A 55,050-nucleotide genomic window follows, 5' to 3' on the forward strand; every position below is an offset into this window, starting at 1 on the left:
GAACTTGCGCACCTCGTCCAGGCGCAGGTTGGCCGGCAGCAGCCACGTGCCATCGGACCGCTCGGTCGCGGGCGACTCCTCCTCGTCGTCCTCGTCGAGGATGTCGCCGACCACCTCCTCGGCGATGTCCTCGAAGGACACCACCCCGGCGAAGCCGCCGTGCTCGTCGACGACGACCGCGGTCTGCCGGTGGCGGCGGCGCATCTCCTCCAGCGCCTTGGTCACCCCGAGCGAGGTGGGCAGCAGCACCGCCTCGTCGACGATCCGCTTGACCGGCGTGGCCGCGCGCTCCGCCACCGGGATGCCCAGCACGTCGGAGACGCTCACCACACCCACGATGTCGTCGATGTCGCGCCCGTAGACCGGGTAGCGGCTGTGGCCGCTCTCCAACAGCTCCACCAGCTCGGCCACGGTGTCGTCGGCACTGATGGTCTCCACGTCGACGCGGGGGGTCATGACCTCGCCCACCGTGCGGTGGCGGAAGGCCAGACCGCGGTCCAGCAGGTCCTGCAGCTCGTCGTCCACCAGGCCGCTGGCGTGCGACTGGTCGATGATGCGCTGGAGGTCCTCCGGTGTCGCGCCCGAGGAGAGCTCCTCCACCGGCTCGATGCCGACCTTGCGCAGGAGCCAGCTCGCCGAGTCGTCGAAGAAGCGCACGACCGGACCGGCCACCTTGAGATAGGCCTCGGTCGGTCCCGCGATGGCCCGGGCCACCGGCACCGCACGGGCGATGGAGAGGTTCTTGGGGCCCAGCTCACCGAGCACCATCTGGACGATGGTGCTGAAGAGGAGCACACCCAGCGAGATCGCGATCGCGGTGACCGCGCGGGAGGCCGCCTCGGCCCCCACCAGGTCGCGCAGGCCGGCACCGATGAGCGGCTCGGCCGCGTAACCGACCAGCAGGGTGGTCACGGTGATGCCGAACTGCGCCCCCGAGAGCACGAAGGAGAGCTGGCTCGTGAGGTCGTACGCACGGCGCGAGAGGTCGTCACCCCCGTCGGCGCGGGTCCGCAGCTCGGTGCGGTCCACCGAGACGTAGGCGAACTCCTGGGCCACGAAGAACCCGGTGAGGGCCGTGAGGGCCAGGACGGTCAGGACGCCGAGGGCGACTAGCAAGAGGGAACAGCTCCGGGAGGGTGGGGGTCAGTGGGGGTGCGGACTTCGCGTGTCCACGCGGCTCACGAAGACGTGCGCCGCGATCTCGTGGGGCAGGGAGACGCCACCGGTGACGTCCTCGCGCAGACCGCGGGCGACGATGCGGTCCTCGCCACGGGCCTCGACGTGGACGCGCTCACCGGGCAGCACGCCGGCCTCGGTGAGCAGGGCGAGCGCCTCGCCGTCGACCTGCACGGGCTCGCCGATGCGGCGCACGAAGACGGTGTCGTGCCCGTCGCGGACGACGTCGACGAGCTTCTCGACGCCGTCCCCGAAGGTCTTGCCCTCGGCCCCGCCGAGCTCCTCGAGCCCGGGGATCGGGTTGCCGTAGGGGGACTCGTCGGAGTTCTCGAGCAGGGCGAGGATCTTGCGCTCCACGCGGTCGCTCATGACGTGCTCCCACCGGCAGGCCTCGTCGTGGACGTACTCCCACTCGAGGCCGATGACGTCGACCAGCAGGCGCTCGGCCAGCCGGTGCTTGCGCTCGATGCGCGTGGCCAGCCGACGCCCCTCCTCGGTGAGGTTCAGGCGTCGGTCGTCGCCGAGGGTCACCAGGCCGTCGCGGTCCATGCGGGCGATCGTCTGCGAGACGGTCGGGCCGGAGTGGCCGAGGCGCTCGGCGATGCGCGCGCGCAGGGCCGGGATGCCCTCCTCGTCCAGCTCGTAGATGGTCTTGAGGTACATCTCGGTGGTGTCGATGAGGTCACTCACCTGGGCCCGCCCTTCCGTGGCACGTGCGAAGCCCACATCGTAGGGCAGTGCACCGACACGTGCTTAGGCGACCCTCACCCGGGCGGGTGGTGCAGCTCAGGGCTGCAGCAGCGTGTGCATCCAGGCCGTCACGTCGTCCATCGGCAGAAGCAGGGCCCGCTGTTCCTCCACCGGCGCCCTGAGGTCGATCGGCTCGGTGAGCTGCCAGCGCCACCGGTCGTGCATCCGCGACTGCCGGCCCGTCCAGACCTCCACCTGGTAGGGGCGCACCAGGTAGCCGCCCCAGTGCTCCGGGGTCGGCACGTCGTCCTGCCGGGCACGGTCCGGCCAGCGCTCCGCCAACTCGGCCTCGCGGCGGGCCAGGGTCCGGCGGTCCTGCAGGGGGTGGGACTGCTGGCTGGCGTGGGCGCTGATCCGGGCACCCCACGGGCGCTGCTGGAAGTACGCGGTGACGTCCTCACGGGGCAGCACCTCGGCCACGCCGCGGAAGCGCAGGGCCCGGAACATGCCGGGCCACGCCCAGGAGACGGCCACCCGCGGGTCGGCGGCGATCTGCTCCGCCTTGGCCGAGACCAGCGAGGTGTAGAAGCGCAGCCCGTCGGTGTCCACGTCCCGGCAGAGCACCATGCGGACGTCGGGAGCACCGTCGGCGTCGACGGTCGCCAGCGCGACGGCTCCCGGCTCGGGCACGTCCCCCCGCTCCAGGGCACGGTGGTGCGCGGTGTGGATCCACTCCTTCACGACGCCCCACGGGGCGTCGGGGATCTGGTCAGAGTCCAGTCCCTCGCCGGTGTACTCGAGACGTTCCAGACGGCGCCCGCGCCGGCGGCCCAGGTCGGAAGGATGCATGACCCGAGCCTAGGTGTTCTCGGCCAGGAGGTTGGTAGCAGTGGTAGGGGCTTGGACGTGGGAGAACCTCCGGCTGGGATGTGGCTTGTCTAGGGCCCACAACCAGCGGAGGTTCTCGTGTCCCACGGTAGTGCCCGTCTGACTGTCCATGGCAGGCGGTTGATCGTTCAGCGGTACCAGGCAGGGTGGAAACAGGCTCATATCGCCGCGGCGATGGGTGTCTCTCGCAAGACCGTGGCGACGTGGATCGCCCGGTATGCCGCCGAGGGTGAGGCCGGGTTGCTCACACGGTCCTCCCGGCCGCACTCGATGCCGCGGCGTACGGCCCCGCACATCGAGACCGAGGTGGTGGCGGCCCGGGCGCGTCACCGGGTCGGGCAGGACGTCCTGGCGGCCCGGGTCGGTGTCCCAGCGCGCACGATCAACCGGATCCTGCACCGTCACGGTGTGGCCCTGCTGCGGGACTGCGACCCGTTGACCGGACAGGTCATCCGGGCATCGAAGGCCACCACGGTCCGCTACGAGCGGGACCGTCCCGGTGAGCTGGTCCACGTGGACGTGAAGAAGATCGGGAAGATCCCCGACGGTGGTGGGTGGCGGGCCCGTGGGCGGGCGGCCACCCAGGTGGCGAAGTGTCGGCGGGGCCCGGTGGGGTACGACTACGTGCACTCGATGGTCGATGACCATTCCCGGTTGGCCTACAGCGAGATCCACGACGACGAGAAGGCCACCACCTGCGCGGGATTCCTCGCCCGGGCCGCGGCCTACTTCGCCGCCCACGGGATCGGCACGATCGAGCGGGTGATGAGCGACAACGCGCTGGCCTACCGCAAGAGCACGGTCTTCGCCCAAGCGGTGGCCGTCCTGGGGGCCCGGCAGGTCTTCATCCGCCCGCACTGCCCGTGGCAGAACGGGAAAGTCGAACGCTTCAACCGGACCCTGGCAAGCGAGTGGGCCTACCGACAGGTCTTCACCAGCAACCAGGCCCGCCGCGAGGCGCTTGCACCCTGGCTGGAGCACTACAACACTGACCGCGGCCACAGCGCCCTGGGAGGACTCCCACCCACCAGCCGACTGTCACCAACCTGATGGCCGAGAACACCTAGGGACCGGTCCGGGGCGGCACCAACCGGGGTCGCACCGACGGGAAGGCGACGGACCCCTTCGACGTTGGGCAAGATGGCGCCCCGGACGTCCCCGCCGCCCTCAGGAGGAACCATGGTCAACCCCCGCGTCATCCGCAGCGTCATCAAGTACGGCCCGGTGGTCGCCGGTGCCGCCCGGAAGTACGGCCCGACGCTCGTGAAGGAGGCCCGCAAGCACGCACCGGGCGTGGTCGACGAGGTGGAGCGACGCACCGGCCGCCCCGTGCCCGGCGGCTCGTCGGTGCGGGACGCGGGGATGACCGACGCCACGCCGCGACAGACCGGTGGTTTCGTGGACCGCACCCCGCTGGGTGCCGCGGCCGCCAAGCGACGTGCCCAGAACCACGCCCGCTCCGTGGTGGACGGCTCGGTGCTGCAGACCTTCCTGCACTCCCGCCCGGTGTGGGTGGTCTTCTCCGGGGAGGAGCCGGTGGCCACGCACCCGCACGTGGACGTCCCCTGGAGCGAGCTGCTGCGCCACGCCGACCTCGGCGCGCGCCGGCGGCCCCGCCCGGCAGCCGGTGGGTCCCGTGGCACGACCACGAGTCCCGGCAGCACGACCGGCGTGGGCAGCACGCAGGGAACCGGCACCGCGCCCGGCGCCGCCGGTGGAGCGGGCGCCGGCACCGACGGCACGCGGGGACCGGACGACGACGAGCCGCTGACCGGCACGGTCCACACCCCCTGAGGCGGGTGCCGTGACCGTCCGGGTCACGGCGAGGGTGTCGGTCGGCTCTGTTTGACTGACCCCCGTGACTCACAGCCCCACCGCACCGCACTCCTCCCGCAACCTCGCCCGCACCGAGGCCGCCGAGCGCTCGGCCCTCGTGAGCGAGCTGAGCTACCTCGTCCAGGTGGACGTCCGGACGGCCCCGGACCCGGAGGCCACGACCTTCGGCACCACGACGACCCTCGACTTCACGAGCGCCGGCGGGTCGACCTTCCTCGACTTCCTCGGCGGCGTGGACTCGGTCACCGTCGACGGCACCGAGCTGGACGTGGAGCAGGCCTTCGACGGTGCCCGCATCCAGCTGCCGCAGCTGGCCGCCGGCCGCCACCGGGTGGTGGTGCAGGGCGTGGGCACCTACGGCCGCACAGGGCAGGGGCTGCACCGCTTCATCGATCCCGCCGACGGTCGCACCTACCTGTACACGCACTTCGAGCCGGCCGACTGCCGCCGCCTGTACACGACCTTCGAGCAGCCCGACCTCAAGGCGACCTTCACCTGGGAGATCACCGCCCCGAGCGACTGGGTGGTGCGGTGCAACGCCGAGGACTCCACCACCGAGGAAGCACCGGCCGGCACCGTCGCGGGCGCCGAGGTCGCGGCGGGGACGCGCCACGTCTACGCGCCCACGCTGCCGATGAGCACCTACATCACCGCCATGTGCGCCGGGGAGTACCACCGCATCGAGCGCACCTGGAGCGGCACCACCGCCGACGGCGACACCCTCGAGGTCCCGGTCGGCCTGCTGTGCCGCCAGAGCCTGGTGGAGCACTTCGACGCCGAGGAGATCTTCGGCATCACCTTCGCGGGGCTGGACTTCTTCCACCGCACCTTCGGGGTGGCCTACCCGTGGGGCACCTACGACCAGGTGTTCGTGCCGGAGTACAACCTCGGCGCGATGGAGAACCCCGGCTGCGTGACCTTCACCGAGAACTACGTGTTCCGCTCCACGCCCACCCGGGCCCAGCGCGCCAACCGGGCGAACACGATCCTGCACGAGATGGCCCACATGTGGTTCGGCGACCTGGTGACCATGGAGTGGTGGAACGACCTGTGGCTCAAGGAGTCCTTCGCCGAGCTGCTGGGCACCCAGGCCAGCGCGGACGCCACCGAGTTCACCGACGCGTGGGTGGCCTTCTCCACGGCGCGCAAGCTGTGGGCCTACCAGGTGGACCAGCAGCCCTCGACGCACCCGGTGGTCGCGGAGATCCAGGACCTCGAGGCCGCCCGGCAGAACTTCGACGGCATCACCTACGCCAAGGGCGCCGCGCTGCTGCAGAACCTCATGAACTACGTGGGCCGGGAGCAGTTCTTCGCCGGCTCGACCGCGTACTTCCGGGAGCACGCCTACGGCAACACCACGCTGCCGGACCTGCTGCGCGCCCTCGAGGAGGCCTCGGGACGCGACCTCGACGCGTGGGTGGGCCCCTGGCTGCGGACCGCCGGCGTCTCGACGCTGGGTCTGGAGCTGCGGACGGACGAGCACGACGCGGTGTCCGAGGCCCTGCTCACGCAGCACTGCACCGACCCCGTGACGGGGCAGGAGGTGCTGCGCCCGCACCGCCTGGCCGTGGGCACCTACGAGCTGGCGGACGGTCGCCTGCGCAGGACCCGCCGGGCGGAGCTGGACCTGGCCGGCCCGAGCCTCGACCTCGCGCAGGTGGAGGGCCTGGAGGACCTGGTGGGCTCGGCCCGCCCCGACCTGGTGCTGCTCAACGACGGCGACCTGACCTACGCCAAGCTGGTGCTGGACGACCGGAGCATGACCACGCTGGTGGAGCACCTGGGGACGCTGGAGGACGACACCTCCCGCACCGCCGCCTGGTGGGCCCTGTGGGACGCCACCCGTGACGGCCGACTGCACGCCGCCCAGTACGTGCGGGCGGCGATCACCAACCTCAGCAGCGAGACCCACGGCGGCATGCTGGGCGCCGTCGCGGCGAACGCGCAGCGCGCCGTCGAGCACTACCTCCCCGAGGAGCAGCGGGACGCCTGGCGGGCCGCCTGGGCCGAGGCCTGCCTGGCCGGGCTCCGGGCAGCCGAGCCGGGCTCGGACGCGCAGCTGGTCTGGCAGCGCGCCTTCGCCGCGGCCGCCGCGACCCACCCCGCCTCCGCGACGGTGGTCCGGGTGCTGCTGGACGGCACCGAGAGCATCGAGGGCGTGACCTGGGAGTCCGACCGCCGCTGGGAGCTCCTGCAGGCCCTCGCGGCCACCGGCGGGACCACCCGTGAGGAGCTCGACGCCGAGCTCGAGGCCGAGCGCAACAACTCGACGATCACGCACCACCTGGCCGCCGTCTCCTCGCTGCCCGGCGAGGAGGCCCGCCGCGAGGCGTGGGAGCGGCTGCTGACCCCGCTGTCGATGACGAACGACCACGTCTCGGCCACCATCGCGGGAGTCCGCCAGCCGCTGCGCAGCGACGAGCTCGCGTGGCTGCCCGCGGAGTACTTCGCCCGCCTCGAGGAGATCTGGGGCCAGCACGGCATGGAGATCGCCGAGCGCATCGTGCCCGGCATGTACCCCGGTGGCGCCGAGAGCGTGCCGGCGAGCGAGACCTGGCTGCAGGAGCACCCCGAGGCACCCGCGGCGCTGCGCCGCATCGTGGTCGACCAGCTGGACGGGCTGCGACGCTCGCTGCGTGCCCAGCAGCTGGCCACCGAGGCCGGTCCGGTGGACGTGGCCTGACGGAGCGTCGCCACCCAGCGCGCGGGCGCCGGTCGGTCACCCCGGCGCCCGCGCCCACCTCACGGGTCCCTCACAGTCGGGCCCGTCGGCTTGGCACCGGGACCCTCGTGGTCCACGGTGGTGTGACCGTCACCACCCAGGGAGGGTTCATGACACACAGCACCCGTACGGCTGGCTGGGCCGTCGCGGCACTGGCGCTCAGCGGCCTCACCGCGTGCAGCGGGGACTCCGGCGACGACCCGAGCAGCAGCGACCCGACGAGCTCGGAGAGCTCGCCGGCGCCCAGCGACTCCCCGACCGACGCGCCCGCCGAGGAGTCACCGAGCCCGACCGGTGAACCCAGCGAGGGATCCCCCGACCCCAGCGTCACCAGCCCGTCGCCCGGGAACGGCACGATCACCATTCCCAGCATCGAGCAGCCGACGGACACCACGACCCCGCCGTCGGCCGGCTGACGGACCGACCACGACGGACGGCCCCCACCCGCAGCGCGGGAGGGGGCCGTCCGTCGTCTGCGCCGGTCAGCTGAACAGCGCGGCAACCACCGGCCCCAGGATCAGGGCCACGAGGGTCACGAGGACGATGACACGTCGGGTCTGGGCACTCATCACACACCTGCCAGGTCGCGGATCGGGTCGATGCCGAAGTAGAGCAGGAACATGGCCGCGATCAGCCACATCAGCGGGTGCAGCTGCTTCGCGCGGCCCTGCACCACCTGCAGCACCACGTAGGTCACGAACCCGGCACCGATCCCGGCGGTGATCGAGTACGTGAAGGGCATGAGGACGATCGTCAGGAACGCCGGGACGGCGATCTCCAGCCGGTCCCAGGCGATGCCGGTGACCTGCTGCATCATGAGGAAGCCGACGACCACCAGCGCGGGGGTGGCGGCCTCGTAGGGCACCACCGCCACGAGCGGCGAGAGGAAGGTGGCCAGCAGGAAGAGCACCCCGGTGACCACGCTCGCCAGCCCGGTGCGGGCGCCCTCACCGACACCCGCGGCGGACTCGACGAACGAGGTGTTCGAGGACACCGAGCCCATGCCACCGGCTGCGGCGGCCAGCGAGTCGACGACCAAGATGCGCTGGGCCCGGGGAGGATTGCCCTCCTCGTCCAGCAGGTCGGCCTCGGCCCCGACGGCGACCATGGTCCCCATCGTGTCGAAGAAGTCGGTGAGCAGCAGGGTGAAGACGAGCAGGCTCGCCCCCACCACGCCGATGGAGCTGAAGGAGCCGAGCAGGTTGAACTGGCCGAGCAGCCCGAAGTCCGGCACCTGCACCCACTGCGAGGGCAGGGCGGGCACGTTGAGGCCCCAGCCGGTGGGGTTCACGAGCTCGCCCTTCGCGTCGGTCTGGGAGCCGATCCCGAGGACGGCTTCCAGCACCATCGCCAGCACGGTCGAGCCGAGGATGCCGTAGAGGATCGCGCCACGGACGCCGCGCACCAGCATCACGATGATGGCGAGCAGCCCGAGGACGAACACCAGCGTGGGCCAGCCCGAGAGGAAGCCGCCCACGCCCATCTCGACGGGGACGGGACCACTGGCGGGCTTGCGCACGATGCCGGCGTCGACCAGGCCGACGAACGCGATGAACAGGCCGATGCCGACGCTGATGGCGGTCTTGAGCTCGGCCGGGATGGCCTGGAAGACGGCCTGCCGGAAACCGGTGAGCACGAGCAGCAGGATGATGAGGCCCTCGAGGACCACCAGCCCCATCGCGTCGGCCCAGGTGACCTCGGGCAGGCTGGCCACGCCGAAGGCGACGAAGGCGTTGAGGCCCAGCCCGGCAGCCAGGGCGAGCGGATAGTTGGCCACGACGCCCATGAGGATGGACATGACGCCGGCCACCAGCGCGGTCGCCGCGGCCACCATGCCGATGTTCGGGCTGTCACCACCGCCGAGGAACTGCCCGGTGCCGTCGGCGACCGTGCCGATCATCAGCGGGTTGAGCACGATGATGTAGGCCATCGTGAAGAAGGTGACGACGCCGCCGCGCACCTCGCGGGCGAGGGTCGTCCCCCGAGCGTCGAGCTCGAACCAGCGGTCGAGCAGGCCGGTCACTCGGCCTCCTCGGAGAGGACGACGGCCTCCAGCTCGTAGTCGTCGACCAGCGGGTCCGGCAGCGGGTCCGGCTCGGGCTCGGCGAGCGCGGCGCGGTCGGCGCGCAGGGACTCCACCGGGACGAGGTAGCCGGCGCAGTCGCAGTTCTCGCACCGGGCGGCGACGCGCTCCGGCTGCGCCACGCCGGGGCGCACCGGCAGCGCCGCGGGGGCGACCAGGACCAGCTGCGGCTCCTCGGCCTTCGCGTCGGCCACGCCGAAGTCCTCCGGGCGCAGACGGTCGGCCCAGGGCACCCACTCGGGCGCCAGCAGCGCACCCTCGGCGGGGGCCAGGTGGGCCTCGCAGACGGTGACGCGCTTGCTGCGCGGGGCCCGCGCGATGGTGACCTCCCACTGCCAGCCGCCGTAGCCGCGCAGCAGGCACTCGAAGGAGTGCGTCACGAGGCGCTCACCGACGGTGCGGGCGCCCCGGTGCTCGCCGACGGCACCGGCCGCGGCGACACCGTCGAGTCCCTCGCGGGCGGCCTCCACGGCCTCCGTGAGCACGGCGTCAGGACGTGCGGAGCGGCCGCCTCGCGGGGCTGCGGCGCCCATCAGCGGCCTGCCTCGAACTGGTCGGCCACGGCGCGCAGCGCCTTGGCCAGCGACTGCCCGTGCCGGGCGTCGGGGTAGCGCCCGCGGCGCAGCTGGTTGGAGGCGTCGTCCAGCAGGGCGATCAGGTCCTCCACGACCACGGCCATGTCGTCGGCCGGCTTGCGGTCGCGCAGCGTCCGCCCCCGCTGCACCGACGGCGGGGCGTCCAGCAGCTGCACGTGCATGGCCTGGTCGCCCTTGCGACCCTGGACGATGCTGTACTCCAGCCGGGCGCCGGGGCGCAGCGTGGTGACGCCCTCGGGCAGCGCCGCCGCCCGCAGGAAGACGTCGCTGCCGGCGTCGTCACCGACGAAGCCGAAGCCCTTGTCGGCGTCGTACCACTTGACCTTTCCGGTGGGCACTGGGGAACTCCTGTTCCACGAAGGGGCCGCCCCCTGCCGGGGGGCGGCGACGAATGTGTGGGGGTGCGGGCGCTGGTGGCCTCCGCACGCTCAGTCCGGGCCCATCCTACGGGCCGGCGGGTCAGCCGCGGTGGGCTCCGCCGGGACGGCGACCGTCGCGCTCACCCTCGCCGATGGACTCCTCCGCCTGCGGCTCGTACCCGGGGGCGTACTGGCCGTACTGCGGGGCCGGTCGCCCGCGGGTGCCGGACAGCGGGTGAGGGCGGCGCGGGTCGGGCGCCTGGCCCGTCCCGCCGTCCTGCCCCGGGCCGTGGTGGGGCGTGCCGCGGTAGGCCTCCGTCGCGCCGTGGGGCGCATGGGTGCCGGGGGCTCCCGCCTGCTGGTGGTCGTGCGGGGCGGTGTGCTGGTGGAAGCCGTGCGGCGTCGCACCGTGCGCACCCTGCTTCGCCTGGACGCTGCGTCCGGTGCGCACCAGCTGGACGATCCCCCAGATGATGAGCCCGAACCCCAGGAGGAAGGCGAGCAGGGCCAGCAGGAAGGCCGCCACGGACCAGCCCACGATGCCGTCGAGGGCGTCGCCGGGGGCGATCGCCATGACCGCGTCGGGACCGCACCTGAAGGTGTAGTCCCCGTCCTCGGTGGTGCGGAAGGCCCAGAAGTTCTCCGGTCCGCCACCGCCCTCGGCGAGGTCGCGGTGCTCGAGCGGGAGCTCCTTGCCGGACGGGTCGGTCACGCTGCAGGCCCCCTCGTCGACGGCACTGGCGTCCTGGTCGACGGCGTACAGGATGCGCTCCTCGCCACCGGGCAGGTAGCGCGTGTCGCCCTCGGAGGCAGGGTTGAGCAGTGCCCCGAAGAGGTCGCCCATGCCGATCGCGATCGGCAGCAGGAAGGCCAGCGGGGTGCCCACCAGGAGCGTCAGCCCACCGAGGATCAGCGGCATCAGCCCGCGCCGCCGGGGCTGCTGCTGCGGGTGGTAGGCGTACGGGCCGGGCTGGCCCCCCGTCACGTGGCTCATGGCGGAATTCTAGGCTGCCGTGCGCGGACCGCCACCCCTGCGGTGATGTGACACGCTGTTCTCCCCCGCCCGCCGAGAGGATGCCCCATGCCCACCGTGGTCAAGTCCGTCGTCGCCCTGTGCCTGCTGGCGGTGGTGGTGACCTTCATGGGCGCGCTCAATCCGCGCGGCCAGCACAAGGCCTTCAGCCGCGTCTTCTTCTGGCGCCGGACGCCGGAGCCGACCCACCGCGCGCTCGTGGTCCGGGCGATCGTCAACGCCGTGGCGCTCGCGGGGCTCGTGGTCTTCCTCGCCGTGATGGTCTACGGCTGGCGGCCGATCTGACGGTTCACCGGGGCGCCTCAGCCGTTCGCGCGTCCCTCCTGCAGAAGCCGGTGGCAGCGCTGCAGCCGCTCGGCCCACCACTTCCGCCGCCCGGGCTCCTCGACACCGGCGACGAGGTCGGGATCGACCCGCCGCGGGGACAGCCGCGCTCCCTCCGGCAGGAGCGGGGCGGAGGTCACGTCACGGGTGAACAGCGCCGCGGTGCCCAGGCCGCAGGCACCGGCGAGCTCCGGCATCGAGGCCGCGAGCGCGACACCCGCGGCGAGCCCGGCGCTCGACTCCAGCGCGGAGCTCACGACGGCGGGAAGCCCCGCGGCGGTGACGATCTGCTGGGCGGCCGCGACACCGCCGAGGGGTGCGGCCTTGACGACGACCAGGTCCGCCGCGCCGAGCGCGCTCACCAGCAGCGGGTCGCTGGCGCGGCGCACGGACTCGTCGGCCGCGATGCGCACGGGCACGCCCCGGGCGGCCAGCAGCTCGCGGAGCTCGGCGAGCTCCGCTGCGGTGGGGCAGGGCTGCTCGCAGTAGTCGAGTCGTTCCCCCGCGGCCGCCACCTGCTCGAGGAAGTGAGCGGCCTGGTGGACCGACCAGGCGCCGTTGGCGTCGACGCGCAACAGGGCGTCGGGCCCGGCCGCGGAGCGCACCGCCGCGACTCGATCGAGGTCGGCGCGGAAGGAGGCGGCCTCGTCGCGCGCGAGCAGGTCGCGCTCGGCCACCTTGATCTTGGCGGTCCCGGCGCCGGGGACGCGCGCGAGGACGGACGGCACCTCGGCCGGGTCCACGGCGGGGACGGTGGCGTTGACCTCGACGGTCGGGCGGATCGGCACCGGCCAGCCCCACCACCCGGCCTCGAGCGTGGCGGCGAGCCAGCGGGAGGACTCAGCGTCGTCGTACTCGACGAAGGGGGCGAACTCCGCCCAGCCGAGCGGTCCGCGCACGAGGGCCGTCTCCCGCACGGTGAGGCCGCGGAAGCGCATGGCCATGGGGAGCCGCACCACGACGAGCTCCTCGAGGAGCTCGTCCACCGGTGGCAGCGGACGGCCGAGGGTCGGGTCGGCGATCGCGGGGGGTCGCTCGTTCGGGCACGGCAGCATCCGACGACGGTAGCGGCCGCACGACGCGGCGTGGCGAGGGGATGGCGGCGCAGCTCCCCACGCCCCATCGGTAACGGCGGCTTGCGTCGAACCAAACACTCCTGCACGCTTAGGGGACTTGTCATCTATCTGTTCGGAGTCTTCATGCCCCGCCCGCTCAAGGACACCCTGTTCCTGCTCGCCCGCCTGATCCTGGGGGCCGTGCTCATCGCGCACGCCTGGCAGAAGCTGACCGAGTGGGGCCTCGACGGCACCGCGGCCAGCTTCGGGGAGATGGGCGTCCCCGCACCGACGCTGGCGGCCTGGGTGGCCGTCGGCATCGAGGGGATCGGCGGCATCCTGCTGATCCTGGGCCTGTTCACCGGCGTGGCCGGCCTTCTGGTCGCCGTGCAGATGGCCTTCGCCGCGTGGTTCGCCCACCTCGGCAACGGCGTCTTCGTCGACGGCGGCGGCTGGGAGCTGGTCGGCACCATCGCCGCCGGAGCCCTCGCGCTGACCGCGGCCGGCCCGGGCCTCTGGTCCCTCGACGCCCTGCTGCCGGGGCACCGAGCACGCAACTGAGCGAACCCACCGACGAGCGGGGCCCGGGCGCATCGCCCGGGCCCCGCTCTCGTGCCCGGGCGCTCGGTGGCCAACCCAGGAGGGGGCGACGGCTCAGGAGGAGGCGACCCGCACGTAGGCAGGCAACGCCGGGGCGGACTCCCCCAGATGGCACGCGACCTCGTCAGCCAGGGCCACGGCCAGGCGATCCCGGAACACCGGCTGCATCGGGGGCAGGTCGCCGAGCGGGAACCAGCGGGCGTCGGTCGACTCGTCGTCGCCGACGGCCGGCTCCCCCGCCTCCCAGGTGCAGAGGAAGCAGTGGTCGAGATAGCGAGCGCGGTCGCCGTTGACGTGGGTGACCAACGGGGTCGTCGAGACCCACACGAGGCGCTCGACCCGCGCCGTGACGCACGCCTCCTCGGCCACCTCGCGGACGGCGGCGACCGCCGGGTGCTCGCCGGGATCGACGATGCCGGTGACGGGCGTCCAGCGCCCGTTGTCGCTGCGGCGGACCATGAGGAGCTCGCGGTGCTCCGACGCCACGGGGAGCCCCGGGGTCGGGCGCAGCACGATGGCGGTCACCCCGCTGAGCCACAGCGGGGCGGTGCCGACGTGGCGGCGCAGGTCGAGGATGAACTGCGGGATCGGCATGTGGGGAGCGTAGGCGGTGCGCTCAGTCGCGGCCCGCATCGTGGACCAGCAGGGCGATCTGCACCCGGTTGGTGAGGTGGAGCTTGGCCAGGATGCTCGAGACGTGTGCCTTCACGGTGGGCACCCCGAGGTACAGCTCCCGGGCGATGTCGGCGTTCGCGCCACCCCGGGCCACCGCACCGGCCACCTCGAGCTCCCGTTCCGTGAGCTGAGCCAGCTGCCCCCGAGCCCAGGCAGCGCGATCGTCCAGAACGGGCGCGTCCGACACCTGCCGCACCAGCAGGGCGGTGACCGCCGGAGAGAGCACGTGGTCACCGGCCGCCACCTCGTGCACCGCCGCGACCAGCCGGTGTGGCCGGGTGTCCTTGAGCACGAAACCCCGGGCACCCGCGCGCAGGGCCTCCATGACGTACTCATCGGTGTCGAAGGTCGTGAGCACCAGCACGCGGGCGTCGGGATGCTGGGCCACCAGAGCCCGCATGGCCGCCAGACCGTCGACCCGGGCCATGCGGATGTCCAGGAGCACCACATCGGGCCGGTGCTGGGCATAAAGGTCGACCACCTGATCGCCGTCCTCCCCCTCGGCCACGACGTCCACACCATCGGGGCCACTGAGGAGCAGGCGAAGACCGGTGCGCACCAGGGGGTCGTCGTCGACGAGCACCACCCGGGGTCGCGCGTGCGCCATCACTGCTCCTCTCGCGGCCAGGGGAAGGTGGCCCGCACGACGAAGTCTCCCCCGTCGTCGGGCCCCGCCTGGAAGCGGCCACCGGCCAGCTGGACACGCTCAGCCATGCCCGTCAGGCCCCGCCCACCCGACGGGATCCCCAGCGTCCCCTCCACCTCCGGGTCCCCCCGGCCCTCCACACCCACCCCGAGGGCGTTGGCCGCGGTGACCGAGAGGCCCTGACCCGGCGCTCCGGTGATCCTCACGCGCAGCGGCTGGCCGGGGGCGTGCTTGCGCGCGTTGGTGAGCGCCTCCTGGACCACCCGGTAGGCGTGACGCCCGGTGCTCCGCGGCAGGGTGTGCGCCTGCTGCCACAGGGCGGGTGCAGCCGCGAGGCTCACCGCCTGCCCGCTCCCGGTCACCTCCGCCACCAGGGTGGGCACGTCACTGAGGTCGGGCTGCGGCGCCTCCACCGGGCGACGGGCACCTCCGGATGCGTCGGCAGCACTCACGTGGTCTGCCTCGTCGAGCCGGAACACACCCAGCACCTCCCGCAGCTCCTCCAGGGCCTGGTGAGCCCCCTGGCGCACGACCTCCGCCGACTGCTGGCGTTCGGCCTCGGGCAGGTCGGAGCGGTGGGCCAGCACCCCGGCGTGCATGGCCACCAACGAGAGGCGGTGGGCCAGCACGTCGTGCATCTCCCGAGCGATGCGCGAGCGCTCCGCCAGCTGCGCCTGCGCCACCCGGGCCGTCTGCTCGCGACGGGCCGTCTCCGCCTCCACCCGCCAGCTGCGCAGCAGCTCTCGACGGGAGCCGAGATTCCACCCGATCAGCGCGATGACCGAGAGGATGAGAAGCGCGAGGACCGCGCTGGTCGCGAACATCACCCATCGCCCCGAGGCGGTCACAGGCTCGGAGTCCACCGGGAAGACCCACGGCGAGATGAACAGTTCGCCCACCAGGACGGCCAGGAGGTTCACTGCCCCCACGGCCAGCAGCGGACGCAGCCGACGTCGGGTTGCCAGGGAGAGGACGGCGAGCGCCCAAGCGGGCATGCCCATCGTCGAGACGGACACGAGCACCGTGCTCGCCATCGCGATCGTCACCGGCCAGCGGCGACGGAAGGCCACCAGACCCACGATCACGTGGCCGACGAGGAAGTCCAACAGGGTCAGCGCGATGGCCAGGTCCTCGTTCCGCAGACGCTCGGGATGGGTCGCCGTGGTGGCCCCGAAGAGCACCAGCGCGGACAGCACCCCCACCGCCCACACCACCACGAGCCGCCACGCGTGCTGCCAGAACGACAGAGGCGCACAGGGGGCCGGAGGTGCTGAGGCGGGCATGGTCGAAGAGTACGAGTGGCCCCGAGGCGATCCCAGAGACCTTCGTCGGCGAACACCCCCTCCTTTGGTCAGGGGTACCGGCGCAGGGAGCAGCCCATCAGCCCCCTTCGGAACAGCCCGATGACCGATGTGGGAGGCACCCTCCCCGGCACAGGCTGGAGTCATGATCCACGTCGACCAACTCACCAAGCGCTACGGCGAATTCACCGCCGTGGACTCCGTCTCCTTCACCGCCGCCCCGGGGCGCGTGACCGGCTTCCTCGGCCCCAACGGCGCCGGCAAGTCCACCGTGATGCGCATGATGACTGGCCTCACACCCGTCACCTCCGGGACGGCCCTCGTCCTGGGCCGGCCCTATCGCTCGCTACCGAACCCGGCACGCCACGTGGGCGTCCTGCTCGAGGCAGGGGCGCAGCACGCCGGGCGCACCGGCCGGGAGGTGCTGACCCTCGCCGGCCTGGTGGTGGGTGCGGACCGCCGCGCCGTGGACTGTGCCCTCGAGAGGGTCGGCCTCACGCAGCGCGAGGCGCGGCGCCGGGTGGGCGACTACTCCCTGGGCATGCGCCAGCGTCTCGGCATCGCCTCGGCGCTCCTCGGCGACCCACAGGTGCTCATCCTGGACGAGCCCGCCAACGGGTTGGACCCCGCAGGCATCCGGTGGATGCGTGACCTGTTGCGGGACTTCGCCATGGAGGGCGGCACGGTGCTGCTCAGTTCGCACCTGCTCTCCGAGGTGGAGCACGTGGCAGACGACCTCGTGCTCATCGGACGGGGCCGGATCGTGGCCCGGGGCAGCAAGACCGAGCTCCTGACCACCGGACGCGTGCTGGTGGACGCCACCGACCGCAGCGCCCTGTACACCGCCCTCACCCGTGCCGGCTTCACCCTCACCACCGGGGCCGACGGCCACCTGACGGCCGAGGCCACCCCGGAGCAGGTGGGCCGCGTGGCACGCGACGCCGATCTCGTCCTCACCACGCTCCGGAGCAGCGGCGGCCTCGAGGAGCTGTTCCTGAACCTGACCGCCGAGGACGCCCGCGAGGTGGCCGCATGAGCACTCTTCCCCAGCCGCCCGCACAGGGTCCCTCCACCGACGACACGACCCCTCACCTCACCGGACCCGGCCTGCCCTTCCCCTGCTTGTTCCACGTGGAGCTGCGCAAGACCGTCGACACGCGTGCGGGCCGGTGGCTCCTGGGGGTCGTCGTCCTGGTCACTGCGCTGACCATGGGACTGGTCATGTGGTTCTCCCGTCAGGACGGCGCCTCCCTCGGCAGCCTCTTCAACACCATCACCATCCCGCAGAGTGTGCTCCTCCCGGTGCTGGGCATCCTCACGATGGCCTCCGAGTGGAGCCAGCGCACGGCCCTCGTCACCTTCACGCACGAGCCCCGGCGGTGGCGCGTGATGATCGCCAAGGTGCTGGCCTCCGTCGCCCTCGGTCTCCTCGTCCTGGCCGTGACCGTGGGCCTGGCCGTCCTGGCCCACGTGGCCTCCACCGCGCTCGCCGGATCGACGATGGACCTGTCGCTCCCTGCCGCCGTCTACGGGAAGTTCATCGTCACCCAGGTGCTCAACGTCCTGATCGGGACCGCCCTCGGCGCCCTGCTGCTCAACGTCCCGCTGGCCATCGCGGCCTTCTTCGTGCTCCCCGCGGTCATCACCGTGGCCTCGACGACGGTGGGCTGGATCCGGGACCACGCCGCCTGGATCGACCTGGCGACCGCAACCACACCACTCGCCTCCGGCAGCACGTGGCCGACCGGTGAGCAGTGGCTGCAGCTCGCCTCGGTGACCGCCCTCTGGGTCGCGCTGCCCCTGGCGCTCGGGCTGTGGCGCGTGGCCCGCAAGGAGGTGAAGTGATGCGCGACCGCTCTCCCGCAAGGGGTCTGCGACGGACCGGGCACGGCTCGCACACGTCGGAAGCGGCCGGTCGAACCGGAAGACTGGAACGAATGAGTACACTTGTTGCACTTCTAGTGTGTCGCGTGTATCATTTCATCTGGGCAGGGGGAAGCTGCGAGGCAGACAGGACGCGGGGGGTGACGCTCCATGACGACACAGGTGGACGATGCCGTGATGTCCGTGGACATGGCGCACGTGGAAAAGTCCCCGCTCGACGATGTGCTGGCCACCGCACCACAGGTCTTCTCGCTGGCCGCGCAGGTGACGGCCGGCCTCGGCCGGGTGCGTGACGAGCTGTTCCGCGTGGGGTCAGACGACCTGGCTCCTGCGCTCGGACTGCTCGGAGACCTGGTGCGGTCCGCCGAGGCGGCGATGACCGGCCTCACCGCCGAGGCGCTCGACCGGGGCGTCGTGGGTGCGTCGCGGTGCGCGGGGCCGACTGCCTGGGTGCGCCAGCAGGCGGGGATCACCGAGCCGGGACGGGCACGGGCCGTGTCCGAGGTGGCGGCAGCAACACTGGACCCGGGCACCGGCGCGCTGGCCGACGCGGTGTGGTCCGGGGCGATCGGCGTCGGCGCGGCCCAGGTGGTGCTCAGCGAGTCCGAGAAGGTGCGGCCCCTGCTGCCGGGTGCGAGCAGGGAGCAGGTGCTGGGGCACTACCTGGACCACGCGCGGACGCTGCACGACCAGGAGGGCCTGCGGGCGGATCGTCGAGCCCTGCGACAGCTGACGCGGCAGGTCATCGCACGCTACGGGCAGGACACCCTCGACGACATGGACGAGCGTGCCCGCGAGTGCTCCTCGTTGACCGAGCGGGCACTGCCCACGGGGCTGGTGCAGTTCACGCTGGAGGTCAACCAGCCCGACGCCACCCGCCTGCGGACGGCCGTGGCGGGGCTGGCTGCGCCCCGGTCCGACACCGACGAGCAGGGACGGCCCGTGCGCGACCCCCGCACTCCCGCACGACGTCGCGCCGAGGCCCTCATGGAGCTCGTTACACGCGCCCAGGCCGCCGACGGGAACCCCACGGCCGGTGGGTGCGGCCTCGGCGGAGCCACCACCCTGATCGTCACGGCGGACCACCACACCCTCCTGGAACGGCTCGGGCGGCAGGGCGACGGGGCGTCCGGACACGTCTCGAGCACGGAGGCCCTGGCCGAGCCCAGACCAGCACGACCCGGTCGCGTCCGCCGGGGGTGGGCCCGGCCCCTCCCCGGCAGCGCGGACGACGCCGGCCCCACCTCTTTCGCCACGACGTTCGACGGGAGCGTCCTGACCCCGGCCCAGGTGCGACAGGCCGCGTGTGACGCGAACATCCTGCCGGCCGTCCTGGGGAGCGACTCCGCACCCATGGACATCGGCAGGGCCTCCCGGACCGCGACCCCGGCACAGCGTGCCCACCTGGCGCTGCGGGACGGTGGGTGCACCTTCCCCGGATGCGACCGGCCACCTGGCTGGTGCCACGCGCACCACATCAAGCACTGGGCGGACGGCGGGGCGACCGCCCTGGCCAACCTCGCGCTGCTCTGCCAGCGGCACCACACCGTCGTGCACCGGGACCGGCTGACGGCCACCCGGGACGGGGACCGGTGGCACTGGCACCCTGCGGAGGATCCGGACCCACCCTGAGGGTGAGCCACCACAATGGAGACATGACCCAGCAGCACCCGGAGAACGCTTCCGCGGGCCACGCCCGGGATCCGCTCACCCACGCCATCGAGCTCGCGGAACGCAGCGTGCACGAGGGCGGGGGGCCGTTCGGGGCGGTCCTGGTCCGCGCGAGCGACAACACCTGGGTGACCGGCACCAACCGGGTCACCGCGACCCCTGACCCGACAGCGCACGCGGAGGTGGAGGCGATCCGGGCGGCGGCAGGACGGTTCGGCACCGAGCAGCTCACGGGCTGCGTCCTCTACGCCTCCTGCAAGCCGTGCCCCATGTGCCTGGCCGCCTCCATGTGGGCGCGGGTGGACTCCGTCGTGTTCGCCGCCACCTCGCAGGACGCGGCAGATGCAGGATTCGACGATTCGACCTTCCGGCACGAGGTGCGGCGCGCGTCGCCCACGGTGCTGGAGCTCAGTCGCCAGCCGCACCCGGCGGCACGGGCCCCCTTCGAGGCCTGGCTGGCCCTGCCGGACCGCGCGGAGTACTGAGGCCCCGCCTACGATCACCGGGTGAGCAACTCCAGCAGCCCCCGCCCCGTGAGCGAGACCTTCGACCCCGACGCCTGGCAGGTGGTGCCGGGTTTCGAGGAGCTGACCGACATCACGTACCACCGCAGCACCCTGCCCGCGGTGGGTCGTGGTGGTCCCGACGGCACCGGTGACGGGTCCACTCCCCTCGGCGTGGTCCGCATCGCGTTCGACCGCCCCGAGGTGCGCAACGCGTTCCGCCCGCACACGGTCGACGAGCTGCACCGCACCCTCGACCACGCCCGCCGCTCCCCGGACGTCGGCGTCGTGCTCCTCACCGGCAACGGCCCCTCGCCCAAGGACGGCGGCTGGGCCTTCTGCTCCGGCGGTGACCAGCGCATCCGCGGCCGCTCGGGCTACCAGTACGCCACCAGCCACGACGCCGACGTGGCCGCCGCGGACGCCAGCAGCGTCGACGAGGCACGGGTGAGAGCCGAGGGCGGCCGGCTCCACATCCTCGAGGTGCAGCGCCTCATCCGCACCATGCCGAAGGTGGTCGTCGCCCTGGTCAACGGCTGGGCCGCCGGTGGTGGCCACTCGCTGCACGTGGTCTGTGACATGACCCTGGCCTCGCGCGAGCACGCCCGCTTCAAGCAGACCGACGCCGACGTCGGCTCGTTCGACGCCGGTTACGGCTCGGCCTACCTCGCGCAGCAGGTGGGGCAGAAGTTCGCCCGCGAGATCTTCTTCCTCGGCCGCACCTACGACGCCGAGACGATGCACCGCATGGGAGCCGTCAACTGGGTGACCGACCACGCCGAGCTCGAGGCCGAGGGCATCCAGCTGGCCCGCGAGGTGCTCGGCAAGTCCCCCACCGCCCAGCGGATGCTGAAGTTCGCCTTCAACCTGGCCGACGACGGCCTGATGGGGCAGCAGGTGTTCGCCGGTGAGGCCACCCGGCTGGCGTACATGACCGACGAGGCCGTGGAGGGCAAGGAGTCCTTCCTGGAGAAGCGCGACCCGGACTGGTCGGCGCACCCCTGGTACTACTGAGCCGGCGTTGAGCACCACACCCGTCCCCACCACCATCGAGCCCGGCGCCGGGACCGATGCCGTGCGCGCGGCCCTGGCGGGCGTGCTCGCCGGGCGCTCCGACCTCGCCCTGGGCACGTCCGGCTCCACCGGCTCCCCGGCCCGGGCCCTGCTGCGCGGGGAGGACCTGCGGGCCAGCGCAATGTCCACCCACGCCCGCCTCGGCGGACCGGGCCGGTGGGTGCTCGCGCTGCCCCCGGGTCACATCGCGGGGGTGCAGGTGCTGGTGCGCGCCGCGGTGGCCGGCCACGAGCCGCTGGTGACCACCGGCGGCGACGGCCGCCCCTTCGACCCCGCCCACCTGGCCGTCGACCTCGAGGCCGCGCGCGCCAGCGACCCGGCCACCCGCACCTACCTCTCGCTGGTGCCCACGCAGGTGGTGCGCCTGGTGGAGGACCCGACGCTGGCCGCCCGCGTGGCTGCCGGGGCCGATGCGGTGCTCGTGGGCGGCGCGGCCCTCTCACCGACCGCAGCCGAGGCCGCCGCGAGCGCGGGCCTGCCCGTGGTGCGCACCTACGGCTCCACGGAGACCTGCGGCGGGTGCGTCTACGACGGCCGCCCCCTGGACGGCGTGGAGGTCGGGTTCACGCCCGAGGGCCGGGTGACGCTCACTGCGCCGTGGGTGACCCGCGGCTGGTTGGTGGACGGGCAACTCGTCACCGAGCGCACCCACGCCGGGGGCGCCGGGGCCCGCATCGAGCAGGCCGACCCGGCCGCTGACGGCACCCCGCGCCGCACCCTGGTCACCGACGACCTGGGCGAGCTCACCGACGGCCGCCTGCGCCTACTGGGGCGCGCCGACGACCTCATCGCCACCGGGGGGCTCAAGGTGTCACCGCACCTGGTGGCCGATGCGGTGAGCCGCCTGCCGCAGGTGGCCGAGTGCGCCGTCGTGGGCGCCCCGGACCCCGTCTGGGGCCAGCGGGTGACCGTGGTGGCCGTGCCGCGTGCCGACACCCCCTCCCTCGCCACCCTGCGCGCCGCCCTGCGGGGTGAGCTCGCACCCGAGGCCCTGCCGCGCGCCGTGCGGTGGGTGGAGGCGATGCCGCTCACCGGCCCGGGCAAGTACGACCGTGCCGCCCTGCGGCAACTGGCCGCCGCCCCGGACGAGACGGCCTGACCCTTACGCAGCGCGCTCCACGGCATCGGTGAGGTCGAGCACGGAGTCGACCCAGCGCATCATGCGGTCGTCGTGCGTCGCCATCACCACGGCCGTCCCCCGGGAGGCCATGTCGTCGAAGACCTGCTGCACCACGTGGACGTTGCCGCCGTCGAGGGACGCCGTGGGCTCGTCGGCGAAGACGATGCGTGGCCGCTGCACGAGGAGCCGGGCCAGCGCGACGCGCTGCTGCTCACCTCCGCTGAGGGTGAGGGTCTTGCGTCCCTCCTCGTGCGGGATGCCCACCTGCTCGAGGGCGGCCGCCCGACGACGAGCACGCTCGTCCCGCGACACCCGCTGGCCGCCGAACCCGTAGTCGAGGTTCTGCCGGATCGTCTGGGTGGGCACCAGGCCGTGATCCTGGAAGAGCACGCCCATCTCCTCACGGCGCAGACGGCGCAGCGTGCACCCGCGGGCCCGCGTGAGGTCCGTCTCCCCCAGCACGACTCGGCCCTCGTCCGGCGACTCCAGTCCGGCAAGGCAGTTGAGGAGCGTCGTCTTGCCGCACCCGCTCGGCCCCACCAGCGCCACCCGCTCACCCTGGGACACGGTCAGGTCCACTCCCTGCCACAGCAGCCTGACGGGAACACTCGCGGAGAGCCCCTCGGCCACCAGCACCAACTCGTTCTGCACGACTCACCCTTCCTTGAGAACAGAGGTGTTCAAGCCCCGCTCGACAACCAACGCGGTGGTGGCCACCACGACGGTCACGACGAGCACCTGACCAATCAGCAACCACCCCCCACCGGGTGCCTCGAGCACACCACGCGACAGGGCCACGAGGGTGCCGACGCCTGTCATCCCGGCGACGGCCAGGGCGACGACGGCATGACGACGCAATGGGTGCCGTCCAGTCACAAAGCCCACGAACAGCCGCCGACGGCGCGCCCGCGTGATGGCCTGGACCGCGGCCACCAAGGCCGTCAGCTCGATGACGGCCAGCACGGCCATCGAGATCGCGTCCCGCTGACCCTGCCGGGACAGTTCTGCGCGGACCTCCTCGACGGTCTGCTGGGGGTCGACGGCGGGGGAAACACGATCCGCCACCGGTGAGGAGGCCAGAACAGCCTCCACCTTCCGTGGCTCACCGACGAACATCAGCTCCGAACGGCTCATGGCCGCCGACAGGAAGTTGCCCGAGAGCCAGTCCCGGTCCCGGCCGACGACGAGGACCCACGGATCCTCCGCATCACCGCCAGACGCCTCGACGGCATCCCCCTGACGGAGGACCGGCCACTCCTCCACGTCGCCGGGGGTGCGCTCACTCCTCACCTGCGGGACCTCGACACAGCCCTCCGGTTTCCCGTATTCACCGCAAGTGAGCCGCGCCTGGAAGGCCATCCAGTCCGCGACCGAGGCCCTGACCGCCTTCTCGTCGCCACCACCCCGCGGCGCCATGAGCCAAGGGCCGTCCCCCTGCAGGTCGACGGACGGCTGCACGTGTCGCAGGTACTCCTGGTTCACGATGAGGCATCCTCGCCCGTCGACGGCAAAGTCACACGACCTCGACCCGACGTTGAGGAAGAGCGGGACCTCTTTCTCCACCTGCGCGAAGGCCTTCTGGAAACGATGTCCGACCTCCGGTGACTCGTTGTCCGAGGCTCCATACTGCTTGGGCGAGGCAAGCTGGGGCATGCGGTCCCAGACCGCCAGGTTCTCGACGAGTTGTTGCTTGTCCGCCTCCGCCTGGATCATGCGACCCCCCGCGGCCGGCAGGAGCCCCATGGCGACGGTGGCGGCAAGCGAGGCCGCCAGGCCGATGACAAAAAGCGGCCGTCGGCCACGGAGCCTTGAGAGGAGCGGGACCTCCCACTGGAAACCTGCTGCGAGACCCAGCACCGCCGCCACGAACACGCCGAGCGCCGACCACACGAGGAGCCCCAGAACGGAGTCCCGGACCGATGATCCGACGACCGGCCGTGTGGCGGGATGGGCCAGCACAACCAGCAAGACGACGGCCAGTGTGCCCACCATCCACATCAGGACGAGGCCCACGAGGCGCCACCACGCGGCGGCGCGCGACCCACCGCAGGCCTGTGCCACAGCGACGCGTCGTGTGGCCTCCGAGGCGACCAGCGCCGCAGCCGCCAGGACAGCTGCCCCCAGTACCCACTGGGCCGAACTGAGGACTGCATGGGAAGCCGCTAGATCACGTGGCCCCACGTCGGCCCGCTCCACGACCGACACGTCGATACCCAGTTCATGCAGGTCGGTGTAGAGGTGCCGCAACTGGTCTGGGTCGCCCCAAGCGACCCACTTTCCGCGGAGGCTCGTCGCATCGGACCACGGTTCAGCGTGCACACCGGGAATACCCACCGGCTCAACGGGCCCACTCTCCACCGGTGGCGCGGACGGCGGGGCCTGCAAGGTCCTGTCCCCGCGGGCGTCCACCGTGACACGGGCAAGGTGCACCCCTCTCCGCGAGGCCGCATCACCCATGTCGACCGCCAACCCCCTGCTGTCCGGGATGTCCGACACCACGACGCTCGCGTCCGCCCGGTTCGGGAAGGTTTCAGCCTGTGCCGCCGCCCCGAGCCACGCGATGACCATGGCCAGCAGCAGACTCGTCGTGGTCGTCACCCACAGCAGATGCGTACTCCGCACACCACGTCCTTCCTGTCATTGGCGTCGCGGCGGGTCCGGAGTTCCCCGGACCCGCCGCGACGAAAGGTCGAGCCAGCCGTCAGACCACGTCGTAGTACGCGTGGTCGGTGGCCAGCTGGCACGCACCGATGGACGAGTTCGCCCAGGTGCCCTTGCTCTTCACACCCGATCGGTTCTCCTCACCGTCGCAGTTGCGGACGGACGAGCTGTGGTCCCGGGAGTCGTGGAGGTACTCCGACACAACGGTGCCACCGCCGAACGAGCCGGTGGTGCCGTGCCGCCAGGTGCCGCCAGCCGTCGGGTTGGTGGTCTCGACGGCCGCAAAAGCAGCCGTGGCACAGGTGGTCGTGACAACGGCAGTCAGAGCAGCCCCCGCCATGGAACGACGCATACGCATGATGCTCTCCTTTGTGTGTGACCGATGTCGGTCAAGTCGACCAACACCTTCATGAGCCCCCCCGTTCGATGCGACGCAACCCTCTTGACGCAGCCGCTGTCATTTTTTGGGAAGTCTTGAGAAAGCCTTTGACTGGGTGCGCATTTCGTCAAGAGGCAACCATGCCAAGGTCATGGCGGGTGCTCTCTGTCCAGAAGTAGCGCAGTGTGAGGCCAAGCGAAGAAGGATTGCACACCTGGCATGGGGAGCGAGGTGGGAGAATCGCACGCGTCCACCCCCACCCGCCCGCACCCTGCCGAGGAGGACCATGGCCACGCCCGCCCAGTGGATCGAGGGCGCCCGTCCGCGGACGCTGCCTGCCGCCGTGGCCCCCGTCGCGGTCGGCACCGGGGCCGCGTTCGCGCGCGGTGAGGACGCCGGGCACTGCGGCTTCGCGCTGCTGGCCCTGGTCGTCGCCCTGGCCCTGCAGGTGGGCGTCAACTACGCCAACGACTACTCCGACGGCATCCGGGGCACCGACGAGGTCCGCGTCGGCCCGGTGCGCCTCGTCGGCCAGCGGCTCGCCCCGCCCCGGCAGGTGAAGCTGGCCGCCTTCGGCATGTTCGGTCTGGCCGGGGTCGCGGGCATCGCCCTCTGCCTGCTGTCGGGCCACTGGTGGCTGTTGCTGCTCGGTGTCGCGGCGGTCTGGGCGGCGTGGAACTACACCGGCGGCAGCAACCCCTACGGCTACCGGGGGCTGGGCGAGGTCGCCGTGTTCCTCTTCTTCGGGCTCGTCGCCGTCCTGGGCACCCAGCTGACGCAGGCGGGCACCATCGACCTGGCGGGGCTGGCCGGCGCCGTCGGCATCGGGGCCGTGGCCGCTGCCCTGAACCTGACCAACAACCTGCGCGACATCGAGGGGGACGCCGCCTCCGGCAAGGTCACGCTGGCCGTCCGCCTGGGCCCCACCCGCACCCGGCGCCTCTACGCGGGGCTCGTCCTGCTCGCCTTCGTCATGGTGCTGGTCTCCGGGCTGGCCCACAGCTCCGCCGTCCTCGGCCTGCTGGCGGTCCCGCTGGCCGTCCCGCCGGTGCGCTCGGTGCTGCGCCGCGCCCGCAGCCGTGCCCTGGTCACCGTCCTCGGTCAGACGGGGCGGATGCAGCTCGTCCTCGGCCTGCTGTGGGGGCTCGGCCTCTGGTGGGCCAGCCGCTGAGCCTGACCCCCACCTGCCAGCTTCCTGCCGGTTGGCTGGGAGGACTTCCGAACGAGCCGCTCGTGGCGCATGATCAGGGGACCATCGACCCGGGCCCGTCGCCCCCGCGCCGGATCCGGTCACCCGACACGACCAAGGGGGACCATGCGCAGGGCTCTGACCACGCTGACGCTGCTCGGGGTGGCGACCACACTCGCCGCCTGCTCGACCGACGAAGGCGGTGAGGGAGGCGGGAGCCCGACCTCCACGGCGACGAGCGAACCGTCCCCGTCGAGCGAGACCACGAGCAGCCCCGAGGAGTCGAGCACCTCGCCGGAAGCCCCCTCGCCGAGCACCTCGGCCCCCTCCCCGTCGGACTCGCCGTCCACGTCGCCCTCCGACGACTCGCCGTCACCGTCCGGGTCCGCGTCCTCGCCCGCGGACCCCTCGGAGCTCCTCGCCCCCGGCGAGCGCAGCGAGCACCGCCTGAAGGGCCGGGCGAACGGCGCCCCCAGGGCGCTGCGGATCGCACCGGACAGCGTCGCGGTCACCGTCGCCGGACGCTGTGAGGGCGGCTCCCGGGTCACCCTCCGCCCCACCGTCACCGGGCAGACAGAGCCGGTCGGGCCCGCCCAGCAACTCACCTGCGACGGGGAGCGTCACGACCTGCAGGTCACGGCCGACGAGCCGTTCGACGTGCTGCAGGTGCTCGCCCCGGGGCAGGGCACCCCGTACGAGATCGCGGTGCTGGCTCCCGGCAGCTGACCCCGTACAGAGCCCGCGAGAGGGGCCGGACGACTCCACGTCGTCCGGCCCCTCTCGCACGTTCCCGGTCGATGCCGGCTGCGGCACCGTCGATCAGACGAAGTCGTCGTCCCCCGCGTCCGCAGGCCGCCGGTCCGCACCGGCGCCCCGCGGGGACAGGTCCGCGGCCGCGTCGTCCTCGACCTCCTCGTCGCTGACCCGGCGCTTGCGCTTGCGAGCCGCCTCCCGCTTGGCGATGGCGGCGTCGATCTGCGCGTTGAAGTCCGCGCGGGGTGCCTTCAGCAGGAAGAGCGAGGCGATCATCGAGGCCAGCGCCGCCGCGACGACCAGCCAGAAGATGGCCAGGGTGTCCAGCTGCCAGCCCGCCAGCTCGACCACCAGGAAGAAGCCGCACAGGAAGAACAGGAACACCAGGATCCGCAGGAGGGTGTAGCGAAGCACCAGATCACATCCCCGAGTACGAGTGGAAGCCGACGAAGTACACGTTCACCACGGCGTAGTTGATCACGATGCAGGCGAACCCGGCGATCGCGAGCCAGGCCGAGTGGCGGGTCCAGCCGGCCGTCGCCCGGGCGTGCAGGTAGGCCGCGTAGACCACCCAGATGACGAAGGTCCAGACCTCCTTGGGGTCCCAGCCCCAGTACCGCCCCCAGGCGCGCTCGGCCCAGATGGCACCGGCCACCAGGGTGAAGGTCCACAGCGGGAACGCGATGATGTGCGCCGAGTAGGTGAGGCGGTCCAGCCGCTCCGCCGAGGGGACGCGCTGCAGGAACGCCGGGCCCTTCCCGTCCCCCGACTCCTCGGACCGGCGCTTGAGCAGGAACAGAGTCGCCAGCGCGAAGCCGATGATGAACACACCGATGGACAGGGTCGCGACGGTGACGTGGATGACCAGCCAGGCACTCTGCAGCGAGGGCATCAGCTGCGAGGCCTCGGTCCACCACGCGGTCGCGGCCGCACCCAGCACCAGCAGCACCGGACCCACCACGAACAGCCCCAGCCACCGGGTGTCGCGCCAGATGGTCCAGAGGCTGAAGCCCAGCATCGCGAATCCCGCGGCCGCCAGGGCGAACTCGTACATGTTGCCCAGGGGCGCCCGGCTCACCGCCAGCCCACGGGTGGCGATGGTGGCCACCAGCCCGAGGGTGCCCAGCCACGCCAGCCCCTGGCCGGCCGTGCCCAGGCGCCGGCCGTCGGTCGCGGCCAGGTACCCGGTGTAGGCCAGCATCGAGAGCGCGAGCACGCTCATCGTCACGACCAGCAGTACGTCGGAGGTACGGGCCATCGGCTCGTCCACCGTCGCCAGCACCGCCACGGGTGCTCCGACCATGTTCATCACTTCTCCTCGGGGGTGGTGCGCGACGCCTCGGCGTCCGCGTCGTCGTGCGTGGCCCGGTCGCCCAGCCGGGTCGCCAGGTCGTCGGCGAAGGAGCCCACGGCCTGGCCCAGGCCCGGGTCGTGCCCCTTGGCCAGCCCGGCCATGTCGATGACGGTCGCGCCGGGTCCGTCGCCCTGCTCGACGCGGAAGAAATAGCGCCGCCGGCGCACCGTCAGGGTCAGCACCAGGGCGGCCAGCCCCACCATCGACGAGACGAGGGCCGGGACCTGCCCGGGGTCGTGCCGGACGTTCAGGCCGGCGAAGCGGCGCACGTCCTCGAAGGCGACGGTGCCGCGGTCACCGGGCAGCTCGTACTCCTCGCCGGGCTGCAGGAAGATCCGCACCGGGGTGCCGTCCTTCCCCTGCACCTGCTGCATCTCGTCGGTGTTCAGGGTGAAGACCGACTGCGGGCGGCCACCGGGGAAGAGCTCGCCCTCCCAGGCCGTCATCACCAGGGCGGGGTCCGCCAGCCCCGGGAAGGTCGAGTGCGGCCCCCGGTCGGCGGTGATCGACTGCGTCGGCAGGAACAGACCCGCCAGGCCGAGCTGCGAGTCCGTGCCCGCCGCCGAGACCTTGAACGCCCCACTGGAGGTGTACTGGTTGTCCTGCACCAGCATCGGCGAGGCCTCGCGGTAGAGGAGGTTCCCCTCGCTGTCGCGGACGCTGACCTCGGGCGCGTAGCCGTTGCCCAGCAGGTGGATGCGGGCCCCACCCAGGGACAGCGGCTCGTTCACCTCGAGCTTCTGCTTCTCCTCGCCGTCCCCGTCGTCGAAGCGAGCGTCGACCTCGAAGAAGCGCGGCTGGCCGAACTGGCCCTCACCGGCATCCGGGTCGCTCTCGAACTCCACGTCGACGTCGTCGACGGCCAGGCTGAAGGCGGGCAGGTCCCGGGTGTCCACCCACGGCCCCGCGTTGAGCGTGTCGAAGCGCCCGTTGCTGCTGGTGAACTCCTCGCCCTCGACCACGAGCACCTCGGCCCGCCAGCCGAACAGGTAGCCGATGGCCACGCTGACCAGGATGCCGACCAGGCTGATGTGGAAGACCAGGTTGCCGAGCTCCCGCAGCATCCCCGTCTCCAGGGACACCTCGCGGACCCCGGGCCGCGGCGACTCCTCGCGCACCCGGTACCGGCGGGAGCGGCCCATCGCGGCGACCGCGTCGGCCGTCTCGTCGACGCCGCGGCCGTCCACGGCGAGCTGGCGGTTGCCGGGCATCCGCGTCATCCGGCGCGGCACCGCGGGCGGGCGCTGCCGCCAGCCGCGCAGGTAGACCCGGGTGCGCGGGATGATGCAGCCCACCAGCGAGGTGAAGAGCAGCAGGTAGATCGCCGCGAACCACGGGCTGGAGTAGACGTCGAACATCTGCAGCGCGTCCAGGACGGGTGCGAGCTTCGGGTGGTCCTGCTCGTACCGGTCCACCGCGGCGGCGTCGACGGAGCGCTGCGGCCAGATCGACCCGGGCACGGCGGCCACGGCCAGCAGCAGGAGCAGCAGCAGCGCCGTGCGCATGCTCGTCAGCTGGCTCCACGCCCAACGGAGTGTCCCGATCATCAGATCACCGGCCTGAACGAGGAGATCCACTCGGTCTGCAGCCAGACCATGACCCGGTCCCAGACGCCCACGAGCATGAGCAGCCCGAGCACCATGAGCACCACCCCGCCGATCGCGCTGATGAGCTGGTGGTGGTCGCGCATCCACCCGAACGCCCCGGCCACCCGGGACATCCCGGCCGCCAGCAGCACGAAGGGCAGCCCCAGACCCAGGCTGTAGGCACCGGCCAGCAGCGCTCCGCGGCCGACGGCGTCACCGGAGCCGCTCAACGAGCTCGACAGCGCGAGGATCGCCCCGAGCACCGGCCCGATGCAGGCGGAGAAGCCGAGTCCGAAGGCCGCCCCCAGCAGCGGGGCGCCGGCGAGCCCGGCCGCCGGGCGCCAGCGCACCTTCCACTCGCGGCCGCCGAGGCCGAAGGTCATGACGGCCCCCATGAGCAGCACCGCCGCCCCGCCGATGCGCAGCAGCAACCCCCGGTCGTCCGAGAGCGCGATGCTCAGGCCGCTCACCACCACGCCGAGCGCGAGGAAGACGACGGTGAAGCCCAGCACGAAGAGCAGGCTCGCGAGCAGCAGCCGCGGCCGCGCCGCAGGGCGCCCGCCCCGGTCCTCGCGGCCGGGCCGGTCGCCCGGCTCGGCCCGGCCGGCCCCGGTCGCCGTCCGGGCGGACTGGACCGACTCGGCCTGCACCCCGCCCAGACCGGTCATGTACCCGAGGAAGCCGGGCACCAGCGGCAGCACGCAGGGCGAGGCGAAGCTCACCACACCGCCGGCGAAGGCCAGCGCGATCGCCCAGGGCAGGAAGCCCGAGGCGATGGTGTCCTGGATGCCGGCCACGAGGCCGACGGGTACCGCGGTGTCCATTCAGGCGTCCTCGCCGAGCACGTCGTCCACCAGACCGCTGAGCGTGCTGAGCTCCACGGGCCCGGAGACCCGTGCGGCGATGCGCCGCTCCCCGTCGAGCACGAGGGTGGTCGGCGTCGCCGAGGCGGCACCCTGCAGCCCCCGCAGGGTCGCGCCGCCGTCGTCGGCCAGGTTCGGGTAGGTGATGTCGCGCGAGCGCAGGAAGGCCTTCGCGGTCTCGTCACCGTCGCGCTGCACCAGCCCGAGCAGCAGCACGTCCTTCTCCTCGTACTCCTCCCAGAAGTCCTGCAGCGCCGGCATCTCCTTGATGCAGGGCGGGCACCAGGACCCCCAGGTGTTGAGCACGACGACCTTCTCCTTGCGGTCCTCCAGCCGGAAGTCCTTGCCGTCCAGCAGCTTCCCGGTCAGCGTGACCGGCTCGCGGCGCTCCTCGGCGCCCAGCTGCTCCACGGAGCCGTCACCGGAGATGTACCCGGCCTCGCCCTCGCCGCGGGCCCGCCCGGTGACGGTGTTGCCATCGTCCTCACCGCAGGCCGTCAGGGCCAGCGAGCCCAGCCCGGTCAGCCCACCGGCCAGCACGAGCCGACGGGGCAGGGGTGCGCGGCGCCCGGTCATGCCCCGGCCCCCGGTGCCGCACCGGGCAGCAGCGAGGCGGCGGGCTCGCTGTAGTGCACTCCGTGGACCTCGTCGCCGACCAGGTCGACCGTGGTGACGCTCGCCAGCGTGCACTCGCGGCGCCGCGGATCGTGCGGCAGGGCGCGTCCCTCGAGGCGGCTGCGCAGCATCCACACCGGCAACTGGTGGCTCACCAGGACGGCCTCGTGGCCCCGGGCGGCACGCGCGAGGTCGCGCAGCGCGGCGTCCATGCGCGCGGCGATCTCCGTGTACGGCTCACCCCACGACGGGCGCAGCGGGTTCCACAGCAGCCGCCAGCTGCGCGGGTCGCGCAGGGCCCCGTCGTCACCGCGCATGCGGCGTCCCTCGAACTGGTTGCCGGACTCGATGACGCGCTCGTCGGTCCCGATCGGCAGCCCGGTCGCGGCCGCGAGGGGGGCCGCGGTCTCCTGCGCCCGCTCCAGCGGGGAGGCCACCAGCTGCGTCACGTCGTGGTCGGCCAGGGCCTCGGCCACCAACTGGGCCATCGCGCGACCGCGGTCGGACAGGTGGTAGCCCGGCAGCCGCCCGTAGAGCACGCCCTCGGGGTTGTACACCTCGCCGTGGCGAACCACGTGCACCAGCGTGCGCTCGGGCCGGCCGTCGTGGCGGATCGGTCGCGTGGGCTGCGGGTCCTCGGGGGTCCCGGCCGCACCACCCGTCCCGCTCGTCCCGTGCGGCGCGGGGTTGCCGTTCGTTCCGGGCGTCATGCGCTGATCTCCCGTGCGGAGGCGTCGATGGCCTCGACGACGCGGTCGAGCACGTCGTCGGTGTGCGCGGCGGAGGCGAACCACGCCTCGAACGCGCTGGGCGGCAGGTGCACGCCGTGGCGCAGCATCGCGTGGAAGAACTCCGCGTGGCGCGCCGTGTCCTGCTGCTGGGCCGCGGCGAAGTCGCCGACCGGGCCCTCGGTGAAGAAGATGCTGAACATCGTCCCCGCGCGGCCGATGCTGTGCGGGATGCCGTGGCGCGTGAACGCCTCGGTCACGGCCCCGGTGAGCACCTCGCGGGCGTGGTCCAGGGCCGCGTACACCTCGTCCGTGCACAGCTGCAGCGTGGTGAGCCCGGCGGTCGCGGCCACCGGGTTCCCGCTGAGGGTGCCCGCCTGGTAGACAGGCCCGGCCGGCGCGAGGTGGCCCATGACGTCGGCGCGACCACCGAAGGCCGCGACCGGGAACCCTCCACCGACGACCTTGCCGAAGGTGAACAGGTCCGGCGCCTGGTCCATCTGGCTCAGACCCCACCACCCGGTGGCGCTGGCGCGGAAGCCGGTCATCACCTCGTCGGAGACCAGCAGCGCACCGTGCTCCCGGGTGAGTCGGCGCATCGCCTGCTCGAACTCCGGGGTCGGCGGGACGATGCCCATGTTGCCCGGGGAGGCCTCGACGATGACGGCCGCGAGCTCCGGGCCGTGCTCGGCGAAGGCCTGCTCCAGCGCCTCGACGTCGTTGTACGGCAGCACCAGCGTCTGCCCGGCGCTGGAGGCCGGCACGCCGGCGGAGTCCGGCAGCGCGAAGGTCACGACGCCGGAGCCGGCCTGGGCAAGCAGTGCGTCCACGTGACCGTGGTAGTTGCCGGCGAACTTGATGACCCTCTCGCGACCGGTGAAGCCGCGAGCCAGGCGCAGCGCGCTCATGGTGGCCTCGGTGCCGGAGTTCACCAGCCGCACCGCCTCCACCGGCTCGATGCGTCGGACGATCTCCTCGGCCAGCTCCACCTCGACCGGGTTCGGCGTGCCGAAGCTGAATCCGCGCGCGGCGGCCTGCGTGACGGCCTCGATCACCTGCGGGTGGGTGTGGCCCAGGATCATCGGGCCCCACGAGCCGACGAGGTCGACGTACTCGTTCCCGTCGGCGTCGCGCAGCACGGCCCCCTCGGCGGAGGTGACGAAGCGAGGGTCACCCCCCACGGCCCCGAAGGCCCGCACCGGGGAGTTCACACCACCGGGGATGACGGCCCGGCCACGCTCCATCCACGAGACGCTGGACTCCACGGACGGGGCGGTTGCGCCCTGGTTCTCGGTGCTACGGGGGTCGGACATGGGCATGACCGTCTCAATCCTTCCTGAGAGTTGACTGCGAGGCCGGTGGGTCGACCGGCCTCGCGCGCCCCGCTCGCCGGCGGGGCCGGATCGCGTCAGCGACCCTCGGCGAGCCAGCCGGCCGACTCCAGCGCGTGGTAGGTCAGGACGACGTCCGCACCCGCGCGTCGGATGCCCAGCAGGGACTCCAGCACGGCGGCACGGCGGTCGATCCAGCCGTTCGCCGCGGCGGCCTCGAGCATCGAGTACTCGCCGCTCACCTGATAGGCCACCACCGGCAGGTCCGTGGCCGCCCGCAGCGAGGCCACCACGTCCAGGTAGGCCAGGGCGGGCTTCACCATCACCAGGTCCGCGCCCTCGGCCTCGTCCAGCGCGAGCTCCACCAGGCTCTCCCGGGCGTTCGCGGGGTCCTGCTGGTAGGTCCGTCGGTCCCCCTGCAGGGAGGAGTCCACGGCCTCGCGGAAGGGACCGTAGAAGGCCGAGGCGTACTTGGCCGTGTAGGCCATCACCACGACGTCGGTGAAGCCGGCGTCGTCCAGGGCCTCGCGGATCACCACGACCTGGCCGTCCATCATGCCGCTGGGGGCCACCACGTGGGCACCGGCGCGGGCCTGGGCGACCGCCATCTCGGCATAGCGCTCCAGGGAGGCGTCGTTGTCCACCCGCCCGTGGGCGTCGAGCACGCCGCAGTGGCCGTGGTCGGTGAACTCGTCCAGGCACAGGTCGGTCATCACCAGCAGGTCGTCCCCGACCGCCTCGCGCACCACCCGGGTGGCCCTGTTCAGGATGCCCTCGGGGTCGGTCGCGCCGCTGCCCACGGCGTCCTTCTGCTCGGGCACGCCGAAGAGCATGATCCCCGAGAGACCCGCGTCGCGGCACTGCTCGGCCAGGCGGACGAGCCCGTCCACCGTGTGCTGCTGCACCCCCGGCATCGAGGAGATGTCCCGCGGGGCGTCGCCCTCGTGGACGAAGGCCGGCAGCACCAGGTCCGTGGCGTGCAGTCGCGTCTCGGAGACCATCCGCCGGAAGGCGGGCGTGCCCCGCAGGCGGCGCGGCCGGCGGTGCGGCCCGAGGACCGGGCTCGAGCTCCCTCGCTGCCCGGCGCTCACCGACGGCTCCGGCGCTTCGGCGCGTCCTGCGACGGGCGCGTCACGGCGCGGCCGGCGGCCAGTGCCTCCTGCACCCGGCCGCGGGCGAAGTCGGTCAGGGCGTCGATGACGGCCTCGCTGCTCGCCTCCTCGGCGACCGCGTCCACGCGCAGCCCCAGGTCCGCGGCGGTCTCCGCCGTGGCCGGGCCGATGCAGACGACGACCGTGCTGGGCGCGGGCTTGCCCGCGATGCCCACCAGGTTGCGCACCGTGGAGCTCGAGGTGAACAGCACCGCGTCGTAGGTGCCGTTCTTGATGGCGGCCCGCACGGGGGCCGGCGGCGGGGTGGCGCGCACCGTCCGGTAGGCGACGATGTCGTCGACCTCCCAGCCGCGGTCCTGCAGGCCGGAGACGAGCACCTCGGTGGCGATGTCCGCACGCGGCAGGAAGACCCGGTCGATCGGGTCGAGCACGTCGTCGTACGGCGGCCAGTCCTCCAGCAGCCCCCGGGCGCTCTGCTCACCACTGGGCACCAGGTCGGGCTCCAGGCCCCACGCGCGCAGCGCGTCGGCGGTCTTGCCGCCGACCGCGGCGATCTTCAGGCCGGAGAAGGCACGGGCGTCCAGGCCGAGCGCCGTGAACTTCTCCCGCACCGCACGGACCGCGTTCACCGAGGTGAAGCCGATCCACTCGTAGGTGCCGGTCACCAGGCCCTTGATCGCCTTGTCCATCTGGTGCGGGGAGCGCGGCGGCTCGACGCTGATGGTGGGCACCACGTGGGCGGTCGCACCGCGCTCGGCCAGGCTGTCCACCATCGGACCGGCCTGGTCCTTCGTGCGCGGCACGAGCACCCGCCACGCGAACAGCGGCCGGGTCTCGAACCAGGAGAGTGTGTCGCGGTCGCCGACGCAGGCGCCGACGGTCGCGACGACCTCCTCGGCGGCGACCTCGGGCTCCTCGATGCCGCCGGCCACCTCCTCCAGCGTGCTGATGTTCGTGCTCTGGTGCGTGGTGGTGCCGCGCGTCGTCACCGCGATGGGGGTGTTGGCGGCCCGGCCGGCCTTCACCAGGGTGCGGGCGTGGTCGGCCACCTCGTCGGCGCCGCCGATGAGCACGAGCGTCGTCGAGTCGTCGTCCACCAGCGCCGGGTTCACGTGACCACCGGGGCCGATGGCGTGCACCACGCGGTTGGCGCCGGTCGCGATCGGCACCCCCGCGTAGGCCGGGACCGCCTGCATGGCGGACACCCCGGGCACGACCTCGATCTCGATGCCGGCCTTGCGCGCCACCGAGGCCTCCACCCCGAGCGAGGAGAAGATCGACGGGTCACCGTCGACGATGCGCGCGACGAGCACCTGCTCCTCGCGGGCGTTCCCCTCCTGCGCCCGCTCCTCGGCGGTCTGCTTCACGGCCTGCTGCGTGGTGCTCACGAGCTCCTTGGCACGCGAGGCGGCCGTCAGCTCCGCCTGCGCCGCGGGCACGGTCATGAACTGCGCCTCGGGGCGCATCCACTCGACGAAGTCGTCCTCGAGGTGCCCCTCGTCGGCCACCACCACGTCCGCCATCCCCAGGATGCGGGTGGCGCGGACGGTCATGAGCCCGGGGTCGCCCGGGCCGGCGCCCACGAAGACGATGCGGGCCGCCGGCGCGGGAAGTCCCACCCGCGGCGGCGTGGGCTGGGGGCTCGGTGCGGTGCTCACGAGTTCTCCTTCGAGGTCGTCGGGTCTTGGGGTGCCGGTACCTCGCCGACGCCGGGCAGCCGGTCGGCGCCCGCGTCGCGCAGGGCCAGGGCCACCCGTCGGCCCAGGTCCTCGGCGGTGTCGTCCAGGGGCGTGCCGGTCTCGCGCCCACCGGCGGGGGCTCCTGCGTCGCGTTCCTCCCGGAGCGACCAGGACCCGTCCCGGGGGCCGGCGAAGGCCTGCAGCGTCACGTGCTCGTCGGTCGCCCGTGCCAGGGCGCCCACCGGGGCGGAGCACCCGGCCTCGAGCGTGCCCAGGACCGCGCGCTCGGCGGTGACGGCGGTCCGGGTGGCGGAGTCGTCCAGCGCGGCGACCTCCTGCACCAGCGCCGTGTCACCGGTCCGGCACTCGACCGCCAGGGCTCCCTGCCCCGGGGCCGGCACCATCACCTGCGGCTCCAGCCACTGGGTCACCCGGTCGGCCAGGCCCAGCCGGCGCAGGCCGGCGCCGGCCAGCACCACGGCGTCCAGCACGCCCTCGTCCACCTGGGCGAGGCGGCGCGGCACGTTGCCGCGCAGGTCCACCACCTCGAGGTCGGGGCGAGCCACCCGCAGCTGCGCCTCCCGGCGGGGCGACCCGGTCCCCACCCGCGCGCCTGCGGGCAGGTCGTCCAGGGTCAGGCCGTCGCGGGCCACCAGCGCGTCCCGCGGGTCCTCGCGATCCGGCACCGCGGCGATGACCAGTCCCTCGGGCTGGGCCACCGGCAGGTCCTTCAGGGAGTGCACGGCGACGTCGATCTCCCCGGCCAGCAGGGCGTCACGCAGGGCGCTGACGAACACACCGGTCCCGCCGATGCGGCTGAGCGGGGCACGGTTCACGTCACCCTCGGTGGTCACGAGCACCAGCTCGACCTCGTGCCCACGGGCACGCAGGGCGTCCGCGACCGTGGTCGACTGGGTGGTCGCGAGCTCGCTGCGGCGGGTCCCCAGCCGGATGGCCCGCGCTCCGTCGACGGCGCTCATCGGGTCGTCCCCGGCTGGTTCAGGATGGCGCCCAGCGTCAGGCCGTCCATGTCGGCCTCGGACACCAGCGGCAGCGGCCCCGAGGTCGGGGGCGCGGAGACGGCCTGCGTCTCCCGCGGGTCCAGGTCGAAGAGCTCCCGCAGCGCACCGGCGAAGTCACCGCGCGGATCGCCGGCGAGCTCCTTCACCCGGACGCTCGGGGTGTGCAGCAGCTTGTCCACCACGCGGTGCACCGAGCGCGCCACCTCGTCCCGCTCGGCCTCGTTCAGACCGGGCAGGCGGCGGTCCAGCCGCGCCAGCTCCATCTCCATGACGGCCCGCGCGGACTGCCGCAGCGCGGTCACCGTCGGCGCCACCTCCAGCTGCCGCCGCGAGACCTCGAAGGCGGCGACCTCGGCCTCCACGAGCTCGCGCACGGCCCGGATCTCGGCCTCGACCTCGTCGTCCTGCGCCGAGCCGCCGAGCCCACCGAGCCCGATGACGACCTGCCGCGGCACCAGGGCCACGGAGGGGTCCACGTCGCGCGGCAGGGCGAGGTCCACGAAGACGCGGTCGCGCTCCGGGAGCGCCGCCACGTCCTGCGACCCGATGACCGCCCCGGCCGCACCGGTGCAGGTCAGCACCACGTCGGCGCCCGCGAGCACGTTCGTCAGCTCGTCCCAGTCGTGCGCGGTGCCGCCGGTCGACTCGGCCAGCCGGTCGGCCGTCGCACGGGTCCGGTTCACCACGTGCAGGTCGGTGCGCACCTGGCGGGCCACGGTCATCGCGGCCAGCGAGCTCATGGCACCGGCCCCCACGACCACCACACAGCGGTCCTCCAGGGTGCCCAGGTACTCCTGCGCGCGTTCCAGCCCCCGCTGCACCAGCGAGCGGCTCACCGCGTCGATCTCGGTCTCCGAGTGGGCCCGGCGACCGACGCGCAGGGCGTGGTCGAACAGCGAGCCCAGGTGGGTGCCGGCACGGCCGGAGCGGCGGGCGCGACGCAGCGCGGTCCGGAACTGGCCGAGGATCTGCCCCTCGCCGACCGCCATGGAGTCCAGTCCGGCGGCCACGGAGAAGGCGTGCCCCACGGCACGGTCCTCGTAGTGGACGTAGAGGTGGGAGGCGAGCTCCGGCAGCTCCACTCCGGTGCTCCGCGACAGCTCGGTGCCGATGTGGTGGACCGCGCCGTGGAAGGCCGACGCCTCGACGTAGACCTCGAGGCGGTTGCAGGTGGAGACGGTCAGCGCCTCGGAGACGTCCGCCCCCGACTGGACGGCGACGGCCAGGTCGCCCGCTGCATCATCTCCCAGGGCCACTCGCTCCAACAGGTCCATCGACGCACTGCGGTGCGACGCACCAATGACCAGCAGGCTCACCGGGGGATCACGGACTCCTCTCCGCGTGCTCGTGCCTCGCGCTCGACCACGTCTCGGGGTTTCTGCCACGTGGCGGGGGTGCTATACCAGATGCACCCGTCGGCAGGAACAGCGGGCCCCACTGTACGCCGCCGTGTCGTAGTTCGCGAAATCCCACGAGCCGTGACCCGGCCCACCACGGCCCCGGACAGCGGAACGCCCCTCGGCCCGGTGGGCGGAGGGGCGTCGCGCGTCACTTCTTGTTGCGACGCTGGTGGCGCGTCTTGCGCAGCAACTTGCGGTGCTTCTTCTTGCTCATCCGCTTGCGGCGCTTCTTGATGACGGAACCCATGCTTCACATCCTTCTCAGGGGTAGACCACGGCCCCTCTCATGGACGGAGGCCTCGCACATTCCAGTGGGCCCTGCGCCGCGCTCGACAGCACCTCGACGCGGAGGCGGAGGTCGGCACGGACACCTGGGCCCGAAGACGGTGATGGCCAAGAATACACGCCCCGGCCACCCGGACCACCGTGCCGGCCGACCGCCTCAGTCGAACCAGGGGTCCAGCCCGTGGTGGGAGAAGACGGCCTCCCGCGTCGCCATGACCGACTGGTCCACCGGGGAGTCGGGGTCGTAGCCCGTCTCCCAGCTGCGCCACCACGGCCACCCGCCGCCATCGTCCCCCAGCGTGGGCGGGAACTCCCCGACGAGCTCGTCGACCTGTTCCCGCCACCGAGGGGGTGTCTCCTGCGACAGGTCCAGCTCCCGCCCGGCGACCACCCCGAGCAGCGCCGCCCAGCTGCGCGGCACGACGTCGGCGACCGAGTACCCGCCACCGCCCAGGGCCAGCCAGCGCTCCTCGCAGACCGATCCGGCGAGCTCCCGCATGGTCGACATCGCCGCCGCCTGCGCCTCGACCGAGAGGCCGAAGTGGGCCAGCGGGTCGCGGGCGTGCCCGTCGCAGCCGTGCTGGGTGACCAGCACCGTCGGCTCGATGGCGTGGACCAGCGGGGGCACCAGGGCGTGGACGGCCCGCAGCCAGGCCGCGTCACCCGTGCCCGGGGGCAGGGCGACGTTCACCGCCGAGCCGGCCGCGTCGGGCCCCCCGATGTCCCCCGGGAAGCCGGTCCCGGGGAAGAGCACGCGTCCCGTCTCGTGGATCGAGATGGTGACCACCCGCGGGTCGTCCCAGAACGCGGCCTCCACCCCGTCGCCGTGGTGCACGTCGAGATCCACGTACACGATGCGCTCGGCGCCGCGGTCCAGCATCCGCTGGATGGCCAGCGCCCCGTCGTTGTAGATGCAGAAGCCCGACGCCCGGGCGGGCATCGCGTGGTGCAACCCCCCGGCGATGTTCACCCCGCGCACGATCTCCCCCGCCATGATCGCGTCGGCGAGCGCCAGGCTGCCGCCGGCTCCCAGCGCCGAGGCGTCGTGCATGTGCTCGAAGGCCGGCGAGTCCTCGTCCCCGATGCCGCGGCTTCCGTCCGCGGAGTCCGGGTCCACCGACACGGCCCGCACGTACTCAACGTACTCGCGGTCGTGCACCGTGGTGAGCTCGTCGTCGGTCGCGGCCACCGGTGCCACGAGCTCGAGCTCGTCCAGCACCCCGAGCTCCCCGGCCAGGTCGTGCGTCAGCCGCAGCCGCAGGGGATTCATCGGGTGCGTCGCCCCGAAGTCATACTTGACCAGGGCCGCGTCCCACACCAGCCGCCCGCGGGATCTCGCGTGGGGGCTGGGAGGCGTTGCCCGTCCTGCGTCGTCCATGACGACACGCTACCGAGAGGAAGCCCCATGCAGCGCCACCGCCTCTACGACGAGGACACGCTCGTCATCGGACTCGGGCGGTTCGGCACCGCCGTGGCCACCGAGATGCACACCCTCGGCTACCGCGTCCACGCGATCGAGGCCCGCCCCCGGCTGGCCGAGCGGCACCACCGCACCTTCGAGCACGTGATGGCGCTCGACGCGACCGACCCCCAGGAGCTCACCCAGGCCAAGCCAGAGCTCTTCCGCATCGCGGTCGTCGCCATCGGGTCCTCGGTGGAGGCCTCGCTGCTCACCGCCGGGAACCTCGTCGATGCCGGCGTGCCGAACATCTGGGCCAAGGCCGTCAGCGAGGAGCACGCCCGCATCCTGGAGCGCATCGGGGTGCACCACGTGGTGTTCCCCGAGGCCGACAGCGGCCGTCGCGTCGCCCACCTGGTCAACGACAAGCTGCGCGACTACATCGAGTTCGACGACGGCTACGCGATCGTGAAGATGACCCCACCCCACGAGATGATCGACAAGACCCTCACCGAGAGCCAGGTGCGCTCGCGCTACGGCGTCACGGTGGTCGGGGTCAAGGAGCCGGGCGACGACTTCCACCACGCGGTGCCCGGCACGATGGTCGGTCGCCACCACTCGATCATCGTGAGCGGTCCCGCCGCCGCGATCGAGCGGCTCGCCTCCCGCCCCTGAGGACCACACCCGCCCCGACGGGGGAGGACCCCACGAGGCGATGCCTCGTGGGGTCCTCCCCCGTGCGCGGCCACGGCCGCCGGGCGACCGTCGCTCAGTCGGTGCCCTTGTCCACGGACTCGGCGAGGTCCTCGTCGACGTCGCTCTGCAGTGCGAGCGGGGTCTCCTCGACGTCGGCACCCAGCGGGATGACGAAGGCGGCCTCGACCTCGTCGCGGCCCTCGACGACCACGTCGCGGCGGCCCTCGGTCGGCCGGTAGCCGATGGAGCTGGCGAACGCCACGGCGCGAGCGTTGTCGGTGTTCACCCAGTACACGAGGTGGCTGTAGCCGGCGTTGCGGGCCACCTGCTCGGCGTGCTCCATGAGCTGGCGCGCGACGCCCTCACCACGCAGCGAGGGAGTCACCCAGATGCCGTAGACCTCCCCCAGGTCGTCGTCCTGGCGGGTGCCCTCGTCCCCCACCGAGGCCAGCGCCACCCACTCGGAGCCCTGCTGGGCGCCGATGCGGGTGGAGTGCTTCATGCGCTCCTGCCACTCCCCATCGGACTGCTCGGACTCCTCCTCGTAGGAGGCCACGAACGCCTCCGGGTCCTCCTGCAGCGCGCGCAGACGGAGGGTCCTGAAGATCTCCCACTCGTCCGCCGCGAGCTCGCGCACCGTGATGTCAGTCATGCACCCATGTTCCCACGCCCGGTACCGCCGATGCCATACGGCACCGCGACACCGCCCGCCGAGCGGTCCTCGGGCAGGCGACGACTCGCCGGATCAGTCATCGTCGACCACCCCGTCGGAGAGGTCCCGGCTGCGGTGGGCAGCGGCCTCCATGGCCGAGAGGAAGGCGGCCCGCACCTTGTGGTCCTCGAGCTGGCGCAGGGCCGCCACCGTCGTGCCCCCGGGGCTGGAGACCATCTCCCGCAGCACGGTCGGGTGCTCCCCGGTCTCGCGCAGCATCGTGGCCGCGCCGTAGAGGGTCTGCACCACCAGCTCGGTGGCCGTCGCGCGGGGCAGGCCCAGCAGCACACCGGCCTCGATCATCGACTCGACGACGAAGAACAGGTACGCCGGCCCGGAGCCGGAGATGGCCGTCACCGCGTCCTGCTGCCCCTCGGCGACCGAGACGACGTGCCCGGTGGAGGTCAGCACGGCGCGGGCGACCCGCACCTGCTCGGGTGTGCAGTGCTCGTCCGCGGAGACGGCGGCCATGCCCTGACCCACCCGGGCGGGGGTGTTCGGCATGGCGCGCACCACCGGGGTGCCGCCGGGCAGGCGGGCCTGCAGGAAGGCCAGGGGGATGCCCGCCGCCAGCGACATGACGACCGTCCCCTCGGCCAGGTGGTCACGCACCTGACCGAGTGCGACATCCATGTCCTGCGGTTTGACCGCGAGCACCACGACGTCTGCCGAGGCGGCCGCCTCCGGGGTGGTGGCCGTGGCCACGCCCACCTCCTGCGCGGTGGCGGCGGCCCGCTCGGGGTCCCGGCCGGTCAGCACGATGGCATCGCCCGGGTGGCCGGCACGCACCAGCCCCGCGGCCACGGTGCGACCCATGACGCCCCCGCCGATGAGGGCGATGCGCGTGTCCGTGGGGAGTCCCTCGGCCGCCACGTCAGCCCTTCGACACGAGCGAACGGGCGAAGAACGCGACGTTCGCCGGCCGCTCGGCCAGGCGGCGCATGAAGTACCCGTACCAGTCCGGGCCGTTCGGCAGGTACACGCGCAGGCGGTGGCCCTCCTCGACCAGGCGCGTCTCCTCCTGCGGCCGGATGCCGTAGAGCATCTGGTACTCCCACGAGGCCGTGGAGCGGCCGGCGGTGTCCGCGAGGAAGCCCGCGATGTCGATCATGTTCGGGTCGTGGGTGGCGATCATCGGGTAGCCCTGCCCGTTCATGAGGATCTTGGCGCACTCCACGTAGTTGAGGTCGACCTCGTGGTCGTCCTGGAACGCCACGGACTCGGGCTCGGCGTAGGCGCCCTTGCACAGCCGCACCCGGCTGCCCTCGCCCGCGAGGTCCCGGCAGTCGCCCTGCGTGCGCCGCAGGTAGGCCTGCAGCACCGCGCCCGTGCCCGGGAAGTCCTGCCGCAGCTCGCGCAGGATACCCAGGGTCGAGTCGGTGGTGGTGTGGTCCTCCATGTCCAGGCTCACCGTGGTGCCGGCGTTCGCGGCGGCCCGGGCGATCTCGCGGGCGTTCTCCAGCGCCACCTTCTCGCCGTCCCGGCCCAGGAACTGGCCCAGGGCGCTCAGCTTCAGCGAGAACTCGACCTGGCCGTCCAGCGTCAGCCCGGCGTCGCCCAGCCGCTGGATGAACTGCAGGTAGGCCTCCTTGGTGGCCGTCGCCTGCTGGAGGTCGGTGACGTCCTCACCGAGGTGGTCCAGCGTGACGGTCCGCCCGCCGGCGACGAGCTCCTCGCAGTCGCGCACGGCATCGTCGACCCCCTCCCCCGGGACGTAGCGCGAGACGACCCGGCGGGTCACGGGCATCCCCACCATCGCGTCACGGACGGCGGTCTGGCGGCTCATGGCCAGCAGCGCGTCCCGCATCAGGGCCGAGGGGTCGATCAGGGTCACGGTGCACCTTCTCCTTCGTCGGTCTGGAGGGGCTGATTCTGCTCCTCCTCCCCGCCGGACGCGAGTCCCCTTCGCGCATCGAGCTTCCGGGCGATCCCCGCGGGGTCGCTCTCGACCGGCAGCTCACCGACCAGCAGCCGGCGGCACTCCGTCCCCAGGATCTCGGTCAGGCGGGCGTCGGACAGCCCGTCCATCATCGGCATCCGCAGCGTGCTGGCGCAGGTGAGCGCGCCCAGCAGCACCGTCGCGGCGAGGGTGGCCCGCAGCTCCGGCTCGTCGGGGCTCAGGCGGTGGGCGATCGGCAGCAGGAAGGCGTCCAGGACGAAGCCGCGCATGAAGTCGCTCTCGGCCTCCTGGGAGTTCGCCGCCGCCACCGTGCCGGCCATGCGCCGGGCGGTGAGCTCGTCACCCCACAGGTCCAGGACGAACGCCACGATCGTGTGGCCGCAGTTCTCGGTGGTGAGCGAGCCGATCAGCTCCTCCACCCGGTCCGGATCGAGCACCGGCCGCATCGCGTGCTCGAACAGCTCGGCCTTGGAGTCGAAGTAGTAGGTCACCAGGGCCGGGTCCACCCCCGCCTCGCGGGCCACCATCCGCAGCGAGACCGCCTCGTAGCCGTGCTCCCCGAACAGATCGGTGGCGGCGGCCCGGATGTCTGCGCGGGTGTCGGACCCCGACGGACGCGGTCCTCGCCGCACTGCCTTGTTCATGGACTCTTCCCCTCCCGTCCCGCGGGACGTGCTGGTCGGCCCGGACGGCGCCGACGCGCTGTGGCCCCTCTCCGGGACGTCTCACCCACCATCCTAGTGGCTCGGACACGGGGGCCGGCGCGGTCAGCCGGCGTGCTCGCGGGCGAACGCGAGCGACCGGCGCAGGCTCTCGCGACGCTTCTCCTCGTCCTGCCCGCGCGTCCCCACCTCGACCACGATCGACCCGGTGAAGCCGATCTCCCCGAGCATCCCCAGCACCTCCGAGCAGGGCTGGGTGCCGTCCCCGGGCACCAGGTGCTCGTCCTTCAGCGAGCCCGACCCGTCGGCGAGGTGCACGTGGCTGAGGGTGGGACCGGCCGCCCGCGCCATCGCCACGGCGTCGGAGTGGGCGGTCGCGGTGTGCGAGAGGTCCAGGGTCACGTGCTCGTACCGGTGGTGCGTCGGGTCCCAGCCCGGCAGGTACATCGGCACCTTGCCCCGGCCCCGGCCCCGGGCACGCGCCACGGGTACATGTTCTCCACGGCGATCTGCACGTCCGTGCGCGCCTGGCGCTCCGCGACGCCCTCGACGAAGGCCCGCCCGTAGCCGCGCTGCCAGGCGAAGGGCGGGTGCGCGACGACCGTCGGGCACCCGAGCTCCTCGGCGAGCTCCACGGAGCGATCGATCTGGTCCCATCCGGTGCCCCACACGTGCTGCAGGAAGAACAGCGTGGGGGCGTGCACCGACAGGATCGGCTGGCCGTGTGCCTCGGACAGCTGGCGCAGGGCCGCCGCGTCCCGGCTCAGCCGCTCGCCCCAGACCATCACCTCGACACCGTCGTAGCCGAGCTCCTCGGCCATCGCGAAGGTGTAGGCGGTCTTCTGCGGGAAGCAGCTCGAGGCGGAGAGCCCCACCGGCCAGCGCGTCACGAGAGCTCCAGCAGGCCGGTCGTGTCCAGGTGGTCGAGGAACTGCAGCAGGACGCCCTCACGGAGCGCCCACGGGCAGATCTCCAGGGACTCGATGCCGAGCAGGTCCATCGCCCCCTCGGCCACCAGCGCACCGGCCAGGATCTGCGGCGCGCGGTTCTGGTTGACCCCCGGCAGGTTCGCCCGCTGGGAGACGGGCATGGCGGTCAGCCGCTCCACCCAGTCCTTGAGGGCGTCCCGCTCCAGCACCCGCCGGACGAAGGGACCCTCACCGCTGGGGGCCGCGCCCTGCAGCCGGGCCAGGCTGCGCATGGTCTTGCTGGTGCCCACCACCTTGTGGGGGGTGCGGACGGTCAGGTCCGGCACCACCTCGCCAATGCTGGTGCGGATGTGCCGCCGGAGTCGCTTCACGTCCTCGGCGTCGACGACCTCCCCCGGCACGTGGCGCGTGAGTCGCCCGGCACCCAGGGGCAGGCTCACCGCGACCGAAGGGTCCTCGTCCCGCCCCACGGCGAGCTCCAGCGAGCCACCGCCGATGTCCACCATCATGAGGTGGCCGGAGGACCAGCCGCACCAGCGGCGGGCCGCGAGGAAGGTCAGCCGCGCCTCCTCCTCCCCGGAGAGCACCTGCAGGTCGACGCCGCTGACCTCGCGGACGCAGGCCAGGACCTCCTCGGTGTTCCGGGCGTCGCGGATGGCGGAGGTCGCGAACCCGAGCACCTTCGCGGCACCGAGCTCGGCGGCGTGGTCGAGGCAGTCGACCGCGAACCGGGCGAGGGTCTCGGCCCCGTCCTCGTCGATGTCACCGTCCTCGGTGAGGTGCTCGGCCAGGCGCAGCTCGTGCTTGAAGGACGAGGCCGGGATGGGGTGAGCCCCGGGGCGGGCGTCGACGATGAGCAGGTGGACGGTGTTCGAACCGACGTCGATGACTCCCAGGCGCATGACCACAAGAATACGGGCCGCTCACCACCCCTTCCGGCCGACGAGCGTGTCGGCGCCCGGGTCTACGGTGCCCCCCGTGGCAGCGAAGAGTGGTGGCAACAGGTCACGGGAGTCCTACCGGTGCAGCGAGTGCGGTTGGACGACCGTCAAGTGGATAGGCCGGTGCAAGGAGTGCCAGGCCTGGGGGACGCTCGTCGAGGTGGGTGGTCGACCGGCGGGCCGCACCGCTCCGGCGAGCAGCGTGCGCGAGCCGGCCCGCCCCATCCACGAGGTCGACCTCACGGCCTCGGAGCACCGCCCGACCGGCGTCGAGGAGCTCGATCGCGTCCTCGGGGGCGGCCTCGTGCCCGGGGGTGTCGTGCTCGTCGCCGGTGACCCGGGGATCGGCAAGTCCACGCTGCTGCTCGAGGCGACCGCGAGGGTGGCCGCCGGCGGGGGCACCGCCCTCTACGTCAGCGGGGAGGAGTCCGCCGCGCAGGTGCGTCTGCGGGCCGAGCGGATCGGCGCGGTGCACCCGGACCTGTACCTGGCCTCGGAGACCGACCTGGGCGCGGTGCTCACCCAAATCGACCAGGTGGAGCCGGACCTCGTGGTGGTCGACTCGGTGCAGACCGTCGCCTCTGCGGAGGTCGACGGCGCCGCCGGCAACGTCTCCCAGGTCCGCGAGGTGGCGGCCTCGGTGACCCGGCTGGCCAAGGAGCGCGACATCGCCACCCTGCTGGTGGGGCACGTGACCAAGGAAGGGAACATCGCAGGCCCCCGCGTGCTGGAGCACCTGGTGGACGTGGTCGTGACCTTCGAGGGCGAGCGCCACTCGCGCCTGCGGCTCATCCGGGCGATGAAGAACCGCTTCGGCCCCACCGACGAGGTCGGCTGCTTCGACCTCGACGAGGGCGGCATCACCGGTCTGCCGGACCCGAGCGGCCTGTTCGTCTCCCGGCACGCGACCCCCGTGCCCGGCACCTGCGTGACCGTGACCCTGGAGGGGCGGCGGCCGCTGGTGGCCGAGGTGCAGGCCCTCACCGTCTCCACGCAGGCCCCCAGCCCGCGACGCACCACCAGCGGCGTGGACTCCTCCCGGGTGGCGATGACGGTGGCCGTGCTCAACCGTCACGCCGGGGTGCCGGTGGCGACCCACGACGTCTACGTCTCGACCGTCGGCGGGGTCCGGCTGTCCGAGCCCAGCACGGACCTCGCCGTCGCGCTCTCGCTGGCCAGCTCCCTGGCCGACCAGCCGCTGCCGGACGCGCTCGTCGCCGTCGGCGAGGTCGGGCTGGCCGGTGACCTGCGCAACGCCCCCGGCACGGCCCGACGGCTGCAGGAGGCCTCCCGCATCGGCTTCGACAAGGCCGTCGTGCCGGCAGGCGCCCTCAGGGAGCAGGCACCGCCCCCCGACATGCGGGTGTTCGAGGCCGACACCCTGGAGCGTGCGGTGCACGCAGTGCTGCCCCGCTGACCCGGGCCCCGCGCGGGGCCCGGGTCAGCGGGGCAGCGTGGTGCAGCCGGAGGAGCTCAGCGGAAGTCGCCGACGACACCGCCGTGGGCGTCGACCTCGTCGACGTCCACGTGCTCACGGCGCACGGTCTCGGTCACCTCGTGCGGCACGGTGACGACCCGCTTGACCACGCGGACCTCCTCGTAGGGCACCGTCTCCAGCGTCACCACGGGACGCTGGCGGTGCAGGGTGAACACCTGCACCTCCTCCTCGCGGGCGTCGGCGGTGACGTCCCGGGCCTCAAGGTCGGCTCCTTCCACGACCGTCCCCGACGGGGCGCTGCCGGCGTCCACGGGCACGGTCTCGACCTCGCCCTCCTCGACCTCGATGACCTCGCGCTGCACCTCGACCTCCACGTTCACGGTCTCGGTGATCACCCGCTTGCGGACGCGCGTGATGCGGCGGTCCACCTGCTGCACGGCGGCGTTGAGGCGCTCCTCGTGGCGCACCATGGAGGTGCGGTCGCTTGCTCGGCTGTCCATGGGTGGTTCTCCTCGCTGCGGTCGGCGGTTCCTCACCATCGTCTCGTACGTCCGGGCACGGGACCACTTCGCGGCGTGCCCGGAGGGACCCGGATGCTTAGACTCACCCCGTGCAGACGGCGAACGAGGCAGTGAACACGGTCCTTGCCCTGCTCGCGCCCGGGACCGAGCTGCGCGACGGCCTGGAGCGCATCGTCCGGGGGCGCACCGGAGCCCTCATCGTGCTGGGCAACGACCGCATCATCGACGACCTCTCGACCGGCGGCTTCGAGCTGAACGTCGACTTCTCCGCCACCCGCATGCGGGAGCTGGCGAAGATGGACGGCGCCATCGTGCTCTCCAACGACCTGACGCGCATCGTGCGGGCGGCCGCCCAGCTGGCCCCGGACCCGGCCGTCGAGACGCGGGAGTCCGGCACCCGGCACCGCACCGCCGAGCGGGTGGCTCGGCAGACCGGCGTCCCGGTGGTGAGCGTCTCGGCCTCGATGGCGATGATCGCCCTCTGGATGGGCGACCAGCGGATCGTGCTGGAGGAGGTCAGTGCCATCCAGTCGCGGGCCAACCAGGCCCTGCAGACCCTGGAGCGCTACAAGTCGCGCCTGGACGAGGTCGCGAGCACGCTCTCGGCGCTGGAGATCGAGGACCTGGTGACGGTCCGCGACGTGGCTGCCGTCGCCCAGCGACTGGAGATGGTGCACCGCATCCGGGAGGAGATCTCCCACTACGTCCTCACCCTCGGTGACGACGGCCGGCTGGTGGACCTGCAGCTCTCCGAGCTGACCGCCGGGCTCGGCAACGACCGGGAGCTGCTCGTCCGGGACTACGCCCCCGCCCACGCCCCGGCCAGCGAGGAGGACATCGTCCAGGGCGTGCTGGAGCAGGTCTCCGGGCTGTCCACCACCGAGCTGCTGGACCTGGGCGCCGTGGCCGCCGCGATGGGCCACCCCGCCACCAGCGACACCCTGGAGCGTGCCGTCTCGCCGTGGGGCTACCGGCTGCTCTCGCAGGTCCCGCGCCTTCCCCCGGCCATCGTGGAGCGCGTGGTGCTGCACTTCGACGGGCTGCAGCACCTGCTCGGCGCGAGCTTCGACGACCTGCACGAGATCGAGGGCATCGGTGAGATCCGCGCCCGGGCCATCCGCGAGGGGTTGAGCCGCATGGCCGAGACGAGCCTGCTCGATCGCTACGTCTGAGGTGGGCGCCGTGTCCACCCCGCACGGGGACGACGCCGGTTCGGTGACCCGTCGCGCGCGGTCCGCCACCGTGGCCCCCGAGCTCGTGGCCGCTGGAAGGGCCCTGCGATCGCCGCTGGAGGACTGGTTCGCCCGCACCGCCCGGGACCTGCCGTGGCGCGAGGACTCCTGCTCGGCCTGGGGCGTGCTGGTCTCCGAGGTGATGCTGCAGCAGACCCCGGTGGTGCGCGTGCTGCCGGTCTGGACCGAGTGGATGGAGCGCTGGCCCGAGCCGGCGGACCTCGCTGCGGCCGGGGTCGGCGAAGCGGTCCGGGCCTGGGGTCGGCTGGGCTACCCGCGCCGTGCCCGCCGCCTGGTGGAGGCGGCCACCGCGATCCGGGACGCCCACGGCGGCCTCGTCCCGGACGACGAGGAGACGCTGCGCGCGCTGCCCGGCATCGGCGAGTACACCGCTGCGGCAGTGGCCTCGTTCGCGTTCGGCCGGCGGGCCGTGGTCGTGGACACGAACGTGCGGCGGGTGGAGGCCCGGGCGGTGTCGGGGCGCGCGCTGCCGGCGCCCTCCTACTCCGCGGCCGAGCGTCGCCTGGCGACGGCGCTGCTGCCGGAGGACGGCGCAGAGAGCGTGACCTGGAACGCGGCCACCATGGAGCTCGGTGCGCTCGTGTGCACCGCGCGGAGCCCCTCCTGCGGAGAGTGCCCGCTGGTCGACCGGTGCGCCTGGGTGGCCGCCGGCTCTCCCCCGGACGACGGGCCGCCCCGTCGCGGCCAGAAGTGGGCCGGCACGGACCGACAGGTGCGCGGCCGCATCGTGCAGCACCTGCGCGAGCAGGCGCCCGGCGCGCGGGCGCCCCGGGAGGACCTCGACGCGCTCTGGGTCAGCGACCCGGTCCAGCTGGACCGGTGCCTGCGGGCACTGCTCGCCGACGGCCTGGTCGAGGGCGACGACTCCGAGGGCTACGCGCTGCCCGGGCAGTAGCTCCCGAGGCTGCGTCCGGCACCCCGAGGGGCTACCCCCGCCGCCCCGCCGACCTCCCGGCGCATCGCGATCTCCGGGCCGATCGCCTCGACCACCCGCTGGCCGGTGGGCTCGAAGCCCAGCCGGGCGTAGGCACGCTGCGCACGGAGGTTGTCCTCGTGGACCCAGAGGTCCAGCCGCGGGACCCCCTGTGCCGCGGTCCAGTCCGCCGCGGCCCCGACGAGCCGGCCGAGCAGCCCCCGCCCGCGGTGGTCAGGGTCGATCCAGACCCCGAGCAGCATCCCCCGGTCCCCGTCGATCTCACCGCCACCGAACTCCGGCTCCCCCGCCCGCTGCAGGCGGACGGTGAGCGTGGCCACCCACTCCGTCCCGTCGGTGGCCACGAACTGCCGCGCCTCGGGCTCCGCGGGATCGGGGCCATGGACCCGGGCGGCCTCCTGCCAGTCCTCCGGGGAGAGCGCCAGCGCCTCGTCGTGGCGCTGGAAGAAGGCACCCTCGGCGGCGGGGTCCTGCAGGGCCCGCAACCGGACGTCCCACACCCGTCGCCACTCGTGGGCGTGGATGCCGCGCACCTCGAGCCCGTGGGCCCCCGGGTCGCTCTGCCGTCCGCCGTGCCGTCCACCGTGCATGGGCGCATCCTCGCACCGGCGAGAACACAGATCCGCGGCCACGTCCCAGAAACACGCCCCACGAGGCAGGTTTCTGGAACGTAGCCGCGGATCTGCGCCGCCGAGGCCGCGCCGTGACGACCGGCCCACCCCACCGCCGGCATCGGCGCCGGGCGAGCCGCTGCGCCGGGGTCAGCTGCCGGGCGGCCCGATGAGGAGGAGACCGGTGAAGACGATCGCGACGACCGCCACCGCCACCACGACGGCGAGCACCGGGTTGCGCAGCGCCCAGGCGAGCAGACGCTCCGGGGCGCTGGCACCCGGCTCGTCCTGCAGGCGCCAGCGGTCGGCCAGCAGGCCCTTGCGCTCGGCCCAGCGCTCGTACGGGATGGTCGCGAAGGGCACCACCGCCGCGGCCAGACCGAGGAGCATCCGCCCCACGCCCCAGCGGCCGTCCACGGCCACCGCGACCACCGTCACGCAGAAGAGCAGGAACACGAAGCCGTGGATCCCACCCCCGATCCGGACACCGAGCTCGGTGGTGCGGGTGACGTACTTGAGGAACATCCCGGTCAGCAGGAGGGCCCAGGTGATGGCCTCGGCGAGGGCGAGGACGCGGTGGAGACTGCGGGGCGACATGGGCCAAGGCTAGGTCAGCCGCACCGCGGCGGACGGGACCGGGGCCGGACACGTGCAGGGCCCCCACCCGGTCGTCCACCGGATGGGGGCCCTGCACGTCCCGCTCAGCGGCCGGCGTGGCTCACTCGCCGACCATGGCGCGGTCGGCGTCACCGGTGAGCTCGTCCACCGCCTTGGCGTCCGGGTGGCGTCGCGAGCTGAAGGTGAAGCCCTTCGGCCCCGGCTGCCCCGTGGACCCGCTGACGCCCGGGTTGATCGGCCCGACCGGCGCCTCGGACTCCTCCTCCGCAGCCGGCGGCTGGTCCACGTCCACCTCGATGACGTCCCCGGCGGTGAACTCACCGAACAGGATCTTCTCGGAGATGACGTCCTCGATGTCGCGCTGGATCGCACGGCGAAGCGGACGGGCACCCAGCACCGGGTCGTAGCCGCGCTTGGCCAGCAGCTCCTTGGCGTCCTGCGTGAGCTCGATGGACATGTCCTTGTCCGCCAGGCGCTCGTCCAGACGGCCGACCATGAGGTCCACGATCTGCACGATCTCGTCCTGCTTGAGCTGCGGGAACACGACCGTGTCATCCACGCGGTTGAGGAACTCCGGGCGGAAGTGCTGCTTGAGCTCGTCGGAGACCTTCGCCTTGAGCCGGTCGTAGTCGGTACCGGTGTCGGCGTTGGCCGAGAAGCCCAGCGAGACACCCTTGGCGATGTCCCGGGCACCCAGGTTGGTGGTCATGATGATGATCGTGTTCTTGAAGTCCACCGTGCGGCCCTGCGAGTCGGTCAGACGACCGTCCTCGAGGATCTGCAGGAGGCTGTTGAAGATGTCCGGGTGGGCCTTCTCCACCTCGTCGAAGAGCACGACGCTGAACGGCTTGCGGCGCACCTTCTCGGTGAGCTGCCCGCCCTCGTCGTAGCCGACGTAGCCGGGGGGCGAGCCGAACATGCGGCTGACGGTGTGCTTCTCGCCGAACTCGGACATGTCGAGCTGGATGAGCGACTCCTCGTCCCCGAACAGGAACTCGGCCAGCGCCTTGGCCAGCTCGGTCTTCCCGACACCCGTGGGGCCGGCGAAGATGAACGAGCCACCGGGACGGCGCGGGTCCTTCAGACCGGCCCGGGTGCGGCGGATGGCCTGCGACAGCGCGTGGATGGCGTCGTCCATGCCGACGATCCGCTTGTGCAGCTCGTCCTCCATGTTGAGCAGACGGCTCGACTCCTCCTCGGAGATCCGGAAGACCGGGATGCCCGTGGTGGCCGCCAGCACCTCGGCGATGACGTCCTCGTCCACCACCGCGGCGGTGTCCTGGTCGCCCTCCTTCCAGGCCTTCTCCCGCTCCGCGCGCTCGGACAGCAGGGTCTGCTCGTCGTCGCGCAGCGAGGCGGCCTTCTCGAAGTCCTGGCCGTCGATGGCCGACTCCTTCTCCCGGCGCACCGAGGAGATCTTCTCGTCGATCTCGCGCAGGTCCGGCGGAGCGGTCATCCGCTGGATGCGCAACCGGGCCCCGGCCTCGTCGATGAGGTCGATCGCCTTGTCCGGCAGGTACCGGTCGTTGATGTACCGGTCGGCCATGTTCACCGCGGCGGCCAGCGCCCCGTCGGTGATCGAGACGCGGTGGTGCGCCTCGTAGCGGTCGCGCAGGCCCTTGAGGATCTCGATGGCGTGGGCCAGCGACGGCTCGTCCACCTGGATCGGCTGGAAGCGGCGCTCCAGCGCGGCGTCCTTCTCGATGTGCTTGCGGTACTCCTCGAGCGTCGTCGCACCGATCGTCTGCAGCTCGCCGCGGGCCAGCATCGGCTTGAGGATGTTCGCCGCGTCGATCGCGCCCTCGGCGGCACCCGCACCCACCAGGGTGTGGATCTCGTCGATGAACAGGATGATGTCGCCGCGGGTCTTGATCTCCTTGAGCACCTTCTTGAGGCGCTCCTCGAAGTCACCGCGGTAGCGGGAACCGGCCACCAGCGAGCCGAGGTCGAGGGTGTAGACGTGCTTGTCCTTGAGCGTCTCCGGCACGGTGCCGGCCACGATGTCGGCGGCCAGTCCCTCGACGACGGCCGTCTTGCCGACACCGGGCTCACCGATGAGCACCGGGTTGTTCTTGGTGCGGCGGCTGAGCACCTGCATCACGCGCTCGATCTCGGAGTCGCGCCCGATGACGGGGTCCAGGTCGCCGTCGCGGGCGGCCTGCGTGAGGTTGCGGCCGAACTGGTCGAGCACCAGCGAGCCGGCCGGGGTGCCCTCGCCCTGACCGGAGGAGGCGCCGACGCCCGCGGCCTGCGGCTCGCCCTGGCCCCCCTGGTAGCCGGAGAGCAGCTCCAGCACCTGCTGCCGCACGGTGGTCAGGTCGGCCCCCAGCTTCACGAGCACCTGCGCGGCGACGCCCTCGCCCTCGCGGATCAGGCCCAGCAGGATGTGCTCGGTGCCGATGTACTGGTGCCCCATCTGAAGGCCCTCGCGCAGCGAGAGCTCCAGCACCTTCTTGGCCCGCGGGCTGAAGGAGATGTGGCCGGAGGGGGCCTGCTTGCCCTGGCCGATGACCTCCTGCACCTCCTGGCGCACGGCGTCCAGGGAGATGCCGAGGTTCTCCAGGGCCTTGGCGGCGACGCCCTCGCCCTCGTGGATGAGCCCCAGCAGGATGTGCTCGGTGCCGAGGTAGTTGTGGTTGAGCATGCGCGCCTCGTCCTGGGCCAGGACGACGACGCGCCGGGCGCGGTCGGTGAACCGTTCGAACATCTCAGCTCCTTGCCTCGCGGATCCCCAAGGCTAGGCACGAGAGCCCGCTCGGCGGAGGGCGTGGACACGCCATCCGCCCCGTGCGCGCTGTGCAGCCCGTCTCGGGGGACGTTCTGCCTCGCTCAACAGCGCGGTTCCGCAGGGTGTTCCGGCACAGGGCCGATCCCCGTTCGCTGTGCGCGAACCGCTGCTCAGGCGCCCCCCGCCGGGATCTGCAACCCACCGAGCGCCCCCACGGCACGCCCCACCCAGTCCGTCAGCTGCTCGGACACGCGAGCGGCCACCTCGGGCCCGCGGCGGTAGGGGTCGTCCACGGACTCGGACCGGGAGGACGGCAGCCGCAGCCCGGAGACCGCCTCCACCAGCTCGGGTCCGGCGGGCAGCGGCCCCCGGGCGGCCAGCTCGTCCACCAAGCGGACGAAGTGGCCGAGGGTGTGGGTGCGGCGCGTGAGCCCGGGCACCTCCTCGACGACGTAGGCCTTGTGGCGCCGCTCCATGGTCAGCACGAGATCGGTCTCCCGGAGGATGCCGAGAGC

Annotated in this window: 57 protein-coding genes (2 of these 57 running past the window's edge); 18 read left to right on the top strand and 39 right to left on the bottom strand. The window is 72.8% G+C overall.

The window, feature by feature from the left end; translation table 11 throughout:
• The 3 genes from ACY8FT_RS08540 to pdxH form a co-directional block, all read right to left on the bottom strand.
• Positions 1-1,116, bottom strand: the 5' portion of a protein-coding gene (locus ACY8FT_RS08540) for a hemolysin family protein (RefSeq protein WP_462418504.1). Its footprint begins 240 nt before the window's first position; only the first 1,116 of its 1,356 coding nucleotides appear in the window; the start codon lies at positions 1,114-1,116; its stop codon lies off the left edge, out of view.
• 27 nt (positions 1,117-1,143) lie between these two features.
• Entirely contained in the window at positions 1,144-1,866 is a 723-nt protein-coding gene (locus ACY8FT_RS08545) for a metal-dependent transcriptional regulator (RefSeq protein ID WP_462418505.1), read from the bottom strand.
• Between the two features lie 96 nt (positions 1,867-1,962).
• Positions 1,963-2,715, bottom strand: a complete 753-nt coding sequence (gene pdxH, locus ACY8FT_RS08550) for a pyridoxamine 5'-phosphate oxidase (RefSeq protein ID WP_462418506.1) — start codon at positions 2,713-2,715, stop codon at positions 1,963-1,965.
• Positions 2,716-2,832: 117 nt separating this feature from the next.
• Here pdxH and ACY8FT_RS08555 point away from each other — a divergent pair, with 117 nt between their 5' ends.
• The 4 genes from ACY8FT_RS08555 to ACY8FT_RS08570 all read left to right on the top strand — a co-directional run bounded on the left by ACY8FT_RS08555 (position 2,833) and on the right by ACY8FT_RS08570 (position 7,728).
• Positions 2,833-3,804, top strand: coding sequence for an IS481 family transposase (locus ACY8FT_RS08555; protein WP_462417950.1), 972 nt, complete (start codon positions 2,833-2,835; stop codon positions 3,802-3,804).
• Positions 3,805-3,933: 129 nt separating this feature from the next.
• Positions 3,934-4,548: a hypothetical protein gene (locus tag ACY8FT_RS08560; RefSeq protein ID WP_462418507.1), complete on the top strand. Its 615-nt coding sequence runs from the start codon at positions 3,934-3,936 to the stop codon at positions 4,546-4,548.
• A gap of 64 nt (positions 4,549-4,612) precedes the next feature.
• Positions 4,613-7,273: an aminopeptidase N gene (gene pepN / locus ACY8FT_RS08565; RefSeq protein WP_462418508.1), complete on the top strand. Its 2,661-nt coding sequence runs from the start codon at positions 4,613-4,615 to the stop codon at positions 7,271-7,273.
• 149 nt (positions 7,274-7,422) lie between these two features.
• Positions 7,423-7,728 (top strand): hypothetical protein, encoded by a 306-nt coding sequence (locus ACY8FT_RS08570; protein WP_462418509.1) that lies wholly within the window; start codon positions 7,423-7,425, stop codon positions 7,726-7,728.
• Positions 7,729-7,880: 152 nt separating this feature from the next.
• Here ACY8FT_RS08570 and ACY8FT_RS08575 read toward each other — a convergent pair whose 3' ends face one another.
• The 4 genes from ACY8FT_RS08575 to ACY8FT_RS08590 all read right to left on the bottom strand — a co-directional run bounded on the left by ACY8FT_RS08575 (position 7,881) and on the right by ACY8FT_RS08590 (position 11,344).
• Positions 7,881-9,335 carry an NCS2 family permease gene (locus ACY8FT_RS08575; RefSeq protein WP_462418510.1) on the bottom strand — a complete coding sequence of 485 codons (1,455 nt, stop codon included), beginning with the start codon at positions 9,333-9,335 and terminating at the stop codon, positions 7,881-7,883.
• Positions 9,332-9,928, bottom strand: coding sequence for a DUF3027 domain-containing protein (locus ACY8FT_RS08580; protein WP_462418511.1), 597 nt, complete (start codon positions 9,926-9,928; stop codon positions 9,332-9,334). Before ACY8FT_RS08580 ends, ACY8FT_RS08575 begins: the two co-directional genes overlap by 4 nt.
• A complete protein-coding gene (locus tag ACY8FT_RS08585) occupies positions 9,928-10,329 on the bottom strand; it encodes a cold-shock protein (protein WP_462418512.1) in 402 nt (133 codons plus the stop codon). The genes ACY8FT_RS08580 and ACY8FT_RS08585 overlap by 1 nt, the downstream gene beginning before the upstream one ends.
• A gap of 121 nt (positions 10,330-10,450) precedes the next feature.
• Positions 10,451-11,344, bottom strand: coding sequence for a hypothetical protein (locus tag ACY8FT_RS08590; protein ID WP_462418513.1), 894 nt, complete (start codon positions 11,342-11,344; stop codon positions 10,451-10,453).
• A gap of 87 nt (positions 11,345-11,431) precedes the next feature.
• Between ACY8FT_RS08590 and ACY8FT_RS08595 the strand changes: the two genes are divergently transcribed.
• Positions 11,432-11,668 carry a hypothetical protein gene (locus ACY8FT_RS08595; protein ID WP_462418514.1) on the top strand — a complete coding sequence of 79 codons (237 nt, stop codon included), beginning with the start codon at positions 11,432-11,434 and terminating at the stop codon, positions 11,666-11,668.
• Positions 11,669-11,685: 17 nt separating this feature from the next.
• Here ACY8FT_RS08595 and ACY8FT_RS08600 read toward each other — a convergent pair whose 3' ends face one another.
• Entirely contained in the window at positions 11,686-12,762 is a 1,077-nt protein-coding gene (locus ACY8FT_RS08600; protein WP_462418515.1) for an o-succinylbenzoate synthase, read from the bottom strand.
• A gap of 144 nt (positions 12,763-12,906) precedes the next feature.
• Between ACY8FT_RS08600 and ACY8FT_RS08605 the strand changes: the two genes are divergently transcribed.
• Positions 12,907-13,323, top strand: a complete 417-nt coding sequence (locus ACY8FT_RS08605; RefSeq protein WP_462418516.1) for a DoxX family protein — start codon at positions 12,907-12,909, stop codon at positions 13,321-13,323.
• A gap of 93 nt (positions 13,324-13,416) precedes the next feature.
• On the opposite strand, the gene ACY8FT_RS08610 is transcribed toward ACY8FT_RS08605, so the two are convergent.
• Genes ACY8FT_RS08610 through ACY8FT_RS08620 form a run of 3 tightly spaced genes read right to left on the bottom strand, consistent with a single transcriptional unit; the run spans position 13,417 to position 15,966 of the window.
• The gene (locus tag ACY8FT_RS08610) at positions 13,417-13,956 is read right to left on the bottom strand and encodes an NUDIX hydrolase (RefSeq protein ID WP_462418517.1); all 540 of its coding nucleotides are present in this window, start codon (positions 13,954-13,956) and stop codon (positions 13,417-13,419) included.
• A 22-nt stretch (positions 13,957-13,978) separates the two neighbouring features.
• A complete protein-coding gene (locus ACY8FT_RS08615) occupies positions 13,979-14,644 on the bottom strand; it encodes a response regulator (RefSeq protein ID WP_462418518.1) in 666 nt (221 codons plus the stop codon).
• On the bottom strand, positions 14,644-15,966 hold the full coding sequence (locus ACY8FT_RS08620) for a sensor histidine kinase (protein WP_462418519.1): 1,323 nt from the start codon (positions 15,964-15,966) through the stop codon (positions 14,644-14,646). The genes ACY8FT_RS08615 and ACY8FT_RS08620 overlap by 1 nt, the downstream gene beginning before the upstream one ends.
• Positions 15,967-16,129: 163 nt before the next feature.
• Here ACY8FT_RS08620 and ACY8FT_RS08625 point away from each other — a divergent pair, with 163 nt between their 5' ends.
• The 6 genes from ACY8FT_RS08625 (at position 16,130) to ACY8FT_RS08650 (ending at position 22,215) form a co-directional block, all read left to right on the top strand.
• The gene (locus tag ACY8FT_RS08625) at positions 16,130-17,020 is read left to right on the top strand and encodes an ABC transporter ATP-binding protein (RefSeq protein ID WP_462418520.1); all 891 of its coding nucleotides are present in this window, start codon (positions 16,130-16,132) and stop codon (positions 17,018-17,020) included.
• Positions 17,017-17,829 carry an ABC transporter permease gene (locus ACY8FT_RS08630; RefSeq protein WP_462418521.1) on the top strand — a complete coding sequence of 271 codons (813 nt, stop codon included), beginning with the start codon at positions 17,017-17,019 and terminating at the stop codon, positions 17,827-17,829. The genes ACY8FT_RS08625 and ACY8FT_RS08630 overlap by 4 nt, the downstream gene beginning before the upstream one ends.
• 189 nt (positions 17,830-18,018) lie before the next feature.
• Entirely contained in the window at positions 18,019-19,500 is a 1,482-nt protein-coding gene (locus tag ACY8FT_RS08635; protein WP_462418522.1) for an HNH endonuclease signature motif containing protein, read from the top strand.
• A gap of 23 nt (positions 19,501-19,523) precedes the next feature.
• On the top strand, positions 19,524-20,024 hold the full coding sequence (locus tag ACY8FT_RS08640) for a nucleoside deaminase (RefSeq protein WP_462418523.1): 501 nt from the start codon (positions 19,524-19,526) through the stop codon (positions 20,022-20,024).
• Positions 20,025-20,045: 21 nt separating this feature from the next.
• Complete coding sequence (locus ACY8FT_RS08645; RefSeq protein WP_462418524.1) at positions 20,046-21,056, top strand: 1,4-dihydroxy-2-naphthoyl-CoA synthase; 1,011 nt, start codon at positions 20,046-20,048, stop codon at positions 21,054-21,056.
• Positions 21,057-21,063: 7 nt separating this feature from the next.
• Positions 21,064-22,215 (top strand): AMP-binding protein, encoded by a 1,152-nt coding sequence (locus ACY8FT_RS08650; RefSeq protein ID WP_462418525.1) that lies wholly within the window; start codon positions 21,064-21,066, stop codon positions 22,213-22,215.
• Between the two features lie 3 nt (positions 22,216-22,218).
• Here ACY8FT_RS08650 and ACY8FT_RS08655 read toward each other — a convergent pair whose 3' ends face one another.
• The 3 genes from ACY8FT_RS08655 to ACY8FT_RS08665 form a co-directional block, all read right to left on the bottom strand.
• Entirely contained in the window at positions 22,219-22,887 is a 669-nt protein-coding gene (locus tag ACY8FT_RS08655; RefSeq protein ID WP_462418526.1) for an ABC transporter ATP-binding protein, read from the bottom strand.
• A gap of 3 nt (positions 22,888-22,890) precedes the next feature.
• On the bottom strand, positions 22,891-24,834 hold the full coding sequence (locus ACY8FT_RS08660) for a hypothetical protein (RefSeq protein ID WP_462418527.1): 1,944 nt from the start codon (positions 24,832-24,834) through the stop codon (positions 22,891-22,893).
• A gap of 103 nt (positions 24,835-24,937) precedes the next feature.
• The gene (locus tag ACY8FT_RS08665; protein ID WP_462418528.1) at positions 24,938-25,255 is read right to left on the bottom strand and encodes a lactococcin 972 family bacteriocin; all 318 of its coding nucleotides are present in this window, start codon (positions 25,253-25,255) and stop codon (positions 24,938-24,940) included.
• 307 nt (positions 25,256-25,562) lie between these two features.
• Here ACY8FT_RS08665 and ACY8FT_RS08670 point away from each other — a divergent pair, with 307 nt between their 5' ends.
• Together ACY8FT_RS08670 and ACY8FT_RS08675 are read left to right on the top strand one after the other, a co-directional pair.
• On the top strand, positions 25,563-26,447 hold the full coding sequence (locus ACY8FT_RS08670; RefSeq protein WP_462418529.1) for a 1,4-dihydroxy-2-naphthoate polyprenyltransferase: 885 nt from the start codon (positions 25,563-25,565) through the stop codon (positions 26,445-26,447).
• A 144-nt stretch (positions 26,448-26,591) separates the two neighbouring features.
• Entirely contained in the window at positions 26,592-27,191 is a 600-nt protein-coding gene (locus ACY8FT_RS08675; RefSeq protein WP_462418530.1) for a hypothetical protein, read from the top strand.
• A gap of 93 nt (positions 27,192-27,284) precedes the next feature.
• On the opposite strand, the gene ACY8FT_RS08680 is transcribed toward ACY8FT_RS08675, so the two are convergent.
• The 13 genes from ACY8FT_RS08680 to ACY8FT_RS08740 form a co-directional block, all read right to left on the bottom strand.
• Positions 27,285-27,632 carry a DUF4229 domain-containing protein gene (locus ACY8FT_RS08680; RefSeq protein ID WP_462418531.1) on the bottom strand — a complete coding sequence of 116 codons (348 nt, stop codon included), beginning with the start codon at positions 27,630-27,632 and terminating at the stop codon, positions 27,285-27,287.
• 4 nt (positions 27,633-27,636) lie between these two features.
• The gene (ccsB, locus tag ACY8FT_RS08685; RefSeq protein ID WP_462418532.1) at positions 27,637-28,527 is read right to left on the bottom strand and encodes a c-type cytochrome biogenesis protein CcsB; all 891 of its coding nucleotides are present in this window, start codon (positions 28,525-28,527) and stop codon (positions 27,637-27,639) included.
• Positions 28,527-30,119, bottom strand: coding sequence for a cytochrome c biogenesis protein ResB (gene resB / locus ACY8FT_RS08690; protein ID WP_462418533.1), 1,593 nt, complete (start codon positions 30,117-30,119; stop codon positions 28,527-28,529). The genes ccsB and resB overlap by 1 nt, the downstream gene beginning before the upstream one ends.
• Complete coding sequence (locus ACY8FT_RS08695; RefSeq protein ID WP_462418534.1) at positions 30,119-30,982, bottom strand: cytochrome c biogenesis CcdA family protein; 864 nt, start codon at positions 30,980-30,982, stop codon at positions 30,119-30,121. Before ACY8FT_RS08695 ends, resB begins: the two co-directional genes overlap by 1 nt.
• Entirely contained in the window at positions 30,983-31,597 is a 615-nt protein-coding gene (locus tag ACY8FT_RS08700) for a TlpA family protein disulfide reductase (protein ID WP_462418535.1), read from the bottom strand.
• Positions 31,594-32,346, bottom strand: a complete 753-nt coding sequence (locus ACY8FT_RS08705; RefSeq protein WP_462418536.1) for a histidine phosphatase family protein — start codon at positions 32,344-32,346, stop codon at positions 31,594-31,596. Before ACY8FT_RS08705 ends, ACY8FT_RS08700 begins: the two co-directional genes overlap by 4 nt.
• A complete protein-coding gene (hemL, locus tag ACY8FT_RS08710) occupies positions 32,343-33,677 on the bottom strand; it encodes a glutamate-1-semialdehyde 2,1-aminomutase (RefSeq protein WP_462418537.1) in 1,335 nt (444 codons plus the stop codon). The genes ACY8FT_RS08705 and hemL overlap by 4 nt, the downstream gene beginning before the upstream one ends.
• 95 nt (positions 33,678-33,772) lie before the next feature.
• Positions 33,773-34,786: a porphobilinogen synthase gene (hemB, locus tag ACY8FT_RS08715; protein WP_462418538.1), complete on the bottom strand. Its 1,014-nt coding sequence runs from the start codon at positions 34,784-34,786 to the stop codon at positions 33,773-33,775.
• Positions 34,783-36,465, bottom strand: a complete 1,683-nt coding sequence (locus ACY8FT_RS08720; RefSeq protein WP_462418539.1) for a bifunctional uroporphyrinogen-III C-methyltransferase/uroporphyrinogen-III synthase — start codon at positions 36,463-36,465, stop codon at positions 34,783-34,785. The genes hemB and ACY8FT_RS08720 overlap by 4 nt, the downstream gene beginning before the upstream one ends.
• Positions 36,462-37,466, bottom strand: a complete 1,005-nt coding sequence (gene hemC, locus ACY8FT_RS08725; RefSeq protein WP_462418540.1) for a hydroxymethylbilane synthase — start codon at positions 37,464-37,466, stop codon at positions 36,462-36,464. Before hemC ends, ACY8FT_RS08720 begins: the two co-directional genes overlap by 4 nt.
• Positions 37,463-38,824 (bottom strand): glutamyl-tRNA reductase, encoded by a 1,362-nt coding sequence (locus ACY8FT_RS08730; protein ID WP_462418541.1) that lies wholly within the window; start codon positions 38,822-38,824, stop codon positions 37,463-37,465. Before ACY8FT_RS08730 ends, hemC begins: the two co-directional genes overlap by 4 nt.
• 232 nt (positions 38,825-39,056) lie before the next feature.
• Entirely contained in the window at positions 39,057-39,155 is a 99-nt protein-coding gene (locus ACY8FT_RS08735) for a 30S ribosomal protein bS22 (RefSeq protein WP_005504750.1), read from the bottom strand.
• A gap of 195 nt (positions 39,156-39,350) precedes the next feature.
• Entirely contained in the window at positions 39,351-40,571 is a 1,221-nt protein-coding gene (locus tag ACY8FT_RS08740; RefSeq protein WP_462418542.1) for an acetoin utilization protein AcuC, read from the bottom strand.
• 27 nt (positions 40,572-40,598) lie between these two features.
• Between ACY8FT_RS08740 and ACY8FT_RS08745 the strand changes: the two genes are divergently transcribed.
• Complete coding sequence (locus tag ACY8FT_RS08745; protein WP_462418543.1) at positions 40,599-41,267, top strand: potassium channel family protein; 669 nt, start codon at positions 40,599-40,601, stop codon at positions 41,265-41,267.
• Between the two features lie 94 nt (positions 41,268-41,361).
• Here ACY8FT_RS08745 and ACY8FT_RS08750 read toward each other — a convergent pair whose 3' ends face one another.
• The 7 genes from ACY8FT_RS08750 to ACY8FT_RS08780 all read right to left on the bottom strand — a co-directional run bounded on the left by ACY8FT_RS08750 (position 41,362) and on the right by ACY8FT_RS08780 (position 46,393).
• Entirely contained in the window at positions 41,362-41,940 is a 579-nt protein-coding gene (locus ACY8FT_RS08750) for a GNAT family N-acetyltransferase (RefSeq protein WP_462418544.1), read from the bottom strand.
• 93 nt (positions 41,941-42,033) lie between these two features.
• The gene (gene proC, locus ACY8FT_RS08755) at positions 42,034-42,873 is read right to left on the bottom strand and encodes a pyrroline-5-carboxylate reductase (protein ID WP_462418545.1); all 840 of its coding nucleotides are present in this window, start codon (positions 42,871-42,873) and stop codon (positions 42,034-42,036) included.
• A 1-nt stretch (position 42,874) separates the two neighbouring features.
• The gene (locus ACY8FT_RS08760) at positions 42,875-43,834 is read right to left on the bottom strand and encodes a proline dehydrogenase family protein (protein ID WP_462418546.1); all 960 of its coding nucleotides are present in this window, start codon (positions 43,832-43,834) and stop codon (positions 42,875-42,877) included.
• On the bottom strand, positions 43,831-44,544 hold the full coding sequence (locus ACY8FT_RS08765) for a TetR/AcrR family transcriptional regulator (RefSeq protein WP_462418547.1): 714 nt from the start codon (positions 44,542-44,544) through the stop codon (positions 43,831-43,833). The genes ACY8FT_RS08760 and ACY8FT_RS08765 overlap by 4 nt, the downstream gene beginning before the upstream one ends.
• A gap of 123 nt (positions 44,545-44,667) precedes the next feature.
• Complete coding sequence (locus ACY8FT_RS08770) at positions 44,668-44,964, bottom strand: sugar phosphate isomerase/epimerase family protein (protein WP_462418548.1); 297 nt, start codon at positions 44,962-44,964, stop codon at positions 44,668-44,670.
• Positions 44,961-45,452, bottom strand: a complete 492-nt coding sequence (locus ACY8FT_RS08775; protein WP_462418549.1) for a sugar phosphate isomerase/epimerase family protein — start codon at positions 45,450-45,452, stop codon at positions 44,961-44,963. The genes ACY8FT_RS08770 and ACY8FT_RS08775 overlap by 4 nt, the downstream gene beginning before the upstream one ends.
• Positions 45,449-46,393: a Ppx/GppA family phosphatase gene (locus ACY8FT_RS08780; protein WP_462418550.1), complete on the bottom strand. Its 945-nt coding sequence runs from the start codon at positions 46,391-46,393 to the stop codon at positions 45,449-45,451. Before ACY8FT_RS08780 ends, ACY8FT_RS08775 begins: the two co-directional genes overlap by 4 nt.
• A 76-nt stretch (positions 46,394-46,469) precedes the next feature.
• On the opposite strand from ACY8FT_RS08780, the gene radA reads away from it, so the two are divergent.
• Complete coding sequence (gene radA, locus ACY8FT_RS08785) at positions 46,470-47,849, top strand: DNA repair protein RadA (RefSeq protein WP_462418551.1); 1,380 nt, start codon at positions 46,470-46,472, stop codon at positions 47,847-47,849.
• A 56-nt stretch (positions 47,850-47,905) separates the two neighbouring features.
• Here radA and ACY8FT_RS08790 read toward each other — a convergent pair whose 3' ends face one another.
• Positions 47,906-48,370 (bottom strand): DUF2382 domain-containing protein, encoded by a 465-nt coding sequence (locus ACY8FT_RS08790; protein WP_462418552.1) that lies wholly within the window; start codon positions 48,368-48,370, stop codon positions 47,906-47,908.
• Between the two features lie 110 nt (positions 48,371-48,480).
• Here ACY8FT_RS08790 and disA point away from each other — a divergent pair, with 110 nt between their 5' ends.
• A complete protein-coding gene (gene disA / locus ACY8FT_RS08795; protein WP_462418553.1) occupies positions 48,481-49,563 on the top strand; it encodes a DNA integrity scanning diadenylate cyclase DisA in 1,083 nt (360 codons plus the stop codon).
• Between the two features lie 70 nt (positions 49,564-49,633).
• A complete protein-coding gene (locus ACY8FT_RS08800) occupies positions 49,634-50,539 on the top strand; it encodes an HhH-GPD family protein (RefSeq protein ID WP_462419084.1) in 906 nt (301 codons plus the stop codon).
• On the opposite strand, the gene ACY8FT_RS08805 is transcribed toward ACY8FT_RS08800, so the two are convergent.
• The 4 genes from ACY8FT_RS08805 to ACY8FT_RS08820 all read right to left on the bottom strand — a co-directional run.
• Positions 50,518-51,168 carry a GNAT family N-acetyltransferase gene (locus ACY8FT_RS08805; RefSeq protein ID WP_462418554.1) on the bottom strand — a complete coding sequence of 217 codons (651 nt, stop codon included), beginning with the start codon at positions 51,166-51,168 and terminating at the stop codon, positions 50,518-50,520. The two genes, ACY8FT_RS08800 and ACY8FT_RS08805, sit on opposite strands and share 22 nt — an antisense overlap.
• Before the next feature lie 171 nt (positions 51,169-51,339).
• The gene (locus ACY8FT_RS08810; protein WP_462418555.1) at positions 51,340-51,786 is read right to left on the bottom strand and encodes a DUF3817 domain-containing protein; all 447 of its coding nucleotides are present in this window, start codon (positions 51,784-51,786) and stop codon (positions 51,340-51,342) included.
• Between the two features lie 121 nt (positions 51,787-51,907).
• Entirely contained in the window at positions 51,908-54,514 is a 2,607-nt protein-coding gene (locus ACY8FT_RS08815; RefSeq protein ID WP_462418556.1) for an ATP-dependent Clp protease ATP-binding subunit, read from the bottom strand.
• Positions 54,515-54,705: 191 nt separating this feature from the next.
• Positions 54,706-55,050, bottom strand: the 3' portion of a protein-coding gene (locus tag ACY8FT_RS08820) for an arsenate-mycothiol transferase ArsC (RefSeq protein WP_462418557.1). 201 nt of this gene lie beyond the right edge of the window; only the last 345 of its 546 coding nucleotides appear in the window; its start codon lies beyond the right edge, outside the window; its stop codon occupies positions 54,706-54,708.

The organism is Kytococcus sp. Marseille-QA3725 (assembly GCF_054950055.1).

Excerpts from the sequence above, each read along its gene's own strand:
- ACY8FT_RS08815 (WP_462418556.1), bottom strand. The coding sequence starts at position 54,514 with ATGTTCGAACGGTTCACCGACCGCGCCCGGCGCGTCGTCGTCCTGGCC.
- hemC (WP_462418540.1), bottom strand. The coding sequence starts at position 37,466 with ATGAGCGCCGTCGACGGAGCGCGGGCCATCCGGCTGGGGACCCGCCGC.
- resB (WP_462418533.1), bottom strand. The coding sequence starts at position 30,119 with ATGATCGGGACACTCCGTTGGGCGTGGAGCCAGCTGACGAGCATGCGC.
- ACY8FT_RS08780 (WP_462418550.1), bottom strand. The coding sequence starts at position 46,393 with ATGCGCCTGGGAGTCATCGACGTCGGTTCGAACACCGTCCACCTGCTC.
- ACY8FT_RS08790 (WP_462418552.1), bottom strand. The coding sequence starts at position 48,370 with ATGGACAGCCGAGCAAGCGACCGCACCTCCATGGTGCGCCACGAGGAG.
- ACY8FT_RS08665 (WP_462418528.1), bottom strand. The coding sequence starts at position 25,255 with ATGCGTATGCGTCGTTCCATGGCGGGGGCTGCTCTGACTGCCGTTGTC.
- ACY8FT_RS08605 (WP_462418516.1), top strand. The coding sequence starts at position 12,907 with ATGCCCCGCCCGCTCAAGGACACCCTGTTCCTGCTCGCCCGCCTGATC.
- ACY8FT_RS08560 (WP_462418507.1), top strand. The coding sequence starts at position 3,934 with ATGGTCAACCCCCGCGTCATCCGCAGCGTCATCAAGTACGGCCCGGTG.
- ACY8FT_RS08640 (WP_462418523.1), top strand. The coding sequence starts at position 19,524 with ATGACCCAGCAGCACCCGGAGAACGCTTCCGCGGGCCACGCCCGGGAT.
- ACY8FT_RS08615 (WP_462418518.1), bottom strand. The coding sequence starts at position 14,644 with ATGGCGCACGCGCGACCCCGGGTGGTGCTCGTCGACGACGACCCCCTG.
- ACY8FT_RS08810 (WP_462418555.1), bottom strand. The coding sequence starts at position 51,786 with ATGTCGCCCCGCAGTCTCCACCGCGTCCTCGCCCTCGCCGAGGCCATC.
- ACY8FT_RS08670 (WP_462418529.1), top strand. The coding sequence starts at position 25,563 with ATGGCCACGCCCGCCCAGTGGATCGAGGGCGCCCGTCCGCGGACGCTG.
- hemL (WP_462418537.1), bottom strand. The coding sequence starts at position 33,677 with ATGTCCGACCCCCGTAGCACCGAGAACCAGGGCGCAACCGCCCCGTCC.
- ACY8FT_RS08600 (WP_462418515.1), bottom strand. The coding sequence starts at position 12,762 with ATGCTGCCGTGCCCGAACGAGCGACCCCCCGCGATCGCCGACCCGACC.
- ACY8FT_RS08675 (WP_462418530.1), top strand. The coding sequence starts at position 26,592 with ATGCGCAGGGCTCTGACCACGCTGACGCTGCTCGGGGTGGCGACCACA.
- ACY8FT_RS08620 (WP_462418519.1), bottom strand. The coding sequence starts at position 15,966 with ATGCCCGCCTCAGCACCTCCGGCCCCCTGTGCGCCTCTGTCGTTCTGG.
- ACY8FT_RS08610 (WP_462418517.1), bottom strand. The coding sequence starts at position 13,956 with ATGCCGATCCCGCAGTTCATCCTCGACCTGCGCCGCCACGTCGGCACC.
- ACY8FT_RS08765 (WP_462418547.1), bottom strand. The coding sequence starts at position 44,544 with ATGAACAAGGCAGTGCGGCGAGGACCGCGTCCGTCGGGGTCCGACACC.
- ccsB (WP_462418532.1), bottom strand. The coding sequence starts at position 28,527 with ATGAACATGGTCGGAGCACCCGTGGCGGTGCTGGCGACGGTGGACGAG.
- ACY8FT_RS08735 (WP_005504750.1), bottom strand. The coding sequence starts at position 39,155 with ATGGGTTCCGTCATCAAGAAGCGCCGCAAGCGGATGAGCAAGAAGAAG.
- ACY8FT_RS08750 (WP_462418544.1), bottom strand. The coding sequence starts at position 41,940 with ATGACTGACATCACGGTGCGCGAGCTCGCGGCGGACGAGTGGGAGATC.
- ACY8FT_RS08580 (WP_462418511.1), bottom strand. The coding sequence starts at position 9,928 with ATGGGCGCCGCAGCCCCGCGAGGCGGCCGCTCCGCACGTCCTGACGCC.
- ACY8FT_RS08595 (WP_462418514.1), top strand. The coding sequence starts at position 11,432 with ATGCCCACCGTGGTCAAGTCCGTCGTCGCCCTGTGCCTGCTGGCGGTG.
- ACY8FT_RS08745 (WP_462418543.1), top strand. The coding sequence starts at position 40,599 with ATGCAGCGCCACCGCCTCTACGACGAGGACACGCTCGTCATCGGACTC.
- ACY8FT_RS08740 (WP_462418542.1), bottom strand. The coding sequence starts at position 40,571 with ATGGACGACGCAGGACGGGCAACGCCTCCCAGCCCCCACGCGAGATCC.
- ACY8FT_RS08570 (WP_462418509.1), top strand. The coding sequence starts at position 7,423 with ATGACACACAGCACCCGTACGGCTGGCTGGGCCGTCGCGGCACTGGCG.
- ACY8FT_RS08590 (WP_462418513.1), bottom strand. The coding sequence starts at position 11,344 with ATGAGCCACGTGACGGGGGGCCAGCCCGGCCCGTACGCCTACCACCCG.
- ACY8FT_RS08630 (WP_462418521.1), top strand. The coding sequence starts at position 17,017 with ATGAGCACTCTTCCCCAGCCGCCCGCACAGGGTCCCTCCACCGACGAC.
- ACY8FT_RS08705 (WP_462418536.1), bottom strand. The coding sequence starts at position 32,346 with ATGACGCCCGGAACGAACGGCAACCCCGCGCCGCACGGGACGAGCGGG.
- pdxH (WP_462418506.1), bottom strand. The coding sequence starts at position 2,715 with ATGCATCCTTCCGACCTGGGCCGCCGGCGCGGGCGCCGTCTGGAACGT.
- ACY8FT_RS08625 (WP_462418520.1), top strand. The coding sequence starts at position 16,130 with ATGATCCACGTCGACCAACTCACCAAGCGCTACGGCGAATTCACCGCC.
- ACY8FT_RS08805 (WP_462418554.1), bottom strand. The coding sequence starts at position 51,168 with ATGCACGGTGGACGGCACGGCGGACGGCAGAGCGACCCGGGGGCCCAC.
- ACY8FT_RS08695 (WP_462418534.1), bottom strand. The coding sequence starts at position 30,982 with ATGGACACCGCGGTACCCGTCGGCCTCGTGGCCGGCATCCAGGACACC.
- ACY8FT_RS08700 (WP_462418535.1), bottom strand. The coding sequence starts at position 31,597 with ATGACCGGGCGCCGCGCACCCCTGCCCCGTCGGCTCGTGCTGGCCGGT.
- ACY8FT_RS08635 (WP_462418522.1), top strand. The coding sequence starts at position 18,019 with ATGACGACACAGGTGGACGATGCCGTGATGTCCGTGGACATGGCGCAC.